This window comes from Rhodococcus sp. 14-2496-1d (genome assembly GCF_002259365.1).
In the GTDB taxonomy this organism is placed as follows: domain Bacteria; phylum Actinomycetota; class Actinomycetes; order Mycobacteriales; family Mycobacteriaceae; genus Rhodococcoides.
Map to the genome: position 1 here is coordinate 173,015 of NZ_NPFV01000017.1, position 56,204 is coordinate 229,218.

General features: G+C 65.3%; 56 protein-coding genes (2 of these 56 running past the window's edge). 35 read left to right on the forward strand and 21 right to left on the reverse strand.

All coding sequences use genetic code 11. The features are described from left to right. Positions 1-838 carry the 3' portion of an AGE family epimerase/isomerase gene (locus CH296_RS13005; protein WP_094684928.1) on the forward strand. The gene continues 389 nt to the left of window position 1, outside the view, so 838 of the gene's 1,227 nt are visible here — the last part of the coding sequence; the start codon falls outside the window, past its left edge; the stop codon is at positions 836-838. Between the two features lie 32 nt (positions 839-870). On the opposite strand, the gene CH296_RS13010 is transcribed toward CH296_RS13005, so the two are convergent. From CH296_RS13010 to CH296_RS13025, 4 genes are read right to left on the reverse strand one after another with little or no spacing between them, the layout of a single operon-like run. Beyond that, on the reverse strand, positions 871-1,698 hold the full coding sequence (locus tag CH296_RS13010) for a fumarylacetoacetate hydrolase family protein (protein WP_094684929.1): 828 nt from the start codon (positions 1,696-1,698) through the stop codon (positions 871-873). A 3-nt stretch (positions 1,699-1,701) separates the two neighbouring features. Beyond that, positions 1,702-2,634: a VOC family protein gene (locus tag CH296_RS13015; RefSeq protein ID WP_094684930.1), complete on the reverse strand. Its 933-nt coding sequence runs from the start codon at positions 2,632-2,634 to the stop codon at positions 1,702-1,704. Position 2,635: 1 nt separating this feature from the next. Continuing rightward, entirely contained in the window at positions 2,636-3,139 is a 504-nt protein-coding gene (locus CH296_RS13020; RefSeq protein WP_218829234.1) for a DUF3237 domain-containing protein, read from the reverse strand. Between the two features lies 1 nt (position 3,140). Then, entirely contained in the window at positions 3,141-4,727 is a 1,587-nt protein-coding gene (locus tag CH296_RS13025; protein WP_094684931.1) for an MFS transporter, read from the reverse strand. A gap of 147 nt (positions 4,728-4,874) precedes the next feature. Here CH296_RS13025 and CH296_RS13030 point away from each other — a divergent pair, with 147 nt between their 5' ends. From CH296_RS13030 to CH296_RS13045, 4 genes are read left to right on the forward strand one after another with little or no spacing between them, the layout of a single operon-like run. Beyond that, positions 4,875-5,660, forward strand: coding sequence for an IclR family transcriptional regulator (locus tag CH296_RS13030; protein ID WP_045198486.1), 786 nt, complete (start codon positions 4,875-4,877; stop codon positions 5,658-5,660). Between the two features lie 59 nt (positions 5,661-5,719). Beyond that, positions 5,720-7,339: an FAD-dependent monooxygenase gene (locus CH296_RS13035; protein WP_256980442.1), complete on the forward strand. Its 1,620-nt coding sequence runs from the start codon at positions 5,720-5,722 to the stop codon at positions 7,337-7,339. Continuing rightward, a complete protein-coding gene (locus tag CH296_RS13040) occupies positions 7,332-8,876 on the forward strand; it encodes a carotenoid oxygenase family protein (protein ID WP_094684932.1) in 1,545 nt (514 codons plus the stop codon). The genes CH296_RS13035 and CH296_RS13040 overlap by 8 nt, the downstream gene beginning before the upstream one ends. Before the next feature lie 17 nt (positions 8,877-8,893). Beyond that, a complete protein-coding gene (locus CH296_RS13045; protein WP_094684933.1) occupies positions 8,894-10,345 on the forward strand; it encodes an aldehyde dehydrogenase family protein in 1,452 nt (483 codons plus the stop codon). 45 nt (positions 10,346-10,390) lie between these two features. On the opposite strand, the gene CH296_RS13050 is transcribed toward CH296_RS13045, so the two are convergent. Both CH296_RS13050 and CH296_RS13055 read right to left on the reverse strand, forming a co-directional pair. Beyond that, the gene (locus tag CH296_RS13050) at positions 10,391-10,672 is read right to left on the reverse strand and encodes a hypothetical protein (RefSeq protein ID WP_094684934.1); all 282 of its coding nucleotides are present in this window, start codon (positions 10,670-10,672) and stop codon (positions 10,391-10,393) included. Positions 10,673-10,770: 98 nt separating this feature from the next. Continuing rightward, entirely contained in the window at positions 10,771-11,304 is a 534-nt protein-coding gene (locus CH296_RS13055) for a CGNR zinc finger domain-containing protein (RefSeq protein WP_032395222.1), read from the reverse strand. Positions 11,305-11,343: 39 nt separating this feature from the next. Between CH296_RS13055 and CH296_RS13060 the strand changes: the two genes are divergently transcribed. Then, complete coding sequence (locus CH296_RS13060; RefSeq protein ID WP_045198491.1) at positions 11,344-12,345, forward strand: DMT family transporter; 1,002 nt, start codon at positions 11,344-11,346, stop codon at positions 12,343-12,345. An 8-nt stretch (positions 12,346-12,353) separates the two neighbouring features. On the opposite strand, the gene CH296_RS13065 is transcribed toward CH296_RS13060, so the two are convergent. Further along, positions 12,354-12,998, reverse strand: coding sequence for a TetR/AcrR family transcriptional regulator (locus CH296_RS13065; protein ID WP_032395220.1), 645 nt, complete (start codon positions 12,996-12,998; stop codon positions 12,354-12,356). A 74-nt stretch (positions 12,999-13,072) separates the two neighbouring features. Here CH296_RS13065 and CH296_RS13070 point away from each other — a divergent pair, with 74 nt between their 5' ends. Genes CH296_RS13070 through CH296_RS13080 form a run of 3 tightly spaced genes read left to right on the forward strand, consistent with a single transcriptional unit; the run spans position 13,073 to position 16,154 of the window. After that, positions 13,073-13,939 (forward strand): SDR family oxidoreductase, encoded by an 867-nt coding sequence (locus tag CH296_RS13070; RefSeq protein ID WP_094684935.1) that lies wholly within the window; start codon positions 13,073-13,075, stop codon positions 13,937-13,939. Positions 13,940-13,966: 27 nt separating this feature from the next. Then, entirely contained in the window at positions 13,967-15,457 is a 1,491-nt protein-coding gene (locus CH296_RS13075; protein ID WP_094684936.1) for an NAD(P)/FAD-dependent oxidoreductase, read from the forward strand. Between the two features lie 37 nt (positions 15,458-15,494). Further along, positions 15,495-16,154 carry an NADPH-dependent F420 reductase gene (locus tag CH296_RS13080; RefSeq protein WP_094684981.1) on the forward strand — a complete coding sequence of 220 codons (660 nt, stop codon included), beginning with the start codon at positions 15,495-15,497 and terminating at the stop codon, positions 16,152-16,154. Between the two features lie 14 nt (positions 16,155-16,168). Here CH296_RS13080 and CH296_RS13085 read toward each other — a convergent pair whose 3' ends face one another. From CH296_RS13085 to CH296_RS13105, 5 genes are all read right to left on the reverse strand, one after another. Further along, positions 16,169-16,450: a protealysin inhibitor emfourin gene (locus tag CH296_RS13085; RefSeq protein ID WP_052049464.1), complete on the reverse strand. Its 282-nt coding sequence runs from the start codon at positions 16,448-16,450 to the stop codon at positions 16,169-16,171. 10 nt (positions 16,451-16,460) lie between these two features. After that, a complete protein-coding gene (locus tag CH296_RS13090) occupies positions 16,461-17,513 on the reverse strand; it encodes a M4 family metallopeptidase (RefSeq protein ID WP_032395217.1) in 1,053 nt (350 codons plus the stop codon). A 93-nt stretch (positions 17,514-17,606) separates the two neighbouring features. Further along, complete coding sequence (gene surE / locus CH296_RS13095; protein ID WP_094684937.1) at positions 17,607-18,356, reverse strand: 5'/3'-nucleotidase SurE; 750 nt, start codon at positions 18,354-18,356, stop codon at positions 17,607-17,609. Then, positions 18,353-19,246, reverse strand: a complete 894-nt coding sequence (locus CH296_RS13100; protein ID WP_254923841.1) for a 1-phosphofructokinase family hexose kinase — start codon at positions 19,244-19,246, stop codon at positions 18,353-18,355. The genes surE and CH296_RS13100 overlap by 4 nt, the downstream gene beginning before the upstream one ends. Positions 19,247-19,350: 104 nt before the next feature. Continuing rightward, entirely contained in the window at positions 19,351-21,024 is a 1,674-nt protein-coding gene (locus tag CH296_RS13105; RefSeq protein WP_094684938.1) for a phospholipase D family protein, read from the reverse strand. Positions 21,025-21,078: 54 nt separating this feature from the next. Between CH296_RS13105 and CH296_RS13110 the strand changes: the two genes are divergently transcribed. Further along, positions 21,079-21,927 (forward strand): aldo/keto reductase, encoded by an 849-nt coding sequence (locus tag CH296_RS13110; RefSeq protein WP_094628670.1) that lies wholly within the window; start codon positions 21,079-21,081, stop codon positions 21,925-21,927. Between the two features lie 68 nt (positions 21,928-21,995). On the opposite strand, the gene CH296_RS13115 is transcribed toward CH296_RS13110, so the two are convergent. After that, positions 21,996-22,637: a 3-oxoacid CoA-transferase subunit B gene (locus CH296_RS13115; RefSeq protein ID WP_094628668.1), complete on the reverse strand. Its 642-nt coding sequence runs from the start codon at positions 22,635-22,637 to the stop codon at positions 21,996-21,998. After that, on the reverse strand, positions 22,634-23,395 hold the full coding sequence (locus CH296_RS13120; RefSeq protein WP_094684939.1) for a CoA transferase subunit A: 762 nt from the start codon (positions 23,393-23,395) through the stop codon (positions 22,634-22,636). Before CH296_RS13120 ends, CH296_RS13115 begins: the two co-directional genes overlap by 4 nt. 143 nt (positions 23,396-23,538) lie before the next feature. Between CH296_RS13120 and CH296_RS13125 the strand changes: the two genes are divergently transcribed. After that, positions 23,539-24,321, forward strand: coding sequence for an IclR family transcriptional regulator (locus CH296_RS13125; RefSeq protein WP_176459064.1), 783 nt, complete (start codon positions 23,539-23,541; stop codon positions 24,319-24,321). On the opposite strand, the gene CH296_RS13130 is transcribed toward CH296_RS13125, so the two are convergent. Next, a complete protein-coding gene (locus CH296_RS13130) occupies positions 24,318-24,590 on the reverse strand; it encodes a hypothetical protein (RefSeq protein WP_179272852.1) in 273 nt (90 codons plus the stop codon). The two genes, CH296_RS13125 and CH296_RS13130, sit on opposite strands and share 4 nt — an antisense overlap. A 140-nt stretch (positions 24,591-24,730) precedes the next feature. Here CH296_RS13130 and CH296_RS13135 point away from each other — a divergent pair, with 140 nt between their 5' ends. Further along, positions 24,731-27,034, forward strand: coding sequence for a DUF222 domain-containing protein (locus CH296_RS13135; protein ID WP_179277715.1), 2,304 nt, complete (start codon positions 24,731-24,733; stop codon positions 27,032-27,034). A gap of 33 nt (positions 27,035-27,067) precedes the next feature. Here CH296_RS13135 and CH296_RS13140 read toward each other — a convergent pair whose 3' ends face one another. Continuing rightward, positions 27,068-28,213: an NADH:flavin oxidoreductase gene (locus CH296_RS13140; RefSeq protein ID WP_179277716.1), complete on the reverse strand. Its 1,146-nt coding sequence runs from the start codon at positions 28,211-28,213 to the stop codon at positions 27,068-27,070. Positions 28,214-28,278: 65 nt separating this feature from the next. On the opposite strand from CH296_RS13140, the gene CH296_RS13145 reads away from it, so the two are divergent. From CH296_RS13145 to CH296_RS13160, 4 genes are all read left to right on the forward strand, one after another. Further along, complete coding sequence (locus CH296_RS13145) at positions 28,279-29,100, forward strand: sulfurtransferase (protein WP_032395208.1); 822 nt, start codon at positions 28,279-28,281, stop codon at positions 29,098-29,100. 72 nt (positions 29,101-29,172) lie between these two features. Further along, complete coding sequence (locus CH296_RS13150; protein ID WP_094646694.1) at positions 29,173-29,994, forward strand: SDR family oxidoreductase; 822 nt, start codon at positions 29,173-29,175, stop codon at positions 29,992-29,994. Between the two features lie 69 nt (positions 29,995-30,063). Continuing rightward, a complete protein-coding gene (locus tag CH296_RS13155; protein WP_371828369.1) occupies positions 30,064-31,209 on the forward strand; it encodes an acyl-CoA dehydrogenase family protein in 1,146 nt (381 codons plus the stop codon). 44 nt (positions 31,210-31,253) lie between these two features. Then, positions 31,254-32,237 (forward strand): ABC transporter substrate-binding protein, encoded by a 984-nt coding sequence (locus CH296_RS13160; RefSeq protein WP_094684941.1) that lies wholly within the window; start codon positions 31,254-31,256, stop codon positions 32,235-32,237. On the opposite strand, the gene CH296_RS29550 is transcribed toward CH296_RS13160, so the two are convergent. Then, entirely contained in the window at positions 32,234-33,271 is a 1,038-nt protein-coding gene (locus CH296_RS29550) for a TIGR03086 family metal-binding protein (protein ID WP_094684942.1), read from the reverse strand. The genes CH296_RS13160 and CH296_RS29550 overlap by 4 nt on opposite strands. Beyond that, positions 33,268-33,627, reverse strand: coding sequence for a helix-turn-helix transcriptional regulator (locus tag CH296_RS13170; RefSeq protein ID WP_032395205.1), 360 nt, complete (start codon positions 33,625-33,627; stop codon positions 33,268-33,270). Before CH296_RS13170 ends, CH296_RS29550 begins: the two co-directional genes overlap by 4 nt. Positions 33,628-34,402: 775 nt before the next feature. On the opposite strand from CH296_RS13170, the gene CH296_RS13180 reads away from it, so the two are divergent. The 6 genes from CH296_RS13180 to CH296_RS13205 all read left to right on the forward strand — a co-directional run bounded on the left by CH296_RS13180 (position 34,403) and on the right by CH296_RS13205 (position 40,685). Then, on the forward strand, positions 34,403-35,005 hold the full coding sequence (locus tag CH296_RS13180; protein WP_094684944.1) for a DJ-1/PfpI family protein: 603 nt from the start codon (positions 34,403-34,405) through the stop codon (positions 35,003-35,005). After that, a complete protein-coding gene (locus tag CH296_RS13185) occupies positions 35,002-35,466 on the forward strand; it encodes a MarR family winged helix-turn-helix transcriptional regulator (protein ID WP_094684945.1) in 465 nt (154 codons plus the stop codon). Before CH296_RS13180 ends, CH296_RS13185 begins: the two co-directional genes overlap by 4 nt. A 7-nt stretch (positions 35,467-35,473) precedes the next feature. Continuing rightward, positions 35,474-36,712 carry a hypothetical protein gene (locus CH296_RS13190; protein WP_094684946.1) on the forward strand — a complete coding sequence of 413 codons (1,239 nt, stop codon included), beginning with the start codon at positions 35,474-35,476 and terminating at the stop codon, positions 36,710-36,712. A gap of 22 nt (positions 36,713-36,734) precedes the next feature. Then, positions 36,735-37,739 (forward strand): aldo/keto reductase family protein, encoded by a 1,005-nt coding sequence (locus CH296_RS13195; protein WP_094628648.1) that lies wholly within the window; start codon positions 36,735-36,737, stop codon positions 37,737-37,739. 45 nt (positions 37,740-37,784) lie between these two features. Then, positions 37,785-39,257: a carboxylesterase/lipase family protein gene (locus tag CH296_RS13200; RefSeq protein ID WP_094684947.1), complete on the forward strand. Its 1,473-nt coding sequence runs from the start codon at positions 37,785-37,787 to the stop codon at positions 39,255-39,257. Between the two features lie 63 nt (positions 39,258-39,320). Beyond that, entirely contained in the window at positions 39,321-40,685 is a 1,365-nt protein-coding gene (locus CH296_RS13205; RefSeq protein ID WP_094684948.1) for an NAD(P)/FAD-dependent oxidoreductase, read from the forward strand. 61 nt (positions 40,686-40,746) lie between these two features. On the opposite strand, the gene CH296_RS13210 is transcribed toward CH296_RS13205, so the two are convergent. After that, the gene (locus tag CH296_RS13210; RefSeq protein ID WP_094684949.1) at positions 40,747-42,588 is read right to left on the reverse strand and encodes an NAD(P)/FAD-dependent oxidoreductase; all 1,842 of its coding nucleotides are present in this window, start codon (positions 42,586-42,588) and stop codon (positions 40,747-40,749) included. A gap of 237 nt (positions 42,589-42,825) precedes the next feature. On the opposite strand from CH296_RS13210, the gene CH296_RS13215 reads away from it, so the two are divergent. Next, positions 42,826-43,611 (forward strand): hypothetical protein, encoded by a 786-nt coding sequence (locus tag CH296_RS13215; protein ID WP_094628640.1) that lies wholly within the window; start codon positions 42,826-42,828, stop codon positions 43,609-43,611. A 34-nt stretch (positions 43,612-43,645) separates the two neighbouring features. Here the strand turns inward: CH296_RS13215 and CH296_RS13220 are convergent, their stop codons facing one another. After that, positions 43,646-44,761, reverse strand: a complete 1,116-nt coding sequence (locus CH296_RS13220) for a hypothetical protein (RefSeq protein ID WP_094684984.1) — start codon at positions 44,759-44,761, stop codon at positions 43,646-43,648. Between the two features lie 181 nt (positions 44,762-44,942). Here CH296_RS13220 and CH296_RS13225 point away from each other — a divergent pair, with 181 nt between their 5' ends. The 11 genes from CH296_RS13225 (at position 44,943) to CH296_RS13275 (ending at position 54,994) form a co-directional block, all read left to right on the forward strand. After that, positions 44,943-46,001: a 2,3-butanediol dehydrogenase gene (locus tag CH296_RS13225; RefSeq protein ID WP_094658888.1), complete on the forward strand. Its 1,059-nt coding sequence runs from the start codon at positions 44,943-44,945 to the stop codon at positions 45,999-46,001. Next, entirely contained in the window at positions 45,998-46,765 is a 768-nt protein-coding gene (locus tag CH296_RS13230; RefSeq protein WP_094684950.1) for an acetoin reductase, read from the forward strand. The genes CH296_RS13225 and CH296_RS13230 overlap by 4 nt, the downstream gene beginning before the upstream one ends. A gap of 44 nt (positions 46,766-46,809) precedes the next feature. Beyond that, complete coding sequence (locus CH296_RS13235) at positions 46,810-48,102, forward strand: GAF domain-containing protein (protein ID WP_094684951.1); 1,293 nt, start codon at positions 46,810-46,812, stop codon at positions 48,100-48,102. 21 nt (positions 48,103-48,123) lie between these two features. Next, positions 48,124-50,181, forward strand: coding sequence for an FUSC family protein (locus tag CH296_RS13240; RefSeq protein WP_094684952.1), 2,058 nt, complete (start codon positions 48,124-48,126; stop codon positions 50,179-50,181). A 34-nt stretch (positions 50,182-50,215) separates the two neighbouring features. Further along, on the forward strand, positions 50,216-50,860 hold the full coding sequence (locus CH296_RS13245; protein ID WP_094684953.1) for a HEAT repeat domain-containing protein: 645 nt from the start codon (positions 50,216-50,218) through the stop codon (positions 50,858-50,860). A 9-nt stretch (positions 50,861-50,869) separates the two neighbouring features. Beyond that, a complete protein-coding gene (locus CH296_RS13250; RefSeq protein ID WP_094646712.1) occupies positions 50,870-51,844 on the forward strand; it encodes a HEAT repeat domain-containing protein in 975 nt (324 codons plus the stop codon). A 22-nt stretch (positions 51,845-51,866) separates the two neighbouring features. Then, positions 51,867-52,208, forward strand: a complete 342-nt coding sequence (locus CH296_RS13255; protein ID WP_032395540.1) for a plastocyanin/azurin family copper-binding protein — start codon at positions 51,867-51,869, stop codon at positions 52,206-52,208. Positions 52,209-52,227: 19 nt separating this feature from the next. Next, positions 52,228-52,638 carry a DUF2752 domain-containing protein gene (locus tag CH296_RS13260; protein ID WP_094684954.1) on the forward strand — a complete coding sequence of 137 codons (411 nt, stop codon included), beginning with the start codon at positions 52,228-52,230 and terminating at the stop codon, positions 52,636-52,638. A gap of 112 nt (positions 52,639-52,750) precedes the next feature. Then, complete coding sequence (locus CH296_RS13265; protein ID WP_032395188.1) at positions 52,751-52,948, forward strand: hypothetical protein; 198 nt, start codon at positions 52,751-52,753, stop codon at positions 52,946-52,948. 151 nt (positions 52,949-53,099) lie between these two features. After that, entirely contained in the window at positions 53,100-53,747 is a 648-nt protein-coding gene (locus tag CH296_RS13270; RefSeq protein WP_176459167.1) for a GntR family transcriptional regulator, read from the forward strand. Next, positions 53,744-54,994 (forward strand): MFS transporter, encoded by a 1,251-nt coding sequence (locus CH296_RS13275; RefSeq protein ID WP_094628616.1) that lies wholly within the window; start codon positions 53,744-53,746, stop codon positions 54,992-54,994. Before CH296_RS13270 ends, CH296_RS13275 begins: the two co-directional genes overlap by 4 nt. Here the strand turns inward: CH296_RS13275 and CH296_RS13280 are convergent. Further along, entirely contained in the window at positions 54,915-55,604 is a 690-nt protein-coding gene (locus CH296_RS13280; RefSeq protein ID WP_179277717.1) for a DUF6518 family protein, read from the reverse strand. The genes CH296_RS13275 and CH296_RS13280 overlap by 80 nt on opposite strands. Before the next feature lie 99 nt (positions 55,605-55,703). On the opposite strand from CH296_RS13280, the gene CH296_RS13285 reads away from it, so the two are divergent. Next, a protein-coding gene (locus CH296_RS13285; RefSeq protein ID WP_143546360.1) for a hypothetical protein crosses the window boundary here: on the forward strand, positions 55,704-56,204 show its 5' portion. It continues 114 nt past the right edge of the window; only the first 501 of its 615 coding nucleotides appear in the window; its start codon is at positions 55,704-55,706; its stop codon lies beyond the right edge, outside the window.

A 56,204-nucleotide genomic window follows, 5' to 3' on the forward strand; every position in this document is an offset into this window, starting at 1 on the left:
CACCGCGGTGGGTCACGCACGTGGCCGGGAACTTCTCGACGAGGCACTCGATATCGTCGACTCTCGGTTCTGGGACGAACGGTACGGAATGTGTTCGGACACCTGGACTGTCGACTGGTCCGAGCTCGATCCGTATCGCGGCATCAACGCCAACATGCACATGGTCGAGGCGCTGCTGGCCGCCGCCGACGCCGGTGCGCCCGAGCTCTGGCGCGAACGTGCACTGCGTATCTGCGACAACGTATGTCGATGGTCCGCGGACAACGAGTGGCGCGTCCCGGAGCACTTCACGGCAGAGTGGATCCCGCAGCTCGAGTACAACCGCGACGACGTAGCGAACCAGTTCAAGCCATACGGTGCCACCGTCGGCCACGGCTTCGAGTGGGCGCGACTCCTCGTGCAGGCAAGTCTCGTTGCGGGCGGGCGGGACTACTTCGATGCGGCCCAGTCCCTCTACGACCGGGCTGCCGTCGACGGCTGGCAGCCCGGGCCCACCCCCGGGTTCGTCTACACCACGGACTGGACAGGGCAGCCGGTTGTCACGGGTCGACTGCACTGGGTGTTGTGCGAGGCGATCGGAGCAGCCGCGACTCTCGGACGCGTTACGGGAGAAGAACGGTACGGCAACGACTATCGAACGTGGTGGGACGTTGCGGCCGACTATTTCGTCGACCGCGTCGACGGCTCCTGGCATCACGAACTCGACTCCCACAACGTTCCCGCGGCAACGGTGTGGAGCGGAAAACCCGATCTCTACCACGCCGTCCAAGCGACGTGGATCAGCCGATATGCGCCGAACACGAGCATGTTGGCTGCGCTGCAGCCCGATTCGGACTGACGAGTGCCACAGGCAGCGCAGACGCACAGATGTCAGTGCACGTCCGCCACCAATCGGTTGCTCACCGAACCGAGGTTGTCGATTTCCACACTCACGTGATCGCCGGGCTTCAGTAACAGCTGGGGCTTGCGGCGGTAGCCCACTCCGCCGGGCGTGCCGGTGAGGATGACATCACCGGGCTCGAGGGTGGTGAACGTGGAGATTGTCGCGATCAGGTTCGGCACCGTGAACAGCAACTGCGACAGATCCGACTCCTGTACCTTCTCGCTGTTGACAATCGTACGAATGCCGCAACTCGCGAGGTCCACCTCGTCGGGGCAGACGACGTACGGGCCGAGGGGAGTGCTTGCGTCCCATGCCTTTCCCTGCAGCCACTGATGCGTCTTGTACTGGTAATCACGCATCGTGATGTCGTTGGCGACGGTGTAACCCAGAACGTGATCGAGTGCGTTCTCCTCGGTGATGCGCCTGCCCGCGCGTCCGATGATCACCGCCATCTCGCCCTCGTAGTCCACCTCGGAACTCTCCGGTGGGACGGCGATGTCGTCGTAGGCCCCGATCAGGCTGGAGGCGAACTTGGGAAACATCACCGGGTACGTGGGGAACTCGCGTCCTGTTTCGGCAATGTGGTCGCGGTAGTTCAGTCCGACGCAGATCACTCGGGCGGGGTCGGTGACAGCCGGGAGGACGCGCACGTCGCCGATCGGTAGGCGCTCCCCGGTCAGGCGATCTGCCCCGGCAAGTGCCTCGAGCGAACTGGAACGTCCGATCGCGGCGATACCCTTCAGTGGGATCAGCGTAGCGCCGTCGACCTCGCCGACTCCGCGAATTCCGTTGTGCTCGTAGCTGATGTAGGCCATATCTCAGATCTCGCTTTCGCTCGTCTTGCGCCAGCTCGCCAGCTGTCCGCCCCACAGATTCACCGACGCGGGTACCGGACGCCACTGCCGCGTCACGTACGTGGCTCGGTCGTCGTGGAACTTCTCCATCTCGGCCGAGAGCTCGATGTGGTTGCCCGCGGGATCGTCGAAGAAGACGAACAAGTTGTTGCCGGGGCCATGGCGTCCCGGGCCCCAGACGACGTCGACACCGATCTCGGTGAGGCGATCGCACCAGGACTTGAAGTCCTCCCACTCGGCCAGATCGTAGGAGTAATGGTCGAGATCGCCGGGCACACCGTTCTCGACGACGGCCAGAGTGTGGTGATCGCGGTCGCTGCGCAGCCACGCGAACCGGCCGTCCTCGAGCTGATCGGAGATGCGGAATCCGACGATGTCGACGAAGAACGAGACCATCTGCGCCACGTTGTCGGTGCCGAGAGTGGTGTGCTGGAACTTGATCGGGCGTCGTCGCGGATCGGCAGCGTTCTCACCCTGGCGCGCGACCGGTCCGTGGAAATGCACCGTGGTGCCGTCGGGGTCGGTCACCGAGATGCCCGACGGTGCGCCGACGGCATGGTCGAGGACGGACGGATCCAGATCCGCGACGTCATGGCCGGCGTCCTTCAATCGTGCGGTGATCCCGGCGATACCGTCGGCATCACGAACCTCGAAGCCGTAGTGAGACAGCCCCTTCGGACCCTCGGTGAGGTCCAGAACGTGGTGTCCGAGGCCCCAGCCGAGGCGCAGGCCGCCGCCTGCGAGCTCCTCCTGCACGGTCAGACCGACGGTGCGGCCGTAGAAGTCGGCGGTGGCGGCGACGCAGGGAACGGTGAATCCGAGGTGCGAGACGGCGGTCCGGCGCAGTGTGCCCACGGCTCTACCTTCCTGCAGTCTGTTCCGGGTGGGAGTGGTCATGTCAGTGATCCGCCTTTCGGGGCGTCGATGGGGTGGGGACGATGGCGTCGGTGTAGACGGTGATACGCACCCGGTCGCCGCGGGTGGGCGGTTCCAAGTGGCCGAGGAACACGCTGTGGTTCAACCACTTCCATCCTGGATCGGCCACCTCGAAGCGCGGGTTGGTGGAGCAGTACCAGTGGTCGATGTCGGCACCACCGCCGGCGAAGATGCGCTCCATGGTGGCATCGTCCTGGGTGCCCCAGCCCTCGTTGGTGACCATGATGGTCACGTCGTCGTCGGTGACGATCGTGTAGCGAGCCCACAGGTGGGTGACGCCGTCGGTGCGCACCAGGTTCCAGTCCGCACCGCCGGGCAGGATCGTCCCGGATCCGGCCGGTCCCTGGAATCGGCCGCCGGTGATCGGGATGACCCGACGCATTCCGTGTGGGGTCGACCCGATCACCACCGGGGGAGCCAGCTCGACGTCGAGGGTGAAGACGTGATGGAGAGTGGGCGTGGACATGTCACTCACCGGCGGGCAGCAGTCGCCCGGCCGTAGGTGATGCTGCCGCGTCGATCGGGGCAGCATCGAGTCCCCTGGGGGCTCCGCCGGGAATGACGAGGGCGATGAGCGCAGCCAGGACGGTGGCTCCGGCACAGACGTAGATGCCGATGTCGAGGCCGGTCTCGAGAGCCGTCCTGGCAAGTGGTGCAACCAGATCCGAGATCGGACCGAGGTCGGCGTTGGCCACCGCCAACGGCCCGCCCTGCTCTGCGACGCCGGATGCCACGCCCACCGCCTCGGGAGGGAGGGAACCGTCGGACAGGGTGGAGGTCAGGGTGGCTCCGGCAACTCCGAACGCCACGGCGCTGACGATCGCGGGCCCGAGGCTCTGCCCGGTCTCGCGAACGAGACTGGTTACCGCGCTGGCCATTCCGGCGTAATCGATGGCGACGGCTCCGACGGCGACGGCCGTCAGTGCGGTGAACATGGTGATGAAGCCGGTGCCGAGCAACAGGATCGGGCCGGTCATCGCGAGCAGCGAGGTGGAGTCGCCGGGTAGCTGAGCCATCCAGAGTTGACCGACGGCCAATGCCGACAGTCCGGTGACCAGCAGGGTGCGGGCCGCGACGCGCATCAACAGGCGCGGGAGCAGTGGCGTGAGGAGCAGCGGTACGGCTTGGATGAGAGCGAACGGCAGTGCAGCCTGCAGCGGGCTGACGTGCAGGATCGCTTCGAGCTTCACGCTGAGCGCGTAGGCGGTTCCGATGAAGCCGAACATCGCGAGCAAACCGATCAGCGCAGTCGCCGCGAAGGCAGGCGTACGGAACAGCGCGAGATTCAGCATCGGGGTGCGCGCTCGCTGCTCGCTGATGACGAACGCGACGCCTGCGGCGACCGCGAGAACGAAGGCACCCACGATGACGGGGCTCGAATAGCCGTCCACGGAGCCCTGGATCACCGCATACAGCAGGGCGAGCAAGGCGACGGCGATGGTGATCTGGCCCGGCCAGTCGAGTCCGCGTCCGGCGGGATGACGTGAGTCGACGATCACCGCGGCGCTGACCACGGCGGTGACGAGACCCAGAACGGCGGGAATGGCGAACGACCAGCCCCAGCTGAAGTGTTCGGCCGCGAAGCCGCTGATCAGCGGAGCGATCATGGCACCGAACGCCAGGCTGACCGCCCAGAGAGACAGAGCGCGGGCTCGCTCCTGACGATCGGGGGTTGCCGAGACCAGCATGGCCAGTGACGTGGGAAAGATTGCGGCGGCACCGAGTCCGGCGATGGCCTGCCCGGCGATCAGTTGTGTCAGGGTTCCCGACGTTCCGGCGACGACGTCGCCGACGAAGACGAGCACGCCGCCCCAGACGAGCAGCCTCTTGCGGCCGAACATGTCGCCCAGTACGCCGAAATTCAGCTCGAGTATGGCGGTGGGGAGGATGAACGCGGCCGGGATCCAGGCCAGCGCCGCTGCGCTCGCTCCGAGGTCGCGTTGGATCACGCCGAGAATGGGCGCTGCGAGTGAGACGCCCATCTGGGCGACGCCGATCGCGAGGCAACAGGCGATGAGCGTGCCGCGATCCAGTTTCTGGTGGGTGGGGTTCATGGGTTCCTCATCCTGAGGGAATGTCCTGTAAAGCAGGACTACTGTTGTCTAATACAGGACAGTGTTCATGGCCTGGATCACAGCTGTCAAGGGCGAAGATCCGTTTGATGACACTGCAGTCCTGACAATCAGAACTAGGATGGAGACATGGCTCCCGAGACGAGTGGATACCGAGAACGCAACAGCACGGCCGACCGCGCGCTGATCATCCTGGGAATGTTCACCGAGGATCGCCTGCAGATCAGCGCCAACGATGTCGCCGAGGCCCTCGGCAGTGCGCGCTCCACGGCGTACCGATATCTGCAGACGTTGGTCGGCGCATCGTTTCTCGAGGAAGCTCCCAATGGCGGCTTTCGGTTGGGTGTCGCAGTACTCGAACTTGCTCGATTAGCCAGGCGCGGTTACGGATTGACGACGATCGCACAACCCGTGATGCGTGAATTGGCCGACGAGGTAGGGGAAACCGTGTTGCTCACCAGGCTCGTCGACGACACGGCTGTGTGCATCGAGCGGTGCGAGGGGGCCAAGCAGCTGGTGCGCCTGAGCTACGAGCGTGGGAGTCGGCTGCCCATCAATGCCGGTGCGTCGGCGTTGACGCTCCTGGCCTGGCTGCCGGAGAAGGAGATCCGCTCGATTCTGGGTCGGCATGTGCTGCAACGCTTCACCGATCGGACGTTGACCGACGTCGATCGCCTCGTCGATCGCCTCGAGCGCATCCGCACCACCGGCTACGGCGTCACCGTCGCGGAGGTGGACCCGGATGCGATGGGAATCGCCGCACCCATCTTCGACGAGTCCGGTTCGGTGGCAGCGGCATTGAGCATCGTCGCGATCAGACGTCGTGTTCCGGAGGATCGGACCGACGTGCTCGTCACCGCAGTGCGGGCCGCGGCGGAGACTCTGTCGACGAGGCTCGCCGTCGTCAGCTCGTAGCGTGTCCTATTTTATGGGACACCATTCCTATTTAACGTGATGCGCGCTACCTTGGTGGTGTGGACACGAGATTCGACACCCTCTACGACGTAGCGATCTGCGGTGCCGGTCCGGTCGGGATGACCGCGGGCCTGCTGCTCGCTGCACGAGGGCTCCGCGTCATCGTTCTCGAGCGTCGTTCGACGACGAGCGACGAACCCAAAGCGATCAGCATCGACGACGAGGCACTGCGCACCTACCAGCAGGCCGGCGTCATCGACCGAATTCTGCCGATCGTCGTGCCGGGCACCGGAACTCGCTACTACGGCCTCGACGACGAACCGCTCTTCCACGGTGGCGCGGAGAGCGCCTACCGACTGGGCTACCCGTTCAAGAACCCGTTCGCGCAACCGGATCTCGAACGCGTGCTGGCAGCGGCTCTGCATACGGCACACCATGTCACCGTACGGTTCGACACCGAGGTCACCTCGATCGTGCAGGATGCGGACGCCGTGGCCATCGAAGCGGGTGGACGCACGGTGCGCGCCCGCTACCTCCTCGGCAGCGACGGCGGACGATCCACGGTTCGAAACCTGCTGAAGATCGGCATGACCGGACGCAGCCATCCGGAATTGTGGTTGGTGGTGGACACGCTCGGCGACCCTCACATCGAGCGTTACGGAATGCACCATGCCGATCCGAGTAGGCCGCACGTGGTGGTACCCGGACTCGACGGTCGCTGTCGATACGAATTCCGCCTGTTCGACGGCGAGGGCACGGCCACCGACTCGCCACCGTTCGAGCTCATCGAAAGACTCGTCTCGCGCTACCGCCCGATCACACCCGCTCAGGTCGAACGAGCCGTCAACTATCGCTTCCACGGTCTTGTGGCCGACCGATGGCAGCTCGGGCGCTGCTTCCTGCTAGGCGACGCCGCACACATGATGCCCCCGTTCGCCGGTCAGGGTCTGAACTCCGGCATTCGTGACGCCGCGAACCTGGCGTGGAAGTTGGCCGGGGTGCTCGACGGCTGTCTGCACGAAAGCGTCTTGGCCACATACCGATCCGAGCGTGGCCCGCACGCCGCCGCGGTGGTTCGCGCGTCCGAGCGGTTGGGCCGCGTGGTGATGACGACCAATCCTCGTGTCGCGGCCAGGCGCGACGAGTTGGTCCGAGCCGCATTGGCCACCGAGAACGGGCGACGCTGGTTCGAGACCATGGCCTACCGCCCGCCGTACCGATTCTCCGACGGACTCGTACTCCCCGGCGACGACACCGGGAGTGCGATCGGGCAACCCCTGGCCTTCGACTCGGCGACCCGAACCATCCGTCCGCTCGACGAGATTCTCGGAACCGGTTGGGCGCTGATGGGAATCGACGTGCACGACGCGGGGGACTGGTCCCGTGCCCGCGGTATCGCGCGCGGCCTGCACGCCGTCGAGGCCGCAGTGCCCACCGATCGCACGGCACCGAGAATCGACGACGTCAACGTACTGCTCGACGTCGACGGTCGATTGGACGACGAGATGCGCACGTACACCGGCAGATTCGTTCTCGTCCGGCCCGACCGATTCGTCGCGGCCGCGTGGCTTCCGCACGAGGGTGACGACGTTCGAGCCGCGGTGGCGTCGTGGACCGGATCTTCCCCGAGCCCTTCCGAACTGTCCTGTCTCGAGACGAAAGGCGTCAGCTATGCGTGACCTACCCACCCCGCTCCCGACGACACTGGTCCGACGGACCGCGCCTGCGACTGCGCGCCACGAGGCGGATGTCGACTGGAACACGTCCAACAAGTTTCTGAACGGTCCGTTCGCGCCGTGGCACGAGGAGACCGAGGCATTCGACCTCGAGGTCATCGGGAAACTGCCCGACGACCTGGCCGGCGCCCTGTTCCGGGTAGCCGACAACCCCCGCTTCGAGCCGCTCGACACCGACCGCTACCACTGGTGGGAAGGCGACGGCGGAGTCGCCGGCACCTATATCCGCGACGGGAAGGCGTCGTTCCGGATGAAGTGGGTGCACACCGACACCATGAAGATCGAGGTCGAGGCCGGTGAAGCGTTGTACAGCGGTTTCGTCAACGGCTCGGGCAAGGCCAAGCGGGATCTGCCCGTTGGCGCACCGCCGTCCAAGAGCGTCGCCAATACCAACGTCGGCCTGTTCGCCGACCACCTGCTGGTGTACTACGAAGGCGGACTGCCGCATTCGATGCACCCCGAAAGCTTGGACACGCAGGGCACGTACGATTTCGGTGGCGCACTGGATATCCTGTGCACAGCGCACTACAAGATCGAACCGTCGACGGGCAACATGCTCTTCTACTCTGCCATCGGGCCGAATCTGACGTGGTACGAGGCCGATACCAGCGGCACCGTCGTCGATACCGTCACTTTCGACATGGGCTGTCCGGCAATGGTGCACGATTACATCGTGAGCGAACACCTCGCGATCTTCCTGATCTCGCCCAACCAGTTCCGCCTCGACCGCATCATGGCGGGGCGGCCCGGGGTGCTCTGGGACGAATCGGCTACACCGAACGGCAGCAGGTTCGCCGTCCTCGACCGTCGAACCCACGAAGTCATGTGGTACGACACCGGCCTGATGCTGGCCCCGACGCACTTCTTCAACGCCCACGAAACTGCCACGGGAATCGTGGTGGACCTGCACGTCATTGCACGACTGGGCAATCCGGCCGACGATTCGGACGAGCCGATCGACTCGCACTCCTGGTTTCCACCCGCGATGGCCTGGCGGTTCGTGCTCGATACCGCAACCAGGACGACCACCCAGCACATGCACAGCGGGGTGGCGGGCGAGTTCCCGAAGATCAACGACGCGTGGCTGGGCCAGGAGAATCGCTTCGGCTACTTCGCCACCACCCGAAGCCTGTCGCCGCTGACCCTGACGGATGGGCTTGCGCGCCATGACTTCTCGACCGGACAGACGATCGTGCTCGAAGGACCGGACGGATTGACCAGCCCCAGTGAACCGGTCTTCGTTCAGCGTCGAGGCGCGAGCATCGAGAACGACGGCTACCTGCTGACCCTGTGGTGGAATCCGGCGTCCGGTCTGTCCGAACTATTGGTGCACGAGGCCGACTCGTTCACCCGCGAACCACTCGCACGCGTCAAGCTCCCCGTCCGAGTGCCGTTCGCATTCCATGGATCCTGGGCCGAGGCCGAGGTGCTCGACGCAGCGATCGCAGCCCAACCTCGACGAACGAAGAACACCGAGTAGGAAAGAGCAGGACTGACATGGCGAACACACTGGCGTGGACGGCTAAGATCTTCGACGGCGGATGGGTGGACGGCGGTGGTGGAACCCTCGACGTGACCGCGCCGTCCGACGGGTCGGTCGTGGCCACCGTCGGTGCCGCCGACGTCGCCGACCTCGATCGAGCAGTCGCGAAAGCTGCACGTGCGCAGAAGGAATGGGCCGCCAAGCCGTACACCGAGCGAGCGTCGGTCATGACGAGGGCCGCGGAGCTTCTCGCGGACGATCCCGAGCGTCTGACGCGGTGGTTGGTTCCCGAATCGGGATCGAGTCACGGCAAGGCGGGGGCCGAGATCGGACTGGTTCTCGCCGAGCTGACCGAGGCCGCCGCTCTCGCGTCGCAGCCCTACGGGCAGGTGCTGCGGAGTGCGAAATCGCGTTTCTCGGTGGGGCGTTACGTTCCGATGGGCGTCGTCGGCGTGATCAGTCCGTTCAACTTCCCCTCGGTACTGTCCATGCGGTCGGTCGCACCTGCTCTGGCCGTCGGCAATGCCGTCGTTCTCAAACCCGATCCGCGAACGCCGATTTCGGGTGGTCTGATCCTCGCCGAGATCTTCGCCGAAGCAGGCCTGCCGGACGGTTTGTTGCACGTACTGCCCTCGGGTGCCGATGTGGGAGCCGCTCTCGTCTCGCACCCCGATGTCCCGTGCATCTCGTTCACCGGGTCCACGGCAGCCGGCCGGCGAATCGCGGAAGCTGCAGCGCCACTACTGAAGAAGGTCCACCTCGAACTCGGCGGGAACAACGCGTTCCTCGTGCTGCCCGACGCAGACATCGAGGCCGCCGCATCGGCGGGCGCATGGGGATCGTTCCTGCACCAGGGGCAGATCTGCATGGCGTCGGGCCGGCACCTCGTTCCCGAGCATCTCGCCGAGCAGTACACCGCGGAGCTTGCGAAGATCGCTGCACGCATCACCGTCGGAGACCCGACCGACCCGTCGAATGCGTTGGGGCCCATCATCGACGAGAACCAACTGAAGCGAGTCGACGGCATCGTGCAGAGCACGGTGACGGCCGGTGCCGAACTGGCTGCAGGCGGAACGTTCGACGGTCTCCACTACCGGCCGACCGTGCTCGGCAACGTGCCGAAGGACTCACCCGCGTTCACCGAGGAGATTTTCGGCCCGGTCGCACCCATCACCACGTACCGCACCGTGGACGAGGCGATCGAGATCATCAATTCATCGGAATACGGCCTGTCCGTTGCGATCGTCACCGCGAATCCGTTCGCGGCGTACGAGTTGTCGGACCGAATCCGTTCCGGCGCAGTGCACATCAATGATCAGACGGTCGACGACGAGGCGGTCGCTCCGTTCGGTGGCGTGAAGGCCTCGGGTTCGGGTGGGCACTTCGGCACCACCGTCAACCTCGACACCTTCTGTGACCTGCAGTGGGTCACGATGCAGTCGGACATCCAGAGATATCCGTTCTGAGCCCCACAGCCGTTTCGGACCTGCAGCGGCCCCGCATCCAGTGCTCTACTCGCGGTGTGGGGTCCGCTCGCCGGTGTTGGGGTCGACGTCGAACAGTTCGTCGGTGTGGTCCGGCGCGTAGACGACCTGCGTGGACTCGCTGGATCGACGACGAGCGCCCTCGCGTACGGCCAGATATCCGCCGGCGAACAGCGCGATTACCGCGATGCCCGCAACGATGGCCCAACCCTCGAAGCCGCCGGCCAATGCGGCGATCAGGCCGCCGATTGCGGCAATTCCGGCAAAGATCAGTACGACGGCCAACATGTTGACGACAGCTCTGGACATGCTTGATACGGGAGGCCTTTTCTCGACCATGGGAGTAATTCCTTTCGATCAGTTCGATCGTGGAATACCCGAAAGCCGATCGACTAAGCCCCGCGGTCCTACTGGGCCTTGCGTGCTCGATACGCGGCAACGGCTGCGCGGTTGCCGCACGTGGTGCTGCAGAACCGACGCGACCGGTTGCGTGAGAGGTCGAGCACCAGCCCGTTGCAGTCCGGATCGGCGCAGACGTCGAAGCGCGAGAGCTCGTCTGCCCGGATGACGTCGATCATGGCCATCGCGGTCTCGACCACGATGCGGGTCACGAGGGGACTGTCGTCGGCGACGGCATGGATGTGCCAGTCGAGATCTCCGTGACGAACCAGCCTGGGCAGGGCCGAGGACTCGGCGAGAAGACGGTTCACCTCCACCACGGCGTCGTCGCGGCTGCTGGTGAGCAGTGCGCGCAGGGTCGGCCGCAGCGCCCTCACCGCCTCGAGCTCGGCGTCGTCGCCGTCGAACCGGCCGGAGTACCCCTGTTCGGTGAAGAACTCGGCGAGCTGCTCCCGCGTGGTCAGTGTGTCCGGGTCCTCGGCCGAATTGACCAAGGCCACGGCGGACAGCAACGACAATTCCGCGTCATGAGCAAAAAGCATGTTGACACCTTACCAAGTCACTCCCTACTGTCACATGTCATGACGGCTTACACTCATGACGCGCAGGTAGATCTCGCGGCCACCCACGACGCTGCGGCGCGGTCGCGTCGACTCTCGGGACTCGGTTTCGCGCTGCTCTCGGCGGCGTCCTTCGGCCTCTCCGGGTCGCTCGCGACGGGACTGCTCGACGCCGGCTGGACGGCCGGGGCTGCGGTGACCGCGCGAATCCTGCTGGCGGCGGCCGTCCTGCTGATTCCGTCGATTCTCGCGTTGCGTGGGCGATGGAGCCTGCTGGCGAAGAACTGGAAGCTGCTGCTCGCCTACGGAGCTTTTGCGGTGGCAGGCTGCCAGCTCGCGTTCTTCAACGCCGTCGGACGGATGGAGGTGGGGGTGGCGCTGCTGATCGAGTTCACCTCGCCTGTGGCCGTCATCGGCTGGATGTGGTTCCGTCACCAACAGCGACCGGGTCGGCTGACCGTGGTGGGCGCACTGCTGGCCGCGATGGGTCTGGTGCTCGTGCTCGACCTGATCTCCGGTGCCGACGTCGACACCGTCGGTGTGCTGTGGGCGCTGGGCTCGATGGCCGGTGCGGCCGTCTACTGGGTGCTGTCGGCGGACGAGAGCAACGGACTCCCGCCGATCGTGCTCGCCGGGGCCGGCCTGCTCACCGGTGGTCTCATCCTGTTGGTCGCAGGGCTGATCGGTATCGTCCCGTTCGCCGCCCCGCTCACCGATGTCACCTTCGTCGATGCGGTTGTGCCGTGGTGGGTCCCGATCATCGGCCTCGGCGTCGTGACGGCCGCACTGGCCTACGTCCTCGGGATCGCCGCGGGCCGACGCCTCGGGTCACGGTTGGCGTCGTTCATGGGATTGATGGAAGTCGTTGCCGCACTTGTGTTCGCGTGGTTGCTGCTTGGTCAGGCTCCGGCACCGATCCAATTGGCCGGTGGCGCACTGGTTCTGCTCGGCGTGGTCGTCGTCAAGTCCGGCGAGCGAGCCACGGCGGAGGAGCCGGTGGAGCCGCTGCAGAGCAGGCCGTGACCTGACGGTCAACCGTCGACGCGGCCGAAGACCACGGCGGCGAGGATGGTGTGGGCGCTGGCGATCACCGAATCCAACGGTTCGCGCTCGGGAGAGAGCAGCCATTGTTGGGCGATGGTGAGGACCGCGCCCACCAGGCCCATGGCCAGTGTTCGACGGTTCGGCCCGGCGAGCCCGTGGCCGGAACCGACCGCCTCGGCCACCTGGAGCACGGTCTCCGAGAACGAGGTCGTGGTCTTGCGGTAGAGCGCATCGACGGTGGACGAGACCCCGAGAATCTCGACGAAGGCGATGCGCGCAGATTTCGGATTCTCGGCGACGAAGGTGAAGAAGCCGGTGAGAGCGGCTCGGAGCACCTGTTCGGTGGAGTCGGCCTCAGCGGCGGCACCGGCCAGGATGTTCTCGCGCATGGCGTCGGTGGCGCGGGCGTAGGTCGCCATCAGCAGGTCCTCGCTGTTGGTGAAGGACTCGTAGAAGTAGCGCTTGGTCAGGCCCGCCTCGCTGCACACCTTCTCCACGGTTGCGGTCCGGTAGCCGGTGGTTCCGAAGACTTCGACGGCTGCGTCGAGCAGGCGAATCCGACGCTCCTGCTGCCGCTGCCGAGGATCGGCACCTCGGTAGGTGCGGCCGACTTCACTGTGAGGGATGGTCACAGACAGATCTTGACACCGCTCGGTATCAGATGCAAAGTGTTCGCAGACAGGCATTCCGATCGAGGGGGGAGCACATGGCGGCGTCGACGCTACGCAACAAGGTCGTTCTGATCACCGGAGCAGCGCGGGGAATCGGTGCCGCGACCGCGCGCGACCTGGCAGGCAAAGGTGCCAGGCTGGTACTCGTCGACGTCGACGAGGCCCCGCTGCAAGAGCTGGCGACGCAGCTGAAGGCCGAAGCGTTCGTCGCCGACGTGCGGAATCTGGACGACATGCAGCGCGCAGTCGACGGCGGCATCGCGGCCTACGGCGGCATCGATCTGGTGCTCGCCAACGCCGGAATCGCCAGCTACGGATCGATCATGCAGGTCGATCCCGCCACGTTCCAACGCGTCATGGACATCAACGTGATGGGCGTGTTCAACACCGTCCGCGCCGCCCTGCCGTCGCTGATCGAACGTAACGGCTACATCCTCGTCGTCTCCTCGCTCGCGGCGTTCACCCCGTGCCCCGGCCTGGCCGCGTACAACGCCAGTAAGGCTGCAGCCGAACACTTTGCGAACGCCCTCCGGCTCGAGGTCAACTACCGAGGCGTCGACGTCGGCTCGGCGCACATGGCCTGGATCGATACGCCGATGGTGCAGGACGCCAAGTCCGACCTCACCGCATTCCAGGATCTGCTCGCCGTGCTGCCCGGCCCGTTGGGCAAGACGATGACCGTCGAGCAATGCGTCGACGCGTTCGTCGACGGCCTGGCCAAGCGCAAGAGGCGCGTCTATGTTCCGCGGTGGGTGGGCGCTGCGTCGTGGTTCAAGGCCGTCGTCACCTCGCGGCTGGGTGATCGCAGCATGCTCGAGCACGTGCCGACGATCCTGCCGAAGATGGACGAAGAAGTAGCCCGCCTCGGTAGGTCCGAGAGCGCTCGCAACAAGACCAGCTGATCGAAAGACATCGAAGGAATCGTTGACATGACTTCCGTACTGCCCTCTCCCGAGGTCGACGTCCTCATCATCGGTGCAGGCCTGTCCGGGATCGGGGCCGCGCGCCACCTCGGGCACGATCTGCCCGGCAAGACCTACGCCATTCTCGAGAGCCGAGGCGCGATCGGTGGGACGTGGGATCTGTTCCGCTATCCCGGGATTCGCTCCGACTCCGACATGTACACCCTCGGATACAGCTTCAAGCCGTGGATGGGCGAGAAATCCATCGCCGACGGCACCGATATCCGCAACTACATCGTCGAGACCGCGCGAGAAGCAGGCGTCGAGAAGCACATCCGGTTCCATCACAAGGTCGTCGCTCTCGAATGGTCGTCCGAGCAGCAGTTCTGGACGGTGACCGCGCATCGAAGCGATACGAACGAAACGGTCACGGTCACCGCGTCGTTCGTGTTCTCCTGCAGCGGCTACTACGACTACGACAAGGGCTTCAGTCCCGAGTTCGCCGGACAGGACAAGTTCGGCGGCCAGGTGATCCACCCGCAGCACTGGCCCGAGGATCTGGACTGGTCGGGCAAGAAGATCGTCGTGATCGGCAGTGGTGCCACGGCAATCACGTTGGCCCCCAATCTGGCTCGCGATGCCGAGCACGTCACGTTGCTGCAGCGCTCGCCCAGCTACGTCCTCTCGCTTCCGTCGCAGGATCCGATTGCGCTGACCCTTCGCAAGCGCCTGCCGAAGAAATTGGCGTACAGCGCCACTCGGCTCAAGAACGTGTCCATGGCGATGCTGATCTACACCCTGAGCCAGAAGTACCCGGAGTTCATGAAGAAGCGGATCCGGACGATGCAGGAAGGGTGGCTGCCGAAGGGGTACGACCTCGACACCCACTTCACCCCGTCCTACAACCCGTGGGATCAGCGGCTGTGCCTGGTGCCCGACAACGATCTGTTTCGCTCGATTCGCAAAGACGAGGTCTCGATCGTCACCGACCACATCGACACGTTCACCGAGACCGGACTGAAGCTGAAGTCCGGCCAGCACCTCGATGCCGATATCGTCGTCACCGCAACGGGATTGAATCTGTCTGCCTTGGGCGGCGCGACGTTCCGCGTCGACGGCAAGGACGTCGACCTGCCCAGCACCATGGCCTACAAGGGCATGATGCTCACCGGTATCCCCAACTTCGCCTTCGTCGTCGGATACACCAACGCCTCGTGGACGCTCAAAGCCGACATGGTCTCGAACTACGTGATGCGACTGCTCGCGCACATGGACGAGAAGGGATACAGCACCGTCGAACTCGAGCGCGACCCGTCCATCGACGAAGAACCGTTCCTCGACTTCGCCGCGGGCTACGTTCTGCGGGCGGTGGACAACTTCCCCAGGCAGGGCAGCGAGACCCCGTGGAAGCTGCGCATGAACTACTTCCGCGACCTTCCGGTGCTGCGCTACGGCAAGGTGGTGGACAAGGCCATGAAGTTCGGCCGTCCGCGCGCGAAGGTCTCGATCGGATCCTGACGGGAATTGTTTCGGGTCGAGTGTGTTGGTTCTCGATATGAAAATTGGAATCATCGGAAGTGGACTGATCGGCGGCACCCTCGTTCGGCGTTGGGCGGCGCTCGGTCACGAGATCAGATTCTCGAATTCACGTGACCCGGAAACGCTGGCGGACCTGGCAGCGGAGACCGGAGCGACTGCCGTCTGGGCCGCGGAGGCCGCGCAGGACGCAGACCTGGTGCTGCTGAGCATTCCGCAGAAGAACGTTCCCGATCTCGCTCCGGGAATTGCTTCCGCCCGCAAGCCCGGGGCCCCGATCATCGAGACCAACAACTACTATCCGCAGCAGCGGGACGGGTTGATCGAGGACATCGAGGGTGGGACGCCCGAAAGCGTGTGGGTCTCTCAGCAACTCGGCGAGCCGGTCATCAAGGCGTTCAACGGAATCTGGTACAAGCACCTGCTCGAGAAGGGTGTGCCCGCCGGGACCAGAGGTCGAATCGCATTACCGATCGCAGGCGACGACAACGATTCGAAGAAGCTGGTCTTCTCGGTCATCGACGAGCTCGGATTCGACCCCGTCGACGGCGGAACCCTCGCCCAGTCGTGGCGTCAGCAGCCGGGAACGCCGTCGTACGGCAAGGACTTCGGAATCGACGCCCTCGTCGAGGCGCTGGGTCAGGCGACCGACGAACGCAGTGCGGAGTGGAAGGCCTGAACGAGGTTCTCGCGCTACCGGACGCGACCCTCGCGGAGTGTGCGCTCCGCGAGGTCGCGTAGCGGGCCGGTCAAGCTGGAATCGCCCACCCGGCACGAGTGCTCACCCACCGACACACTCCACACGAAGGTGTCGCGGGCGTTGGACTCGGCCGGATCGGCGGCCTGCTGATCGGCGATGTACGGCTGCGCGGCCTCGACCAACGACTGCCATTCCGGCTCGTCGGTCTCGACGACGCCGCGCTTGGACATCCCGGCGACACCACCGGTTCGCAGTACCTCGATGCGCAGGCTCATCTGCTCTCGATCACACCCGATCGTCGCTCGGCTTCGGTAGGGACTCGAGCCCTGTTGTCTTCACCCCCACGGTAGACCAACCCGTGGCCACGGCCTCGGCAACGTCGGAACCGGCTCCGAATCGCTTGGTTGCTGCGGCGAGGGTCGCGGCCGAGAACCCGGCGAAATCGACTGTCGGGGACAGTCCGCCGACGGTCATCGTGTCGAACCAGACCTGCCCGATGCGGTCCCAGGCCGGACCTCCGAGCGTGGTGGCCGCAACGGCGAACGCGCGGTTCGGGATGCCCGAATTGATGTGCACACCACCGTCGTCCTCGGTGGTGACGACGAAATCGTCCATGCTGGCCGGCTGCGGATCCTTGCCGAGCACGTCGTCGTCGTAGGCGGTTCCGGGCTCGAGCAGCGAGCGCAACGCCTTACCTTGCACTGCAGGCAGGAACAGGCCTTCGCCGATCAGCCACGAGGCGTCCTCGGCGTTCTGCCCGGCTGTGTACTGCTCGACCAGTGCGCCGAACACATCGGAGATCGACTCGTTCAGCGCGCCGGCCTGGTCCTTGTACTCGAGCGGGGTGGTGTACTGCGTGAACCCGTGCGCGAGTTCGTGTGCGATGACGCCGAGCGAGACGGTGAATCGAGCGAACACCTCACCGTCACCGTCGCCGAACACCATGCGCGAGCCGTCCCAGAACGCGTTGTCGTAGTCCTGGCCGTAATGCACGGTCGCGTCGAGGGGCAGGCCGCTTCCGTCGAGACTCGAGTAGCCGTAGACCTCGTCGAAGAACGCGTATGTGGCACCGAGGCCGTCGTACGCCTCGTCGGTCGCGGCATCGCCCGTGGGATCCTCGCCCTCGGCACGTACTTGCCGGCCGGGTAGATCACGAGTGGACTGCGCGTCGGAGATCGTGCGCTCGAGCGTGCCGCCGGTGCGCGGGGCGATGGCGGTGCGAGCCTGCACCACCTCGCGGCCTGCGCGCATCTCACGATCGGCGAGCAGAGTGGCGCGAGCACCCGGCCCCTGCAGCCGCTCGAGCAGAAACGGTGGAACTACAGAATGGAACGTCATACGCGGTGACCCCCTAGGTCCGTGGCATGTGCGGTGATGGTCCCAGTGTGCACGAGCTCACCGACACATCTCGGTGAGCTCGAACGAAACAGGTCAGCTGCGCATCGCCGACAGGTCGATTCCCTCCACCTCGCTGGGCGGACGGATCGCCGTCACCGTCGCCCAGTTGCGGGCCAACAGCGACGCGTCGGAATCGTCGTCCTCGGCTCGGATCTCGTCGAAACGAACGGTGACGAAATCCTCCCCGCGATCGCCTATTTCGGCCTGGACCGCGCCGTAGCGGGCCAGAGATGCGGGCACGATTCCCGCCAACTCCGTGAGCGGAACGTCCGGGACGTTGACGTTGACGACGGCATCGGACGGGCCGTGGGACATCATCCACGTCACCGCGATGCGGGCCACGTGCTCGGCCGTCGCCCAATGGGTAGGCTCCGTGGCGATCGACGACAGCGCCATTGCCGGGACCCGATGCGTCAGTGCCGTCAACGCGGCTCCGACCGTGCCCGAATGCAGTACGGCGGCACCGGTGTTCGGTCCGTGATTGATTCCGGAGAGCACCAGATCCGGGGGGTCGCCGAACGCCCCGCGGGTGGCCACGAACGCGATGAGAGCGGGTGACGCCTGCACCGCGTATGCCGGGACGTCGGGAAGACCGGCAATGGCGACGGATCCGATACCGAGGTGATCGTCGACGCCCATGCCCGTCAAGGACGCGCTGGCCCCGCTGCGCTCCTCGTGCGGCGCGGCGACGACGACGTCGAGACCGGCTTCCACTGCCACGCGTGCGAGCAGGGCGATGCCCTCACTGGATACGCCGTCGTCGTTGGTGATCAGGGCTCTCATTTCTTGCCTGCCTTCTCGTACGGACGAACCTCCACCGCTTCGGTGAGGCCGAGAACCAGGTCGCGTCGCCCGCTGCCGAGGCCACGGCGCGTGACGTTGGCCGTGCCCGCTCCACCGCCGAGTCGCAACGCCTCGGGGACCGACAGTCCCTGAGCCAGCCCCGCGGCGATGCCTGCACTCATCGAATCGCCTGCTCCGTGGTGATCGACCATGCGCAGCCCCGGCGTGACGATCTCGAGCACGTCGCCGTCGACCAGCGCCAGGGCTGGATCTCCGGCCCGCGAGATCACGACGATCTCCGCGCCGTCGTCGTGCATCTGCCGCATCGAATCGATCAGGTGCGCCGGGTCCTCGGACTCGGCCCGGCCGTCGGCGATGAGGTCCTCGTGGCTGACCTTGAGCACCGTCAGGCCGCCGGCGAGCGCGGCGATCATGGTCGGTCCCGAGAGGTCGGCCACCACCGTCTTGCCCAGGGCGGTGAGGTCTGCGCACAGCCGCTCGTACACCTCGGGCGGAACGATGTCGTCTTCGTGCGGTCCGCCGAGAATGGCGACGTCGCTGCGGGCACCGGCTGCGAGGGCGGCGCTGAACAGGTCGTCGAGGGCGTGCCGGGCCAGCGGCGGCGGGTCGACGGTGGCCAGGATCTCGCGCTCACCGCTGCGGCGATCGTGAACGTACGAGCCGCTCTCCTGGCCGATGTCGACGGAGACGACGGTGATGCCCTCCCGCTCGACGATGTCGCGAAGAATGCCCCCGATCTCGCCGCCGAACACTCCCGTCAGTGTCACGTCGAGGCCGAGCACCGTGGCCATCCGGGCGATCCAATGGCCTTGGCCGCCTGCGTGCACGTGCAGTTCGGTGTTGCCGTTTGGGGCTCGGTCGAGGGTCACCGTCAAGAGTGGGGATGGGGCGAAGACGAGAGCACTGAGTTCGCGAGGGGAGGGAGGCATCGAGGGCGAATGCCCGATATGTCAGGTCCGAAACGGCAAGCACGTCAGAAGCGGCGGCGCAGGCGCATTCCGATCGGGCGGCCGTCGGGGTCGACGAACAGCCGGTACGCGAACGCAGCGAGTCGCTGCTGCCAGACCGGCGGCACGGAGATCTCGTGTCGGCGCAGCCTGCCGGTCGGGCGCGGGCCCGAGGACGGGTTGCGGTGCCATTCGTCGAGTGCCGTCGCACAGGCCGAGATCGCATCGAAGAACTGCTGTGGATCCACCAGGTCGGCGTCGTCACCATCGGCCCGGCCGAGGTGTTCGCGAATGAGCTCCAGGCGCAGGTTGCGGGCATGGGTACGGGCACCGTCGCCCAGGCCTGCGGGGTCGAGGGGCTCGCGGGTGTCGCGTTCTTCGTCGACGATGGCCGCCGTCAGCTCCGAATCATGGGTCCACGAACGACGATTGAAGTTGTCCGAGCCCACCGCGGTCCACACGTCGTCGATGATGCAGACCTTCGAGTGCACGTACACAGGTATTCCGCGGTCGTTCTCGATGTCGAGAACCAGTACGCGATCACCGCCGGCAGCGCGGATGACCTCGAGCGCGGCCGAGTGCCCCAGCAGCGCAGAGGGAATGGTGAGTGCGCTGTCGTCGTCGAGGTGCTTGGGAACCACCACCACCAGCTTCAGGTTCGGCTTGCGACGCAACGCAACCGCGAACACGCGGGCGACATCGACCGACCACAGGTACTGATCCTCGATGTAGATCAATTCGGTGGCGCGGTCGAGTGCCTTGGCGTACGCCCGGGCTGCACTGCGCTCGCCCTTGGTCGCGAACGGGTAGGCGGGACGCCGCCTGGGGTAGGTGCGCAACAGCTGCACCGAGCACGTGCCCCGACGTTCCGGAGCCGGTGCCGCAGGCGGCAGTTCCGACGGCTCACGCGTCACGCCTCGGATCATGTCGGGTATCGCGTGCCAGGGCAGTCGGGACAGGGCTGCGGGATCCTCCCACCGCTCGCGAAAGACGTCCTCGACGTCCCGCACCGCCGGGCCCTCGAGCTGCACCTGCACGTCGTGCCAGGCCGGGATCTCCCCGTACTCGGGCGGGAAGGGGCGTGAGATCGGATCACCGAAATGATCGGCGTCGTCGCGTCGGGCACGGGCCAGGTCGATCCCGCCGACGAACGCGATGTCGGGCAGATCTTTCCTGCCGTACCGCACGACCACGAACTTCTGGTGGTGGCTTCCGGTCACCAGCACGCGCTGGTCGAGGATCACCTCACCACCGGCCTCCTCGAGGCGAAGGGCGAGCTTGCGATTCTTCGGTCCGGTGAAACCGAGCGTCTCGATGTGCGAGCGCCACACCATGCCTTTGACGACACCACCGCGGTGCGCGACGTCGGCGAGTGCATCCTCGACGGTCACGCCGTCGTCGGTGAGCATCTGCTCCGGGTCGCCGCGCCAATCGGTGAAGAGCACCAGATCGTCGCGCTCGGTCTTCTCGAGCGCCTTCGCCAACGCCGCGAAGTACGTCTTGCCGTGCACGAGATTCTGGACGCGGTTGCCCTCCGTCCAGGCCGTGATTCGAGTGTCGTCGTTGCCGCGTTCGGTGGCAGTGAGGAACCACGGATGAGCGGGGTCGAAGTGCCGCTCCGGAGAGATCAAGGCTGAGGAGGATCGGCCGAGGCTTTCGGAGACACGGTCGACGACGCGCCGGATGCGCTGCACTATCACGACCGCATCATTTCATCCGGTTTGAAGCACCGAGAGGGCGGGCACCCGAGCGTCATGACTCAGGTACCCAACGTCACGCTCAGAAACGGCAAGCAGATCCCGCAGCTCGGTTTCGGCGTGTTCCAGATCGATCCCGACGAGACGGCGAAGGCTGTCGAAACGGCACTAGAAATCGGCTACCGCCATATCGACACGGCCGAGATGTACGGCAACGAGAAGCAGGTCGGCGAAGGTATTCGCAATTCCGGCCTCGACCGCGAGTCGGTCTTCGTCACCAGCAAGCTCAACAACGGCTTCCACAAGCCCGACGATGCGCGAACGGCATTCGACAAGACCCTCAGCGACCTCGGAACCGACTACGTGGACCTCTTTCTGATCCACTGGCCGCTCCCGACTCGCTACGACGGCGACTTCGTCTCCACCTGGAAGACGTTGGAGGAGTTCGTCGCCGACGGGCGCGCCCATAACATCGGCGTATCCAACTTCCAGCCGGCCCACCTCGACCGGTTGGCCGAGGAGACCGAGACTGTCCCCGCGGTGAACCAGATCGAGGTCCACCCGTACTTCGTCAACAACGACGTGTGGGCCTACGGCCGTGAGCACGCCATCCCCACCGAGGCGTGGTCGCCGATCGCTCAGGGCAACGTTCTCGACGACCCCGAACTGAAGCGAATCGCCGACGCCACAGGCAAATCCGTTGCTCAGGTGGTGCTGCGCTGGCACATTCAGCGCGGCAACATCATCTTCCCGAAGTCGGTGACGCCGGAGCGTGTCAAGGCCAACTTCGAGATCTTCGACTTCGAGCTCAGCTCCACCGACGTCGACGCCATCACGGCCCTGGACAAGGGTGAACAGGGTCGTAACGGCCCGAACCCGGACACCTTCGACATGATTCCGGACTAGATACCTCGAACTGTGGGCTCGAACGTTGTCGATACGTTCGAGCCCACAGTGGTATCACGACATCTGTGTCACGGGATCGTGAGTGCGGATCCCGTTGCGGCGGTGACCTCTTCGGAAGTGACACCGGGTGCGAGCTCGGCCAGTGCGAGGGTACCGTCGCCGACGACGTCGATGACGGCGAGGTTGGTGATGATGCGATTCACGACGCCCTGTCCGGTCAACGGCAGAGTACAGGCGTCGAGGATCTTCGGGTTCCCGTCGCGGTCGGTGTGTTCCATGACGACGATGACGCGCCGGGCACCGTGCACGAGGTCCATCGCACCGCCCATGCCCTTGACCATCTTGCCGGGCACCATCCAGTTGGCGAGGTCGCCGGTGCGTGAGACCTGCATGCCGCCCAACACGGCGGTGTCGATATGGCCACCGCGAATCATGCCGAAGCTCAACGACGAATCGAAGTACGCGGCACCGGGATTGACGGTGACCGTCTCCTTGCCCGCGTTGATGAGATTGGCGTCGACCTCGTCCTCGGTGGGGTACGGCCCGGTGCCGAGGATGCCGTTCTCCGAGTGCAGGGTGACCTTGACCGCGTCAGTGAGGTACCCCGGGATCAACGTCGGCAGTCCGATGCCGAGATTGACGTACTCCCCGTCGACCATTTCCGCTGCGGCGCGTTCGGCCATCTGGTCGCGTGTCCACCCTGTATTCATGCTCGAACTCCTGAACTGACGGTGCGCTTTTCGATGCGCCTGTCCTGTGGCCCGGTGTGCACGACACGTTGGACGAACACTCCGGGAAGATGTACGTGGGCCGGATCGATCTCGCCCGGCTCGACGAGATTCTCGACCTGCGCGATGGTGATCTTGCCTGCCATCGCGGCGAGGGGGTTGAAGTTCATCGCCGTCTTGTCGAACACGAGATTTCCTGCGGTGTCACCGATCTCGGCGTGCACCAGTGCGAAGTCGGCATTGATGGACTTCTCGAGAACGTAGCGCTTGTCGCCGAACACCCGAGTCTCCTTGGGCGGCGACGCGATCGAGACGGATCCGTCGGCGGCGTAGCGCCACGGCATTCCGCCGTCGGCGATGGGGCTGCCCACTCCGGCCGGAGTGAAGAACGCGGGAACACCGTTGCCGCCGGCGCGAAGTCGCTCGGCGAGCGTGCCCTGCGGGGTGAGCTCGACCTCCAGTTCGCCGGCGAGGTACTGGCGGGCGAACTCCTTGTTCTCACCGACATACGACGCGGTGACACGGCGAATGCGTCCGGCTGCCAGCAGGATTCCGAGCCCGTAGCCGTCGACGCCGCAGTTGTTGGAGAACACTTCGAGCTCGGTGGCGTCGGTGTTCGCGATGGCCTCGATGAGGGCATCGGGGATGCCGCACAATCCGAAGCCACCGACCGCGATGGTCGCTCCTCGGCCGATGTCCGCGACCGCCTCGGCGGCGGACACGTAGGTCTTTCCAGTCACTTGCAGCTCCTGATGTGTTCGTTGAGCAAACGTTGAACCCAGTGAACCTGAGCTGTGTATTTGGATGCGGAGAATGCCGGTTTTTGCTCGTTCGGTGAACGGATGCGGGCTCGGCGTCCACTGAGTGGACGTACTATGGCCAGGTGACCTCAGCGGAAGCCAACGCAAGTGTGATCGGCAAGATCTGTTCGTTGCTGCGCGCGGCGGGAAGCGAGGAGCCGTCGGGTGCCTCGACCACCGCGCTCGCTCGGGCGACCGGTATCGCGCGACCGACTGCACATCGCCTCTTGGCGTCTCTGGCCGACCAAGGGTTCATCGACCGCGACGCCGCCACCGGCCACTGGTCACTGGGCCCGGAGATCTACCTGCTCGGGTCGATGGCGGCATTGCGCTACGACATCACCGACCAGGCTCGAAAGATAGTGCAGGCGTTGGCTGCCGAGAGCGGAGAGAGTGCGTTCCTGTCGGTCCGGCGCGGAGCGGAGACCGTGTGCCTGCTTCGAGTGGAGGGGAGCTTTCCGTTGCGTTCGCACGTGTTGTACGAGGGGATTCGGCTTCCGCTCGGGGTGGCGTCCGCAGGTCTGGCCATTCTCGCTCACCTTCCCGATCGGGAGGTGGACGAGTACCTGGGTGGAGTCGACTTGGTTCCCGAGTGGGGAGAGACGCACTCGGACAACGCGATTCGACATCGCGTGGGACTCACCAGGACAACGGGGTTCGCCGTGAATCCTGGATTGCTGGTGGAGGGCAGCTGGGGTCTCGGTGCTGCCGTGTTCGACCGTGCCGGAGGTCCTGCGTGGGCGCTGAGCCTGACGGGTGTCGAGACGCGATTCCGTGATGATCGACGACGTGAGTTGGGCAAGCTGCTGCTCGACGCCGCCCATCGACTCACCGTGCAACTGGGGGAGCGTCCCGGCCCCGGCTAACTGTCCATCTCTTCGAGAATATCCGCGGCGTCCTGACTGCCTGCGGTGGCCAACCTCTGCAACTCCTCGCGGTCGCCGCGTTCACCGGCGAGCTCGACGAGGATGTCGACGGCATCACTGCTGCCCGCATCGGCGAGAGAGCGGAGTTCGTCGAGGTCGTTTCGAGAACCTGCGAGTTCGACCAACTGGTCGAGGGCGTCGTGATCGCCCTCGTGTGCCCGAGCTCGCAACTCGGCCATCTCGGACGCCGTGGAATCAGGCTCGCTCATGGGGTGGAGTGTAGAACGACGCGGCAACAATGGCAGGTCAGTCGCCTGCTGTTCGGCTCCAGCATTCTTGTCGGTGGCCCGGGTTACTGTTCTTTTTGTTCGAACAGGCGTTCTTGTTTCGGCTCACCGGGGGGTGGAAGATGGGTGCTGTACCGACCGTGTCACTGGAGGCGTTGACTGCTGCCGCGCGTGCGGAGAATCGGCAGGCGGCCCGCAAGATCACCGCCTGTTACGAGGTTCATCGGAGTTGGATCACCCACGACATCGAGTACAAGCATTACAGCCGGTACGGGCGCACCGAAATGGCGGTCGCGTTGGGGTGCTCGGCGACGGTCGCCGAATCGTATATCTCGGTCGGCGTCGCCCTGCACACCCGACTGCCCCTGCTGCGGAAAGCATTCGAGGGCGGGGAGGTCGACCTTGCGCGGGTGCGGACGGTGTGCCGGATCCTCGACAATCTCTCCGACGACATCGTCAGCTCCGTCGAAGCCGAGGTCGTCGAGGCAGCCCACCGGTTGTCGCCGGGTCCGCTCGAGAAGGAGATCTGGGACATCCTGCTGCGGGTCGCCCCCGAGGAAGCAGCAGCACTACGCGAGTTCGCGAGGAGGTTCCGGACCGTCACCTACACCCCGGCCGGGGAACTGGCCCGGATCCGGGCGGAGTTGACCGCCCCGGAAGCTGCCGCTGCGTGGCAGTTGCTCGAGGAGATGGCCGACACCTTGTGCCCGAAAGACCCGCGCGGTAAGAAGGAACGACTGTGCGATGCGTTCATGGCCCGCATGCACGGCGAACCCCGCTTGGCGTGCCTGTGCCGACGGGAGGACTGCCCCAAGGCGGATGCGGTGTTGCCCGATCGGCGGGTGCCGTTGACGATGGTCACCGTCGATATAGCCACCCTGATCGGGTTGCTTGCGAACCCGGCGTATCTGGCCGGGCACGGTTCCATCGATCCTGACCTCGCTCGGGAGTTGGCGCGCAACAGTCAGTGGCAGATCCTGCTCACCGACGCAGTTACCCTCGCTGAAAAACTCGGACTGGCTGTGCAGAACCCGGCAACCGGGGAATGGGAACGAACACCGAAAATGCAGACGCAGGAGTCGGACTCAGGGTCGGCAGCCACAGCGGACGCGGACTCAGGGACGAACACTGCGTCGGGAAGACGCGCTACCGAGACCCACAGCCGCACCGACAGCAACCCGGAGCCCCAGACCGAGGCCGAGTCGGAACCCGAGACCGAGGCCGAGTCCTGCTTGACCACAAGCACTTCCGATGATGTCGACACCGATGCCACCACTGCCCCGGAGGCGGATCCGTCGGACGGATCCGCTGCGCGCGGTGAGCCTGACATCGAATCAACCACCCCAGCTGCACCGGTGTCGGCAGCTCAATCTGCATCCGACCCGGGACCCGATTCCGGCAGTGGCTCCGACGCAGCGCAAGCGCCTGGGCCCATGCTCTCACCGGAGTCCGGCGCTGCACCCGACCGAAGCGAAACAGGCTCTGCTCCAGAGCGACTCGAGCGAACCGGGACGGTCCCGCCGACACCAGTACCACCACCGACAACAGGCCCCACGCCAGGAACAGTTATCCCGCCGGAACCGGGGACGGCGACATCACCGACTTCGATGCACGATCAGACGGAGAATCATCAGACGGAGGATCCCGCGGGGGACACCCCTGCCCGTTCAGCGGCCGATCCAGCTCCTTCCGAGACCGAGACCGAGACCGGGGCAGGCGCGGACGGGCAACGGCGGACGCAATCACTGACCTCCGCCGCAGCCCTGTTCTGCACCCACACTCCCGTCGGCCGGGGCACACGGCACAGCTCTACCCTCGACCTGCCCTTCGCAATCCGGCCCAACAACCGCACGATCCACACATCGGTAACCCGCACACCCGCCGGCCTCTATCTCGGCAACGCCTCCCTTGCCGCCGCACTCGAAGCCGCTATCGCCGCCGACCCCACCCTCGGCAACTCTGTACCCCGCGACCCACTCACCGACCGGGCCCTGATCTACCGACCCGACGCCCTCACCACCGCAGCCGTCCGATTCCGCGACAAACACTGCCGCTTCCCCGGCTGCCACCGCCCCGCCGCCCGCTGCCAACTCGACCACATCAACCCGTTCGACCACAGCAACCCCCTCGGCGGTGGCTGGACCACCGTCAACAATCTGCAGTGCCTCTGCGAATACCACCACACCGTCAAAACCGCCGGCTACTGGAAAGCCGTCATGCTCCCCGGCGGAGCGATCCTGTGGACATCGACATCGAAGACCACCCGAATCACCCTGCCCGCCAACGGCACCGCCGTCCCGATCCTCGGAAACGACCTCAGACCACACATCCCCACCCAACCGAGAAACTCCGGCATCATCGCCTACCCCGACCCGCCAGACAACCAACGGCCCGAGACAGACGACACGGCAGCACCGCCGTTCTAGGCGATGCTGCCGTGGATACCAGTACCCGCTGGGTCAGATCAGGTGCTGAATGTGGTCGCGGGTGAATTCGATGCGCTCGTCTACGCGGCCGTCTCCGACCTTGTTCACCCACTCGGGGTCGGACAGCAGCGCACGTCCGACGGCCACCAGATCGAATTCGTTGTCCTGGAACTGACCGACCAGCGCGTCGAGTCCGGTGACACCGGATGCGGCGTCCTCCGACCATGCCGAGGTGAACACCGAGTCGAGGCCGACCGAACCGACAGTGATCGTCGGAACGCCGGTGAGCTTGCGGGTCCACCCGGCCAAGCCCAGCTTTCCGTCGTTGCCGTCCAGCTCCGGGAATGCCGGATCCCAGTGGCGACGGGTCGAGGCGTGCAGGATGTCCACTCCGGCGTCGACCAGGGGAGTCAGGACTCGTCCGAGTTCCTCGGGGTTCTGCGCGATCCTGGCGTCGAAGTGATTGCTCTTCCACTGCGAGAATCGGTACACGATGGCGAAGTCCTCGCCCACCGCGGCGCGGATCGCGGCGACGACCTGCGCCGGGAAGCGCGTCCGAGCTTCGAGGGAACCGCCGAACTCGTCGTCGCGTACGTTGGTTGTGGCCCAAAGGAATTCGTCGAGCAGATACCCGTGCGCGCCGTGCAGCTCCAGGCCGTCGAAACCGGTGTTCTTCGTGTTGACCGCGGCCTGTACCCACTGCGAGGTGAGTTCGTCGAGGTCGGTGTCGGTGAATGCTCGACCCACCGAAGAACCGTCGAGTGCAATCCCCGACGGGCTGACGGTAGTGACGTCCGGGAACAGGCGGGGTTCGGTGCCGCGCTCGACGCCGAGGTGCCACAGCTGCGGGATGATGGCGCTGCCCTCGGCGTGCACGGCGTCGACGACGCCCTTCCAGCCCTCGAGGCTGGCGTCACCGTAGATCCGCGGGACGCGGGTGTGAGGGCCGGCTGCGGGATCGGGAATGTAGGTGCCCTCGGTGATGATGAGGCTCGTGCCACCGGCAGCGCGTTTGCGGTAGTACTCGGCCACATCGGGACCGGGGACGCCGTCTGGGGAAAAAGCGCGCGTCATCGGGGCCATGGCGAAGCGGTTGCGCAGCTTCAGCGATTTGACCTCGAACGGCTCGAAAAGCCCGGCGGTGGACAGATGCTGTGTTGTGGATGCAGTTTCGGTCACGCCTGCGGGCAACCTGCATCGACACCGAGCTATTCCCGACGCGAGGCTGTTAGCGTCGAAGCCTTATGAGCCCATCGCCGCTGATCTCTGCCGCCGAACTGCACGACCTCTTCGAGATGGGGCGCGGCCCGGTCCTACTCGACGTCCGATTCACGCTCCTCACCGGCAGCGACCGAGCCGGATACGAAGCCGGCCACATCCCGAACGCGCAATTCGTGGACCTCGACGCGGAGCTGGCGGCTCCGCCGGACAGTCGCGGACGCCACCCGTTGCCCGACGCCGAGACGTTCGTCGCAGCGATGCGCGGCGCCGGGGTCGACGACGACTCCTCCGTGGTGGTCTACGACGCAGGCCCAGCAACCGCCGCGGCGCGCGCGTGGTGGCTGCTGCGCTACTTCGGGCACCGCGACGTTCGGGTCCTCGACGGTGGCCTCGCCCAGTGGGTCGCAGCCGGATTTCCGATCGGGACCGAGCCGTCGATAGTGGCGGCCGGATCGTTCACCGCCCGACCATCGCTCGCACGCGTCCTCGATGTCGACGATGTGCTCGACTTCGCGCAGAACAACATCCTGCTCGACGCCCGCGCACCCGAACGGTTTCGTGGAGAAGTGGAGCCGGTGGATCCCGTCGCCGGTCACATCCCCGGTGCGGTCAATCGTCCGACGACCGAGAACGTCGATGCGGACGGGCGTTTCCTGCCTCCCGAGGTACTCGATGGCACATTCGGTGGACTCGTACCCGAGGGGAAGGACGTCGCCGTCTACTGCGGATCGGGGGTGACTGCGGCACATCAAATTCTCGCGCTCGAGTTGGCGGGCATCGATGCGGCGTTGTACCCGGGGTCGTGGTCGGGATGGATCACCGATCCGGCGCGCCCACGGGCGTAGGACACGTCCCCTGACCAGCGCGTTCATGCAACCAGGGTTGAACTTGAAACTGACTTCAACTATACCTGGGGCATGAAGGTTGAAGGCAGAGTTGCCATCGTCACCGGGGGTGGTGGCGGAATCGGCGGTGCCATCGCTGCCCGGCTCACCGAACACGGGGCACGCGTCGTCGTCTCCGACCTCGACGAATCCACAGCCCGGTCCGTGGTCGACGCCATCGAACGCGATCGGCCGGGAACGGCCGTCGCCGCTGCGGCGGACGCGTCGAACACCGAGGACATTCGACGGCTGATCGCGGTGGCCGAGGATTCGTTCGGACCCGTCGATCTCTACTTCGCCAACGCAGGCATCAGCGGCGCACCCGGACTCGACGCCGCCGAGCAGGACTGGGACCTCTCGTTCGACGTCAACGTGCGCGCGCACATTCGCGCCGCGCAGTTGCTGGTGCCGGGTTGGCTCGAACGCGGTGAGGGGTACTTCGTCAGCACCGCGTCCGCGGCCGGTCTGCTCACCCAGATCGGCTCGGCGACCTATGCAACGACTAAGCACGCGGCGGTCGGATTCGCCGAATGGATGAACGTCACCTACGGCAACCGTGGCATCCGCGTCAGCTGCCTGTGCCCGATGGGTGTCAACACCAAACTGCTCTACGAGGGACGTGAATCCGGAGATGCATTGGGAGCGGCGGCAACTGCCGCGGTTCTCAGTGCCGGTGCCGTGCTCGAACCGCTCGACGTCGCCGATGTGGTGCTCGACGCAATGGACCGCGAGCAGTTCCTGATCCTGCCGCACGAGAACGTACTGGACATGTACCGCAACAAGGGTGCCGATTACGACCGGTGGTTGCGCGGCATGCGTCGCTACCAGGACAGCTTGCTCGACAACAACCGATAGGGGCCCACCGTGGCATTTTTCGAGACCTCCGACCGCGCGAAGAAGTACGAGTCGGATCTGTTGGAGTTCATGGACTCTCACATCTATCCGGCCGAGGCAGTGTACGAGCAGCAGATGCTCGAGTCGGGTGACCCACACTTTCAGCCGCCGATCATCGAGGACCTGAAGAAGGAAGCGCGCTCGCGTGGACTGTGGAATCTGTTCCACCCGCATCCCGAGTGGGGCCCGGGCCTGACCAACCTCGAATACGCACCGCTGGCCGAGATCATGGGCCGCAGCCTGCTCGCTCCCGAGGCATGCAACTGCAACGCTCCGGACACCGGCAACATGGAGGTGTTCACGCTCTTCGGCACCGACGAGCACAAAGAGAAGTACTTGAAGCCGTTGCTGGACGGCACCATTCGTTCTGCCTTCGCGATGACCGAGCCCGACGTGGCCAGCTCCGATGCCACCAACATCGCGATGAAGATGGAGCGCGACGGTGACGATTTCATTCTCAACGGGCGCAAGTGGTGGACGTCCAATGCGATGCACAAGAACTGCAAGGTGCTCATCGTGATGGGCAAGACCGATCCCGAGGCGGCTACGCACCGCCAGCAGTCGATGCTGGTGGTACCCATCGACGCACCCGGTGTCACGGTGCTGCGCAACCTGCCGGTGTTCGGGTACATCGACCGCGAAGGCCACGCCGAGGTGCTCTTCGAGGACGTGCGGGTGCCGGCGAAGGATGTGCTGAAGGGGCCGGGTGAGGGCTTCGCCATCAGCCAAGCCCGCTTGGGGCCGGGCCGGATCCACCACGCCATGCGCACGATCGGCGTGGCCGAGCGTGCACTCGAATTGCTCTGTCGCCGTGCGGTATCGCGAGTGACGTTCGGCAAGCCGGTGGCGATGCGCTCGAACATTCAGGACTGGATCGCCGAGGCGCGCATCGAGATCGAGAAGACTCGACTGCTCACGTTCAAAGCCGCGTACCTGATGGACACCGTCGGGAACAAGGAAGCGCGTACCGAGATCGCCGCCATCAAGGTTGCGGCACCGGAGATGGCGCTGAAGATCATCGATCGTGCCATCCAGGTTCACGGCGGAGGCGGAGTGTCCAACGACTTCCCGCTCGCGATGATGTACGCGCACATCCGCACGCTGCGGCTCGCCGACGGTCCGGACGAGGTGCACAAGATGTCTATCGCGAAGATGGAGCTGAAGAAGTACCTGTGAAGGTAGCCCACCGTAGCAAGGTGAGCCTGTGCTAACTTCTGCGGATGAAACGGACATTCCTGGGGTGTGTGCTCGTTCTGACAACCGCGTCGGCGCTGGTCGCGTGCAGTAGCGGGGCAGCCGACGACGCCGGAACCGACGCCCGCACCGTCACGATCGACACACTTGCCGGGCCGACACAGATCACGGGAACGCCGGAGCGCATAGTCGCCTTCGGGCAGCAGTGGGTCGACGCGCTGCTGGAATTCGATGTGCAACCCGTCGGGTACGTCTCTGCCGGATCGAACGGCGACGAACGTGGGCTCTACCCCTGGCAGTCGGCAGTGAGTTCCGATGCCGAGATGCTCGACTCGGCTGCGGTCGGCCAGATGGACGGTGCGGTGCCGACCGAGCAGATCGCGGCGCTGCAGCCGGATCTGATCTTGGTGTCGGGGATCGCGTCGATCGAACCGTATGCAGGTCTGGCGGATTTCGCACCGACAATCTTGCCCAAGTCGGACAGGGTCGAGACCTGGGAATCGCAGATCGAGACCCTTGGCCTTGTGCTCGATCGGGAAGACGACGCTCGGCGAATCATCGACGAGGGCCACGCCGTCACCGACGACATCAAGAAGGACTATCCGGGACTCGACGGAAAGACAGCGGTGCTCTCTCAGTTCGTCTTCGACTCCCAGCAGCTTGCTGTCGTCGCCGACCCCGAAGACGGCGCTGCCCAAGTGTTCGGCAGCATCGGGCTCAGTGTGCCGCAGAGTCTGGTCGATTCACCCGACATCTCGCACGGACGCATCGTGCTCAGCCCCGAGCGTCTCGACGTGTTGACGGCCGATCTGGTCGTGATGCTTCCCAATGGGGGAACGCGGGAAGACCTGGAGAAGCTTCCGGGATTCTCAACTCTGCCTGCGGCGGCGGGTGGTGGAGTAGCCGTGGTGGACTACGCTACGGTCGTCGGTTTCAATACACCGTCGAAGGCGTCGGTCGAGCACTCGCTGAACAAGATTCGGCCACAACTCGAGGCGGTGGCGACTTAGCTCCGGGGTGACCAAGCCGGGTCCCGTCCGATGAAGGCCATCAGCTTGTCCTGTGGGGATGCGTCGTCGGCGACGGGGACGGCGGGGCCGTACTGCCCACTGTCCCGCAACATCTGCTCCATCGGTCGCATGGCCTCCAAGGCTGCAGCGCAGCGCTCCTGACCCAGATCAGGCTCTCGGCCAAGGGCTTTCGCCAGGTCCCAGGAGTGCATCCAGACGTCGGCGGTATAGAACATCTCGATCGCCTTGTCCACCGGCATGTCTCCGGTGTGCGGGTTGCTCAGAATCCGGCCGGCGGGGTCGTCGAGAATTGCTTGGATGTCGGCGACGTGCTGGGTCCAGGCCGCGGCCGGGTCGGCTTCGACGTCCAGGGTCTGCAGTTCGACACCGGCCCCGCCGGCGAGAAAACCGCGAGACCACTCGATCAGGTGCTTCACGACATCGATTGCCGCCCAGCCTGATACCGGGCTCGGGCGTGACCAGTCCTCGGGCGACGCGAACAGGACGAGTGCGGTGAAGGCTGCCGCGTCCTGCATGTGCTGCCCAGCCGGCCCCGTTCGTTGCGCGAGCAGTTCGTCGAGCTTGTCGTAGCCCTCCTTCACGCCTACGTCCATTCCACTGGAGAGCATGCCGTCGCGAGAGGCGAAGTCCGACATCACACTGAGCACTCTGAGCAGCGTGCCCCCGCCTTCGCGGTTCTCGAACGTGAGCGTCTCGAGCGCGACCGAATCTGGCTGGCCCTCGTAGGTGAAGGTCCACACGATTCGTTCGTTCGGGCGCACCTCGTGGAAGCTGCCGAAGAAGGAGGCAATTTCCTCACCGTCACGGTCGTTGGCGAACGCCCACGCGCCTCCGGTGTGGCCCTGCCACTTCAGGATTCGGGTCGTCAACGATCGCGGACCAACCCACTGGCGATACAGCTCGGGGTCGATGTGAGCGCGAAACACCCGCTCCGGTGCCGCATCGAACTCTCGAATGATCTCGATCGTGGGGACTTTCTCGTCCGCAACGATCTCGGTTTCGTGCGCGGTCATGACACTTCCTTCGTCTCGGTGGTCTTGTCGTCTGCGATGGTTTCCAGCAGGGCATCGAGGCGTCGATACCGTTGCTCTGCTTCCTGGCGATAACGCTCGATCCATTTCGTCATCAGGCCGAACACCTCGGCGTCGAGATGCACCGGACGACGCTGGGCATCCTTGCTGCGGGTGACCAATCCGGCCGCTTCGAGCACCTTCACGTGCTTCGACACCGCTTGCAGGCTGATGTCGTACGACTCGGCCAGCTCGCTGACGTTCGCATCCGCCCCGGCGAGTCGAGCGACGATGTCGCGTCGCGTCGGGTCGGCCAAGGCAGCGAACGTCCTGTTGAGCTGCTCAGTTCGATCGTCCATGGTGTCCTCACTGTGTGGTGCCGCCGAGAATAGGCCGCCCGCCGAACGTAGTCAACCAATTGGTTGATAAAGGGATCGCCTACCCTGGCCCCATGAGCGTCGGTGATGACATGGTGCGAGACGTGCTTTCCCATGCTCCGGGCCATCCGCTACGGGTGGCCATCGACGGAGTGACGGCTTCCGGTAAGTCCACGTGCGCACGATGGCTTGTGGATGCTGTTGCAGCACATGGTCGTCCGTCCATGCATGTGACGATGGACGGTTTTCATCACCGGCGCGCCCACCGTTACCGACAGGGTCGGGCGTCGGCCCTCGGCTACTACCGGGATGCCTACGACTTCGACGCGCTCCGAACACACGTGCTGATTCCGTTGGGGCCGAACGGAAGCAATGCCATTCGGCGGCGGATCATCGATCTGGTGACGGACGAGCCGGTGGAAGATCCGCCTGAGCCGGTGCCTACCGGCGCGATCGTCGTGGTGGACGGAACATTTCTCCATCGGCCCGCTGCCCGACTATTGGGACTACACCGTCTTCGTCGACACCCCCATGGAACTCGCGCGAGCCCGAGGTGTCGCCAGGGATGCGTATGCGCTCGGCGGCACGGAAGCGGCAGGTAGGGCCTTCGATCAGCGTTATCACGCGGCGTGCCGGATCTATCTCGACGAGGTGGGTCCACGCGAGCGAGCTACTCGGGTGCTTCCGGGTATTGACAGTCTGCTGTCAATCGAGTGATAATGGACAGCATCCTGTCAATCTACTCGGAGGACGTCCGATGACCACCACCATTGCGCTGTACGCCACCGACACCATGGCCGACTGGGAGTACGGATACCTCATCGCCGGACTTGCCATGGCCCGTGAACAAGACCCGGACGCCAACAGGCTGATCATCGCCTCCGAGGCCGGGGAGGCTGTCACAACGATGGGAGGTGTCCGCATCGTTCCCGACGTCTCGGTCGCCGATATTCCGACCCTCGATGCCCTGATTCTGCCCGGTGCGGACACTTGGAACTCCGGGCACGACACGGTACTGAGGCTGGCCGCCGAACTGGTTGCGGCGGGGAAACCGATCGCGGCGATTTGCGGTGCCACCTACGGGCTGGCTCGGACCGGGCTGCTCAACGACCGGCCACATACGTCCAATGCTGCCGAATTCCTAACTGCTGCAGAGCAATACAGCGGAGACGAGCACTACCGAGAAGAAAAGGCAGTGTCCGACGGCACAGTGATCACCGCGGGAGGCGTGAACCCGCTCGAGTTCGCGAAGCTGGTATTCGAGCGGTTGAACGTGTTTCCGCAGCCCGTCGTCGATGCCTGGTACGGCCTCTACAAGACGGGCGATCGCAAGTACTACGACCAGCTCGTGAACGCATGAAGCATCGCACACCCGAGGGCGATGCGCTGACAGAGTTGGTGTTGCCCGTCTTCGAGCTCAACGGCGAATTTCTCGCTGCCGCACACGACATCACCGAGCCGACGGGTCTGACGCCGGCGTGGTGGCAGGTTCTCGGTGCCACCCTGGACGAGCCGTTATCGGTCGCCGACATCGCGCGACGCGTCGGGCTCGGGTTGGCGCGGCAGAGCGTGCAGCGGACGGCAAACCTGTTGGTGGACAAAGGTTGGGCCGTCTACGTCGACAACCCGAACCACAAGCGCGCAAAGCTGTTGGAACCCACTCCCAAGGGGCGGGACACCGTTGCACAGCTGCGGGATGCGCAACATGCATGGTCCGATGCGGTGGGAGCCGCGGTGGGAGAGAGTGAACTGCGTGCCTTCTCCGCCACCCTCGGCAAGATCCTGGCGGCATCCCGGCACTATCGCGGCGGCAGTGCATAATTCGGGCATGACTGCGCTCGGGGTACTGCTGACCGGATTGCTGGCAGGATTGTCGATGCAGCCGGACGGGATCGATATCCTCGGCGACGCCGGCTTCGGCGGGGTGCTGTTCTCCAGTGGCGGCGGAGGAGTCGCGGTGGCAGTGATTCTGGCGTCGGGTCTGGCGATGTTCGTTCGTCGGCGCAGTATTCTGGCCGGCCTGTCCGTCGCCGCTGCTGTCGCCATCGGTGGCTCGGTGCTGCTGCTCTCGTCCGACTTCGTCGAGGTGGTGGCAGGCGGAGTTCTGTTGGGATGCAGCGCAGTACATGCCAATCGCGAACGAGTTCGTCAGGCGCTGCTGGCCGCGTCGTTCGTTCTCGGACTGCTCAGCACAGGCGCGATCGAAGCGTTGCAGTACTCAGGCATTCCACGGCGTTACGCCGACTACCTCGCCGAATCCGAGCTGGGTACACCGGTGGTCGTGCCGGTGCTCTGCGTGCTCGTGGGGTTGGCAGCGGCGTGGGCGGCTCGCGTCGAAAGCCAGGCCCACAGCCCGGCCACCGATCGTGGTGTTCGCACGGGCTCGGCGATACTGCTGGTGGCGATCGGTGGGCTATTGCTCGATATGCTGTTCGGGCACAGCGTGTTCCATGGTGAGTACGGGTTCAGTGGCCGGTGGTATTTCGGTCTCTTCGTCGTACCCGTGTTGTTCGGGGCGGCCGGCTTGCTGCCGGGTCGCGGTGGCGTGACGGTTCTCGCCGGAACGGCCGTGTTGCTCGCCTCGACCACCACGTCGGGGGTGGGGATCAGTGCCTCGGACTGGGTCTGGACACTCGGACTCGTGGCCGTCATCGCACTGTCGGTTGTGGCCGGCGCTGCACTCGGATTGCGTTGGGGGCGTCCGATGGTCGGTGTCGCAGTGCTGGCGGTGGTCTGCGCGACGGCACTGTTCGCGCAGCCGCCGCTGGACAACGTTCACTATGTGGCGTCTCTGATCGTGTTTCCGGCTGCTACGGCCTACCTCTACGTGGCGTGCACACCCGCCGACCCTGCACCGGCGACCCTCGGCCTCGCGGTGCCGGTCGCGATCACCGTGCCGATGGTGGTCACCTACGGCTGGACGGCGTACACGCCATTGAGCACCATCGACACCAGTACCTCCTCGCCCACTGCCGACTTGTGGCTCTCGACCGGTGCGGCCGTCGTGACGGTCGTCCTCTGCGGCGTCGGGATGTGGGCTCTCGGTCGTCGGCCACTATCGAACTGACCACCGGAGTACCGTTTTCTGTATGGCTTACAGATACCTCGGAAACAGTGGACTGAAGATTTCGGAGATCACCTACGGCAACTGGTTGACGCACGGATCGCAGGTGGAGAACGACATCGCAACCCAGTGCGTGCGCGCGGCGCTCGATGCGGGCATCACCACCTTCGATACCGCCGACGTGTACGCCAATGGGGCGGCAGAGGCCGTCCTCGGTGACGCGCTGAAGGGCGAGCGTCGGGAATCGCTGGAGATTTTCACCAAGGTCTACTTCCCAGTCGGGCCCAAGGGTCCCAACGACACCGGACTCTCTCGCAAGCACATCCTCGAAGGCATCGACGCCTCGCTGCGTCGGCTCGGCACCGACTACGTCGACCTCTACCAAGCGCATCGCTACGACGTCGAGACACCGCTCGAAGAGACCATTGCCGCCTTCGGTGACGTCGTCCGCCAGGGAAAGGCGCTCTACATCGGCGTCTCCGAATGGACCGCCGACCAGCTCCGGGCCGGTCAGGAACTCGCCCGCCAGAACGGCTTCTCGATCATCTCGAACCAGCCGCAGTACTCGGCGCTGTGGCGCGTCATCGAGGATCAGGTGATCCCGACGTCGAAGGAACTGGGCATCTCGCAGATCGTCTGGTCGCCCATCGCCCAGGGCGTGCTCACCGGAAAGTACCTCCCCGGTCAGCCTTTGCCCGACGGCTCTCGCGCCAAGGACGACAAGGGCGGCGACAAGATGATCGCCCGCTACCTCGATGATCAGACCCTCACCCGGGTGCAGCAGCTGAAGCCGATCGCCGACGATCTCGGAATCACCATGGCGCAGTTGGCCGTTGCGTGGGTACTGGCCAACGACAACATCGCCGCCGCACTCGTCGGGGCCTCCCGCCCCGAGCAGATCGCCGAGAACATCAAGGCCTCCGAAGTGACGCTCGACGCCGACGTGCTCGCCAAGATCGACGACGCCCTCGGCGATTCCGTCGAGCGAGACCCGGGCAAGACGGGTTCACCCGAGGCACGTCTGGTCTGACCGCCTGAGGGCGTCGGTCCGATCCGAACAGGGTAGTAATGAGGTATGGACACGATCACCGTCGATACACCTCAGGGCCAGGTTCGCGGTCGGACCGACGCAGGCATCATCTCGTTCCTCGGAGTTCCGTACGCCGAGGCCCCGTTCGGGCCCCGCCGATTCCAGGCACCCTCGCCGCCGCCGACCTGGAACGGCGTGCGCGACGCCCTCGAACTCGGGGCCACCGTCCCCAAGGTGGGCTACCGGCCGCCGACCAGCGAGATCCTCAGCGAGCCGGTGGTACCCGGCGAAGAGTGCCTCAACGTCAACGTCTTCACCCCCGACGTCGCGGGATCGGCACCGGTCTTCGTCTGGATCCACGGCGGCGCATTCGTCAACGGCAGCAACGCCATTCCCACGTACGACGGTTCCGCCTTCGCCCGGGACGGTGTCGTCGCCGTGGTGATCAACTACCGCCTCGGAGTCGACGGTTTCGCACTGATCGACGGTGCCCCGGCCAACCGCGGAATGCTCGATCAGGTCGCGGCGCTCGAATGGGTACGTGACCACATCGCCTCCTACGGCGGCGACCCCGCGAAGGTGACCATCGCGGGAGAATCTGCCGGGGCGATGAGCGTCGGCACCCTGATGTCGATGCCCAGTGCCGAGGGACTCTTCCAGCGGGCGATTCTGCAGAGCGGAGCCGGGCACCACGTCATCACCGCCGAGACCGCCGCGAAGGTCTCTGCGGCGTTGGCGTCCTCGCTCGGCGTCGATGCCTCGGTCGACGGCCTGGGTTCGGTACCGGTGGATGCGTTGGTGGACGCACAACGCGAACTGTCCGATCGGATCACCGCCGAGGCCCCGACCGGAGCGTGGGGTGAGCTGGCCCTGAACGTGATGGCCTTCGAACCGTACATCGACGGCGATATCGTTCCGGCACTGCCCTTTTCGCGTATCGGCCACGGCGCGAGCGCGCAGGTGGACGTGTTGATCGGCACCACCAGCGAAGAGCACGCCTTCTTCATCGTCCCGGCCGGCCTGGTCCCGCACCTCACCGAGGACTACGTGAAGATGGTCCTCGCCGGGTACCGAGCCGATGCGTCGGCGCTGGAGAAGTACCGCGAACAGCTGCCCGACGCCTCTGCCGGCGAGCTGATGATCGCCGTCATGACCGACTGGTTCTTCCGTATCCCGGCGACGCGTCTGGTCGAAGCCCGCTCCGGCAACGCCTTCGTCTACGAATTCACCTGGCGCTCATCGCTGTTCGACGGTGCCCTCGGTGCCTGCCACGCACTCGAGATCCCGTTCGTGTTCGACATGTTGCACAAGCCCGAGACCTCGCGCATCACGGGACCGAACCCGCCTCAGCAGGTGGCCGACCTGATGCACCGCGCCTGGGTCGACTTCGTGCGCGACGGCACCCCCGGCTGGGACTCGTACGGCACCGACCGCGCCGTGATGATGTTCGGCAACGAGCCCGGCGTCGCCCTCGATCCGAGGCCGGCGACACGCGCGGTGTGGGACGGGGTGCGCTGACCTCCGCTCCACAACCTCCGAACGTCGTCTGCGAGGCCTCCCGCCGTCGGGTTAATCTCGGATATGCGCAGATTCCTTCCCGGTTTCGGTTCGAGTTCTCCGGCCCCCGCGCGGCCTGCTCGCGTCGTGGTGGTCGGTGGCGGCTTCGGCGGATTCAACGCTCTGCAGCGGCTGACGAAGCTGCTGGGGCCCGACCGCGCCGTGCTGACGTTGGTGGCTCCCACCGACTACCTGCTCTACAGTCCGCTGCTGCCCGAGGTCGCCACCGGTGTGCTCGATCCGCGGGACATCGCCGTCTCCACTCGTCAGGCACTGCCGGGCGTCAAGTTGGTGCTCGGTCACGTCACCACCGTCGATTTCGAGGCGCGCGAGCTGACGGTGACCGGCCCCGACGGTGACTCGACGCTCGAGTGGGACAAGCTGATACTCGCGCCCGGTTCGGTGACCAAGCAGTTCGACATCCCCGGCGTCGACGAGCATGCGTACGGGCTCAAGACGTTGAGCGAGGCCGTCTACATCCGCAACCATGTGCTCGCGCAACTCGACGCGGCCGATGCCCTGCCCGACACCCCGGAAGGCCGGAGCGAACGCGCCGAGCGGTTGACCGTGGTGGCCGTGGGTGCGGGCTACACCGGCACCGAATTCGTTGCCCAGATGCAGAATTGGGTTCGCGGTATCGCATCCCGATGGGCGACCGTCGACCCCGACGAGGTGCGCTGGGTGCTCGTCGACGTGGCCGACGCGGTACTTCCCGAGCTCGGTGAGCGACTCGGTCGAGAAGCGCTCGCCGTGCTCGACGAAAGGGGTGTGGACGTGCGGCTCGGTGTGTCGGTGGCCTCGGCCACCGCAACGTCGGTGACGCTCACCGACGACGAGGTCATTCCGTCCCGAACTCTGGTCTGGGGAGCAGGCGTCGCACCGAGCCCTCTCATCACGCAGCTGGGTCTACCGACAGCGGGCGGACGCCTCGTCGTGCGGGCGGACATGACCGTCCCCGACGTATCGGACGTATGGGCGATCGGCGACGCGGCCGCAGTCCCCGACCTCGCCGCCGACCCGTCGAAGCCGACACCACCGACGGCTCAGCACGCCCAGCGGCAGGGCGTTGCCGTCGCACGCAATGTCGCGGCGTCGATGGGCGTCGGGCAGGCACGTCCGTACAAGCACAAGGATCTGGGGTTGGTCGCCGACCTCGGCGGATTCGACGGTGTCGCAAAACCACTCGGCATTCCGCTGACCGGACCGGTGGCGAAGTTCGTCGCGCGCGGATATCACCTCTACGCGTTGCCGACGGTCTCCGCCCGAGTGCGGGTGGCGACGGACTGGCTCTATTCCTCGGTGCTGCCGACGCGGGTCGTCAACCTCGCGCAGGTGCGATCCGAGGATGCGCTGATCAAGAAGGCTCAGGCAATCGATCTGTACGACTAGAGCGGCTGCGCCGCACGTGAGCGGAAGTTCGTAGCAGGCTACGAACTTCCGCTCACATGAGTCACCGCAGGTGATGCACTTCCTGCAACCCGTAGACCGGGGTGTCGATGCCCTCGTAGCGCGCCTTGATCTGCAGTGCCAGGTACAGCGAATAGTGCCGGGACTGATGCAGATTGCCGCCGTGGAACCAGAAGTTCTCCTGCTGCGTCGGCTTCCACATGTTGCGCTGCTCGCCCTCCCACGGACCGGGATCCTTGGTGGTGTTCGAGCCGAGTCCCCAGCACTTGCCGACCTTGTCCGCGGTCTCCTGATCGATCAGATCGGCGACCCAGCCGTTCATCGAGCCGTAGCCGGTGGCGTAGACGATGAGATCCGCCGGAAGCTCGGTGCCGTCGTCGAGTACGACGCCGGTCTTGCTGATCCGTTCCACCTGTCCGGCAACGAGTTTGATCTTCCCGTCCGCGACCAGCTCGGATGCGCCGACGTCGATGTAGTAGCCCGAGCCGCGCCGCAGGTACTTCATGAACAGACCGGATCCGTCGTCACCGAAATCGAGTTGGAACCCGGCCTTCTCCAGCCGGTCGTAGAAGTCCTTGTCCTGCTCCGCGATCTGCTGATACACCGGAATCTGGAACTCGTGCATGATCCGATAGGGCAAGGAAGCGAACGTCAGATCGGCCTTGCCCGTGGTCATTCCGGACTCGACGGCCCGCTCGGAGTACAGATCTCCCAGCGCGATCTCGCACAGTGAATCGGACTTGACGATGTGCGTCGACGAGCGCTGCAGCATCGTGACGTCGACGCCCGTCTCGTACAGTGCCTTGCAGATGTCGTGCGCAGAATTGTTGGAACCGACCACCACGACGCGCTTGCCGACATACGCGTCGGGACCGGGGTGTTCGCTGGAATGATGCTGCTCGCCCTCGAACTCGTCCATGCCGGGGAAGTTCGGAACATTCTTCTTGCCGGACATTCCGGTAGCCATCACCAACTGCTTGGGCCGCAGAATCACTTCCTCACCGTCGCGATCGACGACGACCGTCCACTCCTTCGCCACCTCGTCGTAGGTGGCGGACTTCGCGGTGGTCTTGCTCCAGTACGGCACCTCCATGACCTTGGTGTACATCTCGAGCCAGTCGCCGATCTTGTCCTTCGGCGCGAACACCGGCCAATTCGGCGGGAACGGCAGGTAGGGGAGGTGGTCGTACCACACCGGATCGTGCAGGCACAGCGACTTGTAACGTCCGCGCCACTGGTCGCCGGGACGGTCGGCGCGGTCGACGACGATCGCGGGCACACCGAGCTGCCGGAACCGCGCGCCCAGAGCGATGCCGCCCTGGCCTCCGCCGATCACGAGGGCGTACGGCTGCACGCTGTAACCGAGCTCGGACTCCTCGATCTCCTTCTTCTCCGCCCAGTTCTGGGTGTCGGCATTCGAGCCGTGCACCGCACCCTTGATGCGAGTCCTGCCCTGCCGTTCCTCGTATCCCTTGAGCTCCTGCATCGTGGTGAGCAACGTCCAGGCCACGTCGTCGCCCGTGTCCGCGTCCACCGTCAGGCGCAGATGTCCTTTGCCGCGGCTCGTGGCGGTCTCGAACTCGATCCACGCCGAGACGACGCCGTCCGCCTCGTCGGGAACCTCGGTGGTGTGAAAGCCCGTGGGATCGGTGTCGTCGAGGCGCTCGGACAGCATGTCGCTGACACCGTCACGGCCTTCGACGGTCTTGAGATTCCAGGTGAAGGTCACGAGATCGCGCCAGAAGCTGCTGACGGCGAACATGCCGGCAACGCGGGGGATATCACGTGCGACCAGGGCTTCCTCGAACTTCGACAGCCAGGCGTCGACCCGTTCCTGCGGGGTGTGCGTGCGGGTGATCTCGATCGGCTCGATGGTCTGGGTCATGAAAACTCCTAGCGATTCGTGGTTCCAGCGATGTGACCCAGCACACTCCTGATGCGCGCAGGGGTCGAGAGTTGCAGTGGGTTGCAGTGCGAATCGGGTGCAGACGACCGCGCTCACCGCGGTCGTCTGCACCGGATTTTTCCTATTTGCGACAGGCGCACTGGGTTGTATTTCACGTCCCGCTGACTGGGGCGTTAGAGTTCGAGAAATTTCCGGGGGGAAACAATGATTCGTCGTATGGCTGCAGCTCTTGTTCTGGTCGCTCTGACAGGGTGTTCCTCGTCATCACAGGACGAGCCTGCCGTCGCTTCCGGCACACGGTCTCCGTTGGTCCCGTGCATCGACTCCGTCGGCGAGAACTCGACGTTGACCGTCATGGGTGACGCGCTTCTTCACACGCCGTATCTGCGGGTGCGGGGCAAAGTGCGCACGCAATTCGAGGAAGAGTTCTACTGGCGTAACGGTCAGCCCGACGACCCTTTCGACGTGCGCCGTCTGAGCGCGTTCGTACCCGGTGGAAGCAAGACTGCCTTGCTGTACCCGAACACACCTGCCGGCGGCGATGCGCAATTCGCCGCAGCCACGTGCGGTCTCGAATTCGAGTGGAAGGCAGGCCTGTCGTCCAGCGAGTTCGAGTCGGTGGTCTCGACCCCGGGATTCTTGCGCAGTCTGGGCCGTCGACTCTGCACCGACATCGAGATGTCGGGCGATACTGTCGATTACCTGGCCAGGGCCGATGAGGAGCTGGCCGAATCCGAGGACAACGCTGCCGGTGCCGTCGACTTCATGAGAGCGATGCACCGGAACTCGCTGCAGGACCGCCTCGACTACCTTGCCTCTCCCGTGGAGCCGGGTGAGCTTCCGGAGAATCGGCGCAGTGCCCGACATGATGTGATCGAGTTGCAGGACATCCTCGGGCGACTGGAGAAGGAAACCGATGAACATCTTCTGCAGATCAAACGGGATCGGGTCGAGTTCATCAGGGCCGCACTGACATTTCAGTGTCCAGCGCTCGACGACTGATCGGGTCTTCGGTGGTGGAGTACCCCGATCGAACTCAGCCGGCCGACAGCTTTTTCAACCCCAACGACTGGAATCCGACGACGTAGATCAACGTCCACAGCACCAGCCAGTCGACGAACCCCAGCGCGTTCCCGGAGATACCGGCGGCAACCGCGGGCTCGTGCAGGATGTGCTCGGCGAGGACGAAGTAGTAGGCCAGGAACGTGCCGATGGCCAGGGCGAATGTCAGCATCGCGCGCCCCGCCGCTGGGAATCGGTTACCGAAGCCGTTGGCCCAGAAAATCATCCAGAACGCCCAGCACACGCCGATCTGCGCAGGGAACTGGTTGATCACGGAGCCGAGTTCGGCCGTGGCATCGGACCCGACGAGCAGCTTCGCCAGTGGAACCATCAGGAAGTAGATCGCCGTACCGAGAACGGCGTTGCCGACAGTTGCCGCCAGTGCGGTACGTCCGCCGCCGCCTGCCAGTTTCCACGGCCAGTTGTCGAGGGTCTGGCCGGTGAGGATCACCGAGACGACGATCGAATAGAACCAACCCAGGGCAGTGTCGACGGACATCACAGGATCTGTGGCCGAGAGCGAGACCGAGGGCAATCCGAACACGAAGTACAACGCGAGAGTCGGGACGGCGACGAAGGCGATCTCGCACAGCCCGATCAGCGGTTGCTTCATACGCAGTACGGTCCACGGCCAGTGCTGCCAGTTGAGGACCACCATCACCCAGGTACCGAATCCGAAGAGTACGAACAGAGCACCAGCGAAATATCCCAGTCCGCCTGCACGAGAGCCGGCGAAATCCGGATACAGCGCACCGAGCCCGTTGCCGAGGATCCAGGTGACCGCAACGGCGAAGACGCCCGTGGAGACGAGGATGGCGAGCCCGCGCATCGGTTGCTTCAGGGACTCGAAACCGGCGAACTCGCAATCGAATCCGATGAACACGATGAACAGAATTGCCCAGAACAGCGCCGCGTTGAACGGGAGGGGATAGAAGTTCCACGGGCTGGTGGTGGGGTCGGCCAGCAGATACCAGGTCGCCAGAGAAACGACGACTACGACGGCGAGGTTGGCGATTCCGAACAGGAGCCAGTTGCCCTGTGGGGTATCGATTTTCGGCTTGCTCACAGGTCGATCTGCGGTTGCGGTCATGTGGTGCTCGTTTCCGTGAGGCGACAGTGTCGCCGTCACTATGAGCTCGATCACAACCGCGCGTCAGGGTTGCGGCAGGTTGCAGCTCGGCCGCGGCACTGCAACGCGCTGCAACCCTGGCGCTTGTGCTCCGGGTCACATAGACCTGTGTGCATATCCGATCCAGTCAGGAGTGAGACCGATGCGCGCAGCTGTGTATTACGGACCCAACAAGGTGGAGATCACCGACGTTCCCGAGCCCAGTCCCGGTGAAGGCCAGGTCAAGGTCAAGGTCGGGTTCAACGGAATCTGCGGAACCGACCTGCACGAGTACTACGCAGGCCCCATCTTCATCCCCACCTCGCCGCATCCGCTGACCGGACAGGAGATGCCGCTGGTGCTGGGCCACGAGTTCTCGGGAACGGTCACCGAGCTCGGGAAGGGCGTGACCGGCATCGCGGTGGGCGACCGCGTGGCCATCGAGCCGCTGTACCGCTGCGGCCACTGTGGACCGTGCCGGGCGGGCAACTACAACATCTGCGCGCAGATCGGTTTCCACGGACTGATGTCCGACGGCGGAATGGCCGAATACACCGTCGTGCCCACCGACATGATCCATGCCTTGCCCGACAACGTCTCGCTCGAACTCGGAGCCCTCGTAGAACCGATGTCGGTTGCCTATCATGCTGCGACACTGGGAGATCCGAAGCCCGAGGATACCGCGATGGTGTTCGGAGCCGGCCCCATCGGTATCGGACTGTGGTTCGCACTGCGCGGCAAGGGACTGGGCAACGTCTACGTCGTCGAGCCCTCGCCGACGCGTCGAGCATCGATCGAAGCACTCGGTGCGAAGACACTCGATCCGACGGCCGTCGACGTCCCTGCGTTCATCGCCGACCTCACCGACGGCAACGGGGCCGACGCCATCTACGACGCGGCAGGCGTGCAACCTGCCGTCGAGACCGCCCTCGGGTGCATCGGAGCGCGTAAACCGCTGGTCAGCGTCGCGATCTACGAAAAGCCTTTGACCACACCGCTGCAGAAGCTGGTGATGAACGAATCTCGGATTCAGGGCTCGCTCTGCTACACCGCCGCCGACTACGAGGCCGTCATCGACCTGATGAGCCAGGGCCACTACGACACGACGGGGTGGGTGGACAAGATCACGCTCGACGGCGTCATCGACGACGGATTCGAGGCGCTGCATGCGGGCACCAAGATGAAGGTCCTGGTCGACCCCTCCACCGGAGCAGCGTCATGAGCGCGGTGTTGGTGACGGGCGCCGGGCAGGGCATCGGCCGGGCCATCGCGTTGCGGTTGGCAAACGACGGCCACGACATCGCGCTGGCCGACCTGAACGAGGACAAGATTGCAGACGTGGCCGACGAGGTGCGTCGAACAGGCTCGAAAGCAACGACATTCGTGGCCGATGTCAGCGATCGCGATCAGGTGTTCGCCGCCGTCGAACACACCAACGAGGCACTCGGCGGCTTCGACGTGATCGTCAACAACGCGGGCATCGCGCAGGTCGCCCCACTCGACGATGTGCGCCCCGAGGACGTCGCGAAGATCTGGGCCGTCAACGTCGACGGCGTGCTGTGGGGAATCCAAGCTGCCGCAGCGAAATTCAAGGTTCTCGGCCGGAAGGGCAAGATCATCAACGCGTCCTCGATCGCCGGTCACGACGGGTTCGCGATGCTCGGGGTCTACAGCGCAACGAAATTCGCGGTTCGTGCCCTGACCCAGGCAGCGGCGAAGGAGTATGCCGCCGAGGGAATCACCGTCAACGCGTACTGCCCCGGTGTGGTCGGAACCGACATGTGGGTCACCATCGACAAGCGATTCGCCGAGTTGACCGGTGCTGCCGAAGGCGAGACGTACGACAAATTCGTCGGCGGTATCGCCCTAGGTCGCGCGCAGACGCCCGAGGACGTCGCAGCGTTCGTCTCGTATCTCGCTGGGCCCGACTCGGACTACATGACGGGCCAGGCACCGTCGATCGACGGTGGTCTGGTCTATCGGTGACCCCCGTTCATGCCGATTTGTGAGCTGGAGCACAATTGACTGTGATGACGCAGTCGACAGGCCCCGAACCTGCGCTGGCGGCCGGCGAAGACCCGCGCCGCTACGCGCAGATTCTCACGGCCGTGTACGACGCGACCATGACCGGCGGCAAGTCGCCCGCACGGCCCCGTGAGGTCATCGGGGACTCGTGGCGGCGGTTGCAGACCCTGGGTATCGATCCGGAGTTGGGTAACCCCGCCGAGGCGCAGATGGACGTCTCCGACCTCGAGCTGAGCCGTCGAGAATCGGGATTGTTCGACATCCTCGACGACCTGGCGCGCGGACTGGAGTCGGTGGTGCAGGACGGCGACAACATACTCGTGGTCGCCGATCGGCACGGCAGGGTGCTGTGGCGCAGCGGATCGACCTCGGTGCTGGACCGGGCCGACGACCTCGGCTTCGTGGAAGGCGCGAACTGGGCCGAGGATTCGGTGGGTACCAACGCCATCGGAACTGCCCTGGTCTCACGCCGCGCGGTCCAGATCTTCTCGGCCGAACACTATGTGCGCAGCCATCATTCGTGGACCTGCGCCGGAGCGCCGATCCGTGATCCGCGAACCGGTCAGGTGCTGGGCGCGATCGACGTCAGCGGGCCGGCCAAGACGGTGCACCCCACCACCATCGCGCTGGTCGACGCCGTCGCACGATTGGCCGAATCCCAACTGCGAGAACTGCATCGGAGCACACTGGATCGACTGCGGTCGGTGGCCGCACCGATGCTCGCGCGACTGCAAACCCCGGCCCTGGCCGTCGACGCGAACGGCTGGGTCGCGGCCGTCGAATCGGTGGCGTTGCGCAATCGCATCCTGCTACCCGAGGACCTCGCGACCGGACGCTTCTGGCTGCCGACCCTGGGCGTGTGCGACTTCGAACCCCTGCCCGGTGGATGGCTCGTCCGACCCACCAGCACGATGGATTCCGGCGTCGCCGACATCGGATCGACGAGAATCCGTATCGACCTGCGCAATTCGCAGAAGCCTCGCATCGAAGTGCGCAGCGAGGTGGGGGAGTGGACCCACGAACCGACACCCCGGCACGCCGAAATCATGTACCTGCTCGCCACCCATCGCCAAGGACGTACCGCCTCACAGATGGCGGCCGATCTCTTCGGCGACGACGGCCGCGCGATCACGGTACGGGCCGAGATGTCGCGGCTGCGCAAACACCTCGCCGGAATCATCTCCACGCAGCCGTATCGGTTGGACGAATCGGCGACCGTTGAGGTGATCACGCCGTCGGAGATGAGTCGGTTGCTCCCGCATTCGTCGGCTCCTGCGATCCGGGCGGCACGGGGCTGAGCCGTAGCGCAGAATCGGGGAATGAAGCGCCTCGCCCGGATCCTCGACGCCTCGGACCCGGGGCAGGTACGGCTGCGCAGTGCGTCGGCTACGACGCTGACGGTGCTGTTGGCGATGGTGACGCTGGTGCTGACCACACGCGCCATCGGCCAACCGGTGACGGTGGCGATGCTCGGAACCGTCGTGGCGATGCAGGCGTCGGCGGCGGTGAAGGACAGTGATCAACGCAGTCGGCTGATCACCACCGCGCTGATGGCACTGCCTGCGTCGGCGGCAGTGACGTTGGCGGCGTTGCTCTCCGAACTCGGCAAGGTGGCCGACGTCGGATTCATCGCGGTCCTCTTCACGGCGGTGTGGGTGCGCAGATTCGGCCCTCGCGGTACGGCGTTGGGGATGGTGTCGTTCATTTCGTACTTTTTCGCACTGTTCCTGCGTGCGACACCGGAGCAACTGCCGATGTTGATCGCGGCCATCCTCGGCGGCTTGCTGATCGCCCTGTTCGTGCGGGCCGTCGTCTTCCCGGACCGGCCGGTCGTGGAGGTGCGCCGGTTGCTGTTCGCGATGCGAGCGGTATCGGCCTCGGTGCTCGAGGCGGCCTCTGCAGGGCAGAGCCGCGACCTGAACCTGGTGCGCCGCAGACTCGACCGGCTCGGCAACACCGCACTGATGATCGACGACTGGCTCGACCGACACGATGCCGGACAGCTGCTCAGCGTCACCAGCGCCGATCTGTCGCTCCGAGTGTTCGACGCCCAGATCGCGACCGAGCAACTCGTCAGCTCACTGTGGGCTCTCGATCCTAGCAAGCCGTGGCCGACGGCCCTGGGGCAGGCGACCACCGCGCTCGGATCGTGTCTGCAGAACACGCCGTCCTCGGAGCAGCTGCGGGCCGCTCGACGGTTGGCGGCGGCAGCGGCCGAGCGGGCCGATCCGTCCACCCCCGCCGGAATCGCGACGGTGTCCGCGCAGCGAGCCGTCCAGGCGCACATAGCCATTCATCACATCACCACCAATGCCGTCTCGGCGTCGACGGCCCCCGATATCGGCCCGTCCGAACCCGCGGCCGAGGACACCCCGAGTGGTCTGCATCCCAGCACCAAGGCTGCCGTTCAGGTAGCCGTCGCCACGAGTGCCGCAACGGTACTGGGCGAACTCGTCTCTCCCGACCGCTGGTACTGGGCGGTGCTGACGGCCTTCCTGGTGTTCACGGGGGCGTCGACTCGGGGTGAAATCCTCACGCGGGCAGGCCAACGCGTTCTCGGAACGATTGCTGGCGTGCTCGCCGGGGTGGTGATCGCCGCGTTGGTGGGCAGCAACCAGCCCGTGCAACTGGTGCTGATCGTGGTCTGCGTCTTCTTCGCGTTCTACCTGGTGACGGTCGCGTATGCGCTGCTGTCGTTCTTCGTGACCATCCTGCTCGCGATGCTCTACGGGTTGCTGGGCACGTTCAGTATCGAGGTGCTCGAGCTTCGCATCGTCGAGACAGCTGTCGGTGGTGCCGTCGGAATGGCGTCGGCCTACTTCATCTTCTCGACCAGCACCCGAAAGACACTGGTGAGCAACGTCGACACCTACCTCGAGCAATTGGATGCGTTGATCGAGTCCAGTGTCGAATCCGTTCTCGCGCCGGGAGGTGCAACCGACCTGGTGGCGTCGACGCGCACACTCGACAACGCCCTCAAAGACGTTCTGACGTCCGGTAAGCCGCTGGTACTCGGGCCGACGACCCGAAGCAGACGCGGCGCGAAGCGACTGTTGCGGGTGCTGGCCGTCAGCGGTCGGTCAGCGCACGCACTGGCCCGGGCCGGTGTGCTGGCCTCGCGTGCCGACCCGGACACGGCACCCTCGGCAGAGACCGCCGGAGCTCTACGCGACGCCGCGGCCCTGGTACGCGAGACCGCACGCCAGGTGGAGGCAGTTGTCGCCGGGGATCACGTCGAACCGCCCGAAAAGATCACCGAGACAACGGTATTGGACGTACTGCTCACCTCGACCAGCGCGCCTGGTCCGCTGCGGGGTGCGGTGCGGGCACTGAACACGATGAACCGAACACTCGCCGATGTGTTGACTCGGGCTTGACCTTCACACCGTGACAAGGTCTTGGCTGACCGTCATGAACTCGATGAATCTCGTAGGTGGGGCACTTCAACACAGCAATCCGTCGGTTCGATTGAGGGCAGCGCTCGACCTCGGGACGGCACCGGACCCACAGTATCTAGACGCCCTGGTGCAGCGGTGCGCCGTCGAACCCGATTTTCAGGTGCGGGAGATGTTGACCTGGGCCTTGATTCGCCACCCTGCGTCGCTGACGGTTCCGCGGCTGATCGATCAGGTGCGATCCGGTGGAGCTCTGGCTCGCAGCCAGGCGCTGCACACGTTGTCCAAGGTCGAGGACCCGTCGGCGTGGCCGGTGATCACCGAGGATCTGATTTCCGACCCCGACGACGAGGTGGCACGAAGCGCATGGCGAGCCGCGGTGGTCCTGGTGCCGATCGGTAGTGAAGGGCAGTTGGCCGCGATGCTGGGTACCCAACTCGGTCGAGGCGGGTACGACGTTCAGCGAAGCCTGAGCCGTGCGCTGGTTGCACTCGGATCGGTGACCGAACCGATGGTGCGCCGGGCCGCGTCGAGCACGAATGATTCGGTTCGTGCCCACGCGCTGGCCACCGAGGTGCTGCTCCGAGACCCGGATGCGGGGTTCGCGGTGTCCGAGGCCAAGCGCATCGATGCCCTTGGCGTAGACGACACGACGGGGTGAGATGGAGCGATGTTGATCGGTGAGGTGGCGCAGCGGTCGGGCGTCAGTGCGCGCATGCTCCGGCACTACGACCGGTTGGGGCTCGTGTGCCCCACCTCGCGCAGCAGCACCGGTTACCGCGAGTACGCGCCGGAGGATGTTCGACGCCTGTTCCACGTCGAGTCGCTGCGTTCGCTCGGGTTGTCGCTGAGCGACGTCGGTCGCGCGCTCGACGACCCGAGTTTCGCGGCCTCCGGACTCGTCGACGAGCTCGCCGCCCGAGCCGAGGAGCGAATCGCGCGCGATACCGAGTTGCTCACGCGGTTGCGTCGAATCGGCGACGCGCGGCCGGAGGACTGGGAAGACGTACTGGGAACCGTCGCGCTGCTCGGTGACCTGCAGTCGGTCAGTGCTGGGACCCGACAGGCAGCGGCGCTGGCCTCGGTCGGCGATCGGCCCATCCCGGCGGACGCGTTGGCCGAAGCCGTGCTGCGTGAGCCTGCGCCGAACGTCGCGGGGGCACTTCGATGGGCACTCGCGCAGTCGGGCGGCGATTCTCTCGAGGTGCTCCGGCAGGGTCTCGGTTCACCGGACCCCCAGATTCGACGCCGCGCGGTGGATACCGTCGTCGAGATCGCTCACCCTGACGCCACCGACGTGCTGCGAGAGGCGCTCACTCACGACGACGAGCAGGTCCGGCGGATCGCGGCGCTGGAACTCGGTGCGCGCGGGGTGGCCGACGCGATCCCGACGCTGATCGAGATGGTCTTCGAGGGCACCAACGACGTGGACGCCGCCGATGCCCTGGGCATGCTGGGACCCGCAGACTCGATCGTGGCGGCACTGATGGACGGGCCGAGTGATGCGTCGACGCGGCTGCGAGTGACCCAGGCACTGGCGAGTATTCCGGGGAAGGCAGCCTCGCGCGCCCTGCGGGAGCTGACCCGAGACACCGACCGCTCGATCGCGCTGACGGCCGAATACGTCCTCGGCCGACGGGAATGACCCTTTGGGTACCGTCGACGGTATGAAGGCTTTCGGACTCCTCGCAGTCCTGACGATCACGTTGACGGCGTGCTCCACCGCAACCACCCCCGCCGCACCCACCGAACCCGTTGCCGAGAACCAGGTGACCGTCGCCGATCGGATGTACTCGCCGAAGACACTGACGATCTCGGTGGGAGACACCGTCACCTGGGTGTTCGCCGACCGCGGCATGGCCCACAACGTCGTCGCCGACGACAACTCGTTTCGCAGTCAGATCATGGAAACCGGACAGTTCACGCACACCTTCGACACCGCGGGCACCTTCACGTACCACTGCACGCCGCATCCGGACATGACGGCATCCATCGTCGTCGAGCCCTGAAACTCCTAGGCTCAGGGGCATGACGGCACCGACCCGATCGCGCAGCATCGCCGCACCCCTCGGTGTGGCCGCTGCCGCTGTCGGTGGGGCAGTACTGCTGCACGTCCGCGACCCCCGCACGTCCACGTATCTGCCGTGCCCGTTCCACGCTCTGACCGGACTGTGGTGCCCCGGATGCGGCACGACCAGGGCGCTCGGTGACCTCACTCGCGGAGACGTCGCCGCGGCCGCGTCGAGCAATGTCGTTGCGGTGATGTGCGTCGTCGTGGCCGTCGGACTGTGGGGCCTGTGGCTCAGGGCTCGCTGGATGCAGATACCTCTGGCGTTGCCTGGCCCGAATCGTCTGGCCGCCGCTGTGGTGCTCGCCCTTTTGACCGTCTTCACCGTGGTGCGCAACACCCCATGGGGCACCGCGATCGCCCCGACCTGACACAACTAGGAGTAGCTGTGCTGCTGGAAATTTTCTCGATCATCGTGCTGGTGGGCGTGCTCATCGCGCTCATCCCCACGGCCCGCCGCGTGTTCAAGAAAGGTGACGACGAATGAGCGACTCTCTGCGGGATCGCGTCCGCGCGAAACTCCTCGCACAACTCGCCGACGACGGAGGCACCGCCGCCGAACAGGCCGAGGGAGACGACCCACGGTTGAACGCCCTGCGCGACGACCTCGACGCACTCGACGCGGCACAGGACGGGGATCCGGTGATCGACGACATCGCCGCACGGCACTGGGTGCCCTGACCGACCCCGCCCCGCCGGCCCCGCCGCCCTTGGGGAGTCAATGTGACGTTCAGTGGCCTCTTCGACGGTCGATGTCACGTTGAGTGGACATTTGGGGTGGCCGAAATTGGTGCACAGTTGAGGTGCATCTAGTATCTATGTTGTGTCCGAGATGAGATCTGCCGCCGATACGGCGTATGCGACGGTCAAGGAGCTCATTGTCTCGGGGGAGCTTCCCGGCGGTGAGCTCGTCAGTGAGGGCGAGATCGCGTCGCGCCTCGAGATCAGTCGCACTCCCGTACGCGAGGCATTTCTGCGGCTTCAGGTCGAAGGATGGATGCGCCTGTATCCCAAGCGTGGGGCACTGGTGGTGCCGATCGCGGTGGGTGAAGCAGAGAGTGTCGTCGATGCGCGCAGGCTGGTCGAATCGGGCAGCGTCCGAGCGTTCATCGCGGACGCCAGTGCCCGTGAGTCCGTGGTGGCCGCCCTGCGCGAGAACCTGCAGCTACAACAGCAGCTGGCCGTGAACGGGACCGCCGCACAATTCAGTGCCGTCGACGCCGACTTTCATCGCACCGTCGTCCACGCCGGCGGCAACCCGTTGCTCGACGCGTTCTACGACGGACTTCGCGAGCGTCAGCGGCGGATGACGGCAGCCTCGGTGACGCGTGATCCGGGTCAGATCTCGCGCATCGTCGACGACCATCGCCGACTCACCGATCTGATCGAGGCCGGCGACGCAGACGGATTCGAGCAGGCCGTCGAACGACACATGCTCGGGGTGCACGGCCTACGACCGGACAGAGGGGGAGCACGATGAGCGAAACGCTCACGAACGATCGAGACCTCGAGCTGACTGCACGACGCTGGCTGCTGGTCGCGTCGGGCATGTTCGCCGTGGCATGGGGCGGCAACGAATTCACACCGTTGCTGGTGATGTATCGGCTCGATCATGGCTTCTCGGCCGTTGTGGTCGATACGTTCCTGTTCGCCTACGTCCTAGGCATCATTCCGGCGATGCTGATCTGCGGTCCGCTCTCGGATCGGCTCGGTCGACGCCCGATCATGTTGCCCGCCCCCGCAATTGCCGCGGCCGGGTCCATTCTGATCGCGCTCGGACCCGACAACGCCTACATGCTCTTCGGTGGCCGTGTACTCAGCGGCATCGCGCTCGGAATCGGTATGGCCGTGGGCGGGAGCTGGGTCAAGGAACTCTCGAGTCGCGACTCCAGCGCCAAGCCCGGTGCCGGAGCGCGCCGCGCCGCGATGTCGCTGACCGCCGGCTTCGCCCTCGGTGCCGGAGTCGCAGGCGTGCTCGCACAATGGGCACCCTGGCCGACGCACCTCGCCTACAGCGTGCACGTGGTGATCTGCATCGCCGCCGGTATCGGCATGCTCTCGGTCCCCGAAACGCGCACTGCCACAACGGCGTCGAAGAACAAGCGGCTGCTCGACGACCTGAGGATTCCGTCCGCATCGCATCGCCGATTCCTGTTCGTCGTATTGCCCTTGGCCCCATGGGTGTTCGGTGCCGCGAGCGTCGCCTACGCGGTGCTGCCGTCACTGATGGCGGATGCTCTGGCCGACGAGCCCGGTGGCGGCTATCCCGTCGCGCTCTCCGCTGCGATGGCCGTGATCGCCCTCGGCTCCGGCTTCGCGATTCAGGCCGTCGGACGTCGGATCGACACACCCGCCAACGCGCGGGGGGCACTGGTTGCACTCACTCTCCTGGTGGTCGGCATGGCCGTTGCTGCCTGGGCGGCGTCGGTGCTCACCATTGCTGCGGCGCTGATCGCGGCAGCGGTCCTCGGCTGTGGGTACGGCATGGCGTTGGTCTCGGGTCTGCAAGAGGTGCAACGCATTGCGGGCCCTGATGACCTCGCCGGCCTCACCGCGGTGTTCTATTCGCTGACCTACCTGGGCTTCGCGGTGCCTGCCGTTCTGTCGGCGCTCACCGAGACCTGGCCCGGGGTGGTCACGTATCCGATCATCTTCGGATTCGGCGCAGTGATGGCGGCGCTGTGCGGACTGGTGGTCCGGTCGAAGACATCTGCTCACTTGCCGTAGGACGGAGTCTGGAACTGTTCTGCGATCCGAGCTGCTTTCGTCGCCGGCGCATCAGCACCGCGGCACCGACCGTTCCCGCTGCGATGAGGACTACGCCCGCGGTGATACTGGCGACGCGCTCCGGCCACGGCAGTATCGTCGGCACGCTGAACATGCCCCGAAAGAACGGCTCGATCACCGCCCCAGCGGGGACGACCAGACGCGCGATCGAACCTGACGGGCCGCCGCCTCGTGCTGCGACCCCGACCAGACCCAACGGGCCGCCCATGACAAGGGCGAGAGCGAACCATACTCGGTTCCCCGCCCACACGGTCTCGTCGAACATCCCGAACAGCTGACCGACACCGTAGTGCACCACCAACGCCAGCAGACTCGCGACGATCCCCGCCGCGAATGCATGCAGCGGACGGCGGACCAGCCAGCCGGACAGGATGGGCAGGCCGGCCCATACGGCACCCGAATTCACCAACTTGCTGAAGGTCGAGCGCACGGCCAGCAATGTGTTTGCCTCAGCGGACAACTGGCTTTCGCTCGTGATGTTCGAGGCGAGCGACACGAGAGCCACCGTGATCGCGGCTGCAATGACAAGTCCCCACCACCGTTTCGCCATCAGCGGATGGTACGCAGGCATCGTGCGGTTTTCCGAACAGACGGAGGTCTCCGCGAGTGGGTGCGAGCCGACCCGTTCGGCTCTAGGATCAGCGGCATCATGCTGCAGTCCTCGCGCACGGTCCCGCCGCATCGGGTTCCTCCGACGGTGGTGCTCGCGGGTGCGACCGTATGGAACCGGCGTGAGGCGTACTGGTTCCTGATCGCGGTGATCGTGCCGGCGGCCTGCTGGTCCGAATATCCGATGGTGGTGCCGTACGTGTTCGCGATCGTTCTGCTCGGGGCGCTGGTGTTTCGTTGCAGACGGGTTGCCTGGTGGGTGTCGATGCTGCGGTGGGGAGTGATCGCCGACGTCGAGACCGTGGACACTGCTCTGCGCGGCGACCGTAACCTTCGCCTCGCGCACGCCACGGGATGGAACGTCCAACGACGTTGGTACACAGGGGTTGTCACTCAATCCACGGTTCGGTACCGGGCAGGGGAAGCGCGCGGGCACCTGTTCGTTCGGGGATTGCCGTTCACCACCGGTGTGGTGCTCGCGCACTCGAAGCAACCGTCGTCTGCCATGGCCATCAGCGACTTCCCCTGCGATCTGCAATTG

Excerpts from the sequence above, each read along its gene's own strand:
- CH296_RS13135 (WP_179277715.1), top strand. The coding sequence starts at position 24,731 with ATGGGTGCTGTACCGACCGTGTCACTGGAGGCGTTGACTGCTGCCGCG.
- CH296_RS13060 (WP_045198491.1), top strand. The coding sequence starts at position 11,344 with ATGACGGCTTACACTCATGACGCGCAGGTAGATCTCGCGGCCACCCAC.
- CH296_RS13080 (WP_094684981.1), top strand. The coding sequence starts at position 15,495 with ATGAAAATTGGAATCATCGGAAGTGGACTGATCGGCGGCACCCTCGTT.
- CH296_RS13235 (WP_094684951.1), top strand. The coding sequence starts at position 46,810 with ATGACGCAGTCGACAGGCCCCGAACCTGCGCTGGCGGCCGGCGAAGAC.
- CH296_RS13155 (WP_371828369.1), top strand. The coding sequence starts at position 30,064 with ATGGACTCTCACATCTATCCGGCCGAGGCAGTGTACGAGCAGCAGATG.
- CH296_RS13045 (WP_094684933.1), top strand. The coding sequence starts at position 8,894 with ATGGCGAACACACTGGCGTGGACGGCTAAGATCTTCGACGGCGGATGG.
- CH296_RS13085 (WP_052049464.1), bottom strand. The coding sequence starts at position 16,450 with ATGAGCCTGCGCATCGAGGTACTGCGAACCGGTGGTGTCGCCGGGATG.
- CH296_RS13195 (WP_094628648.1), top strand. The coding sequence starts at position 36,735 with ATGGCTTACAGATACCTCGGAAACAGTGGACTGAAGATTTCGGAGATC.
- CH296_RS13115 (WP_094628668.1), bottom strand. The coding sequence starts at position 22,637 with ATGAATACAGGGTGGACACGCGACCAGATGGCCGAACGCGCCGCAGCG.
- CH296_RS13050 (WP_094684934.1), bottom strand. The coding sequence starts at position 10,672 with ATGTCCAGAGCTGTCGTCAACATGTTGGCCGTCGTACTGATCTTTGCC.
- CH296_RS13075 (WP_094684936.1), top strand. The coding sequence starts at position 13,967 with ATGACTTCCGTACTGCCCTCTCCCGAGGTCGACGTCCTCATCATCGGT.
- CH296_RS13275 (WP_094628616.1), top strand. The coding sequence starts at position 53,744 with ATGAGCGAAACGCTCACGAACGATCGAGACCTCGAGCTGACTGCACGA.
- CH296_RS13280 (WP_179277717.1), bottom strand. The coding sequence starts at position 55,604 with ATGGCGAAACGGTGGTGGGGACTTGTCATTGCAGCCGCGATCACGGTG.
- CH296_RS13225 (WP_094658888.1), top strand. The coding sequence starts at position 44,943 with ATGCGCGCAGCTGTGTATTACGGACCCAACAAGGTGGAGATCACCGAC.
- CH296_RS13055 (WP_032395222.1), bottom strand. The coding sequence starts at position 11,304 with ATGCTTTTTGCTCATGACGCGGAATTGTCGTTGCTGTCCGCCGTGGCC.
- CH296_RS13240 (WP_094684952.1), top strand. The coding sequence starts at position 48,124 with ATGAAGCGCCTCGCCCGGATCCTCGACGCCTCGGACCCGGGGCAGGTA.
- CH296_RS13160 (WP_094684941.1), top strand. The coding sequence starts at position 31,254 with ATGAAACGGACATTCCTGGGGTGTGTGCTCGTTCTGACAACCGCGTCG.
- CH296_RS13210 (WP_094684949.1), bottom strand. The coding sequence starts at position 42,588 with ATGACCCAGACCATCGAGCCGATCGAGATCACCCGCACGCACACCCCG.
- CH296_RS13040 (WP_094684932.1), top strand. The coding sequence starts at position 7,332 with ATGCGTGACCTACCCACCCCGCTCCCGACGACACTGGTCCGACGGACC.
- surE (WP_094684937.1), bottom strand. The coding sequence starts at position 18,356 with ATGAGAGCCCTGATCACCAACGACGACGGCGTATCCAGTGAGGGCATC.
- CH296_RS13200 (WP_094684947.1), top strand. The coding sequence starts at position 37,785 with ATGGACACGATCACCGTCGATACACCTCAGGGCCAGGTTCGCGGTCGG.
- CH296_RS13265 (WP_032395188.1), top strand. The coding sequence starts at position 52,751 with ATGAGCGACTCTCTGCGGGATCGCGTCCGCGCGAAACTCCTCGCACAA.
- CH296_RS13020 (WP_218829234.1), bottom strand. The coding sequence starts at position 3,139 with ATGTCCACGCCCACTCTCCATCACGTCTTCACCCTCGACGTCGAGCTG.
- CH296_RS13090 (WP_032395217.1), bottom strand. The coding sequence starts at position 17,513 with ATGACGTTCCATTCTGTAGTTCCACCGTTTCTGCTCGAGCGGCTGCAG.
- CH296_RS13230 (WP_094684950.1), top strand. The coding sequence starts at position 45,998 with ATGAGCGCGGTGTTGGTGACGGGCGCCGGGCAGGGCATCGGCCGGGCC.
- CH296_RS13110 (WP_094628670.1), top strand. The coding sequence starts at position 21,079 with ATGACTCAGGTACCCAACGTCACGCTCAGAAACGGCAAGCAGATCCCG.
- CH296_RS13015 (WP_094684930.1), bottom strand. The coding sequence starts at position 2,634 with ATGACCACTCCCACCCGGAACAGACTGCAGGAAGGTAGAGCCGTGGGC.
- CH296_RS13270 (WP_176459167.1), top strand. The coding sequence starts at position 53,100 with ATGAGATCTGCCGCCGATACGGCGTATGCGACGGTCAAGGAGCTCATT.
- CH296_RS13185 (WP_094684945.1), top strand. The coding sequence starts at position 35,002 with ATGAAGCATCGCACACCCGAGGGCGATGCGCTGACAGAGTTGGTGTTG.
- CH296_RS13070 (WP_094684935.1), top strand. The coding sequence starts at position 13,073 with ATGGCGGCGTCGACGCTACGCAACAAGGTCGTTCTGATCACCGGAGCA.
- CH296_RS13260 (WP_094684954.1), top strand. The coding sequence starts at position 52,228 with ATGACGGCACCGACCCGATCGCGCAGCATCGCCGCACCCCTCGGTGTG.
- CH296_RS13190 (WP_094684946.1), top strand. The coding sequence starts at position 35,474 with ATGACTGCGCTCGGGGTACTGCTGACCGGATTGCTGGCAGGATTGTCG.
- CH296_RS13250 (WP_094646712.1), top strand. The coding sequence starts at position 50,870 with ATGTTGATCGGTGAGGTGGCGCAGCGGTCGGGCGTCAGTGCGCGCATG.
- CH296_RS13180 (WP_094684944.1), top strand. The coding sequence starts at position 34,403 with ATGACCACCACCATTGCGCTGTACGCCACCGACACCATGGCCGACTGG.
- CH296_RS13255 (WP_032395540.1), top strand. The coding sequence starts at position 51,867 with ATGAAGGCTTTCGGACTCCTCGCAGTCCTGACGATCACGTTGACGGCG.
- CH296_RS13025 (WP_094684931.1), bottom strand. The coding sequence starts at position 4,727 with ATGAACCCCACCCACCAGAAACTGGATCGCGGCACGCTCATCGCCTGT.
- CH296_RS13205 (WP_094684948.1), top strand. The coding sequence starts at position 39,321 with ATGCGCAGATTCCTTCCCGGTTTCGGTTCGAGTTCTCCGGCCCCCGCG.
- CH296_RS13170 (WP_032395205.1), bottom strand. The coding sequence starts at position 33,627 with ATGGACGATCGAACTGAGCAGCTCAACAGGACGTTCGCTGCCTTGGCC.
- CH296_RS13030 (WP_045198486.1), top strand. The coding sequence starts at position 4,875 with ATGGCTCCCGAGACGAGTGGATACCGAGAACGCAACAGCACGGCCGAC.
- CH296_RS13245 (WP_094684953.1), top strand. The coding sequence starts at position 50,216 with ATGAACTCGATGAATCTCGTAGGTGGGGCACTTCAACACAGCAATCCG.
- CH296_RS13220 (WP_094684984.1), bottom strand. The coding sequence starts at position 44,761 with ATGACCGCAACCGCAGATCGACCTGTGAGCAAGCCGAAAATCGATACC.
- CH296_RS13010 (WP_094684929.1), bottom strand. The coding sequence starts at position 1,698 with ATGGCCTACATCAGCTACGAGCACAACGGAATTCGCGGAGTCGGCGAG.
- CH296_RS13150 (WP_094646694.1), top strand. The coding sequence starts at position 29,173 with ATGAAGGTTGAAGGCAGAGTTGCCATCGTCACCGGGGGTGGTGGCGGA.
- CH296_RS13130 (WP_179272852.1), bottom strand. The coding sequence starts at position 24,590 with ATGAGCGAGCCTGATTCCACGGCGTCCGAGATGGCCGAGTTGCGAGCT.
- CH296_RS13145 (WP_032395208.1), top strand. The coding sequence starts at position 28,279 with ATGAGCCCATCGCCGCTGATCTCTGCCGCCGAACTGCACGACCTCTTC.
- CH296_RS13215 (WP_094628640.1), top strand. The coding sequence starts at position 42,826 with ATGGCTGCAGCTCTTGTTCTGGTCGCTCTGACAGGGTGTTCCTCGTCA.
- CH296_RS29550 (WP_094684942.1), bottom strand. The coding sequence starts at position 33,271 with ATGACCGCGCACGAAACCGAGATCGTTGCGGACGAGAAAGTCCCCACG.